Genomic DNA, 57,264 nt, shown 5'->3' on the forward strand with positions numbered 1-57,264 from the left:
CTCGGTAAGCTCGTAGGATAGGCCCGCATTTAGGCTGATATCTGAATCATCAAACTTACTTGGCTCTCCTGCATCACCGGGTAAAACCTTCTGCTCAAATTCGTAGTCGTCGTAACGAACGCCATAGCTAAGCAATAGCTGGTTTGTTAACTGAGAGTGGGCTTGGGCATAGATTCCAAGTACGTTGCCTTCTTCTCTAGCATTGAGTGGATCGCCGCTGTCAACTTGGTCATCCCGATAGTCCACACCATAAACAAGCCGGTGATCACCTAGTTGGCTGGTATTTCTAACATCAAAACCCGTGCTGCTAATCTCCGTAAACCAATCAAAGCGCCCTCCGGAAAATGATGAGGAGGTGTCGTACAGTGTGGCTTCTACGCTAAGCAGGTTACCTTGGTGCAGGGCGTAGTTTGCAACGTAAGTCTCTCGCTCTGCTTCGCTTGCATAGAGTGTCTCGCCAGGCTGAACATGCCAGTTGGGGCGGGCGCTAAAGTCGGCTTCTTCGTTACGGTTTTCATAACTCAGTGACAGCGACTGATTATCGCTGATACGTCCATTAACCTTGAGGAAGCCCAGGCTCTGGTCAGAGGCGGTTCCCAGAACTTCGTCGCCGTTTCCGTCTTCAAAGTTCTCGCGGTTGGTGTCGTTGTAATAGGCCAGAAATCCCCAGTTTTCAGCCAAGCGGCCGTATAGTGAAATGCTGTATTGATCGCCGTCGTTGGTGAAGTGGCTGGCTTTTACCTTACCCCCGAAGGCGTCACCCGGAGCGAGTAAATCATCAACATTTTTAGTTTTAAATCGAATCGCACCCCCGATGCTACCGGCGCCCGAAGTTGCTTCTCCAGCACCTGCCTGCACTTCCACTTGTTTTAATAGATCCGGGTCGATGGTGACGCGGCCAATATGGTGAAACAAGGTGGATGTTTGTGGTGCACCGTCAACCGTAACGTTGACGAAATTGTCTTCTAGGCCGCGGATATAAATCTTTTGCGCTATCCCTAAAGAGCCGCCTACGCTCACAGAGGGTGTGTGTCGAAAAACATCAACTAAGTCTTGCGCTTGATAGGACTGAATCTGGTCAGCGGTAATTAATGCATTGGTTGCCTGGCCTACAACAGCCACGGTTTCGATTGTGGTTTCTTGTTGCGTTTCTGGTTCCTCTTCGGCGAAGGCTGCAGTAGATAGCCCGCTCGCCGCCACAATCAGTGTCGTCAGTGCTTTTGTTCTCTTGGGAATGTACATCTTGACTGGTCCTGCTCTTGAGATATTGATGCAAATGGTAATGTGAATTATACTCATTTGCATCAATGCCGCAATACAGCCTTCGCGTTAGATTGTTCTGCCCGTCGTGATAGGGGGGCTTTTGGGCTTGCTCTTTTCAGATTTATCTAAGTCTAAGTAATAAATTCAGGTGGTTAGCCAGGTGAGACGATCTCCAACTTCCCTTATGTCGCGAACGGCAGCGGGCCTATTTGGCGGCTTTATTGTTGCGAATGCCGTGGGAGCGGCTCTGGCGAAGATTGCTCCAATGCCTCAAGCCGATGCGGCTGTGATGGCAATGATGCTTGGCTTCCTTATATTTGCATTGGCGGTCCTTTGGGCGTTTTCCGCAACATCTGCCGGGGCGGCGTGGCTAGGGTTGTCTGGAGCGGCGTTTGTGTCGCTCTCCATGTGGGGGCTGCTGAGTTTCTGATGAACTTTCGCCACTCAATGACCTGGTTGCATACGTGGACCGGGCTAGCCCTAAGCTGGCTGCTGTATTTCATGTTTATTACTGGTTCAGCCGGGTATTTCGATGAGGAAATTACCCGCTGGATGCAGCCGGAAATCCCTGTTCAGCAATCTGAGTTTGATGCGGATACATTGATCCCGGCAGCACAGCGGCAATTGCAGGAGTTGGCGCCAAGCGCAGATGAGTGGTTTATAGAGCTTCCTCAGGGGCGGCATCCCTATTTTAAATTGTGGTGGCATAACCCCAGGGTAGAGGCTGACGAAAAAACCACTGCAAGTCACCCTCCCGGGTGGCATGAACTGACCCTCGACCCAAACACCGGGGCGCCTGTCCAAGTCAGGGAAACCGCCGGCGGCGAGTTTTTATATCGCCTGCATTACTCCCTGCACTACATGCCCAAAGAGCTTGCCTATTGGCTTACCAGTATGGCGGCAATGTTTATGCTTGTCGCACTCATCACCGGCGTGGTTATTCATCGCAGAATCTTTGTAGATTTATTCACTTTTCGTCGCGCTAAACGCCATGCGTCCTGGCTGGATATGCACAACCTGCTGGCGGTTCTCCCTCTACCTTTCCATTTAATGATTACCTACAGCGGCCTCATTTTACTGATGTTCACCACTATGATCGCTATTCCAGTATCGAGTTACGGGCCCAATCCGGAAACACTTAAAGCTGTATACGATACGGTCTTTTCAGAGCCTGAATACCAGGAAGCTAGCGGGACGGATGCGGCGACGGTTTCGCTACTGGATGTTTATCAAGAAGAGATAGCCGCGAATGAAGGTATCGCTATCGCCCATATTGGCGTTGAGCACCCTGGTGATGTAAACGCCGTTATCGAGATTTCGAGCATCGCGGAGCGAGGGCTCGAAGGCAGGAATGAGAGTTTGTATCGGGGCCTGGATGGCTCGCCCTTTGACGCACCTGAAAATCACAACAAGCAATCCGCTGTTGTAGCGTTTTATAAGGCGATGGAGAAATTGCACGAAGGCTTGTTTGCTTCCAGTTTCTTGCGCTGGATGTATTTTCTATCCGGGTTAATGGGGGCGGGAATGATAGCAACTGGCGCCATTTTCTGGGCGGTAAAGCGGCGTTATAGCCATAGCAAAGCGGGCCTAAATCCTCGGGGACTTGAACTGGTAGAGGGCCTGAATATCGGGACTGTGGTGGGGTTGCCGATCGCTATTGCCGCTTACTTTTGGGCCAATAGGTTGATACCTGTCTCTCTCGAAACAAGGGGCGACTGGGAGGGGCATTGCCTGTTTTTAGTCTGGCTTGCCATGCTGATACATCCGTTTGTCAGGCGAGGAAAAATCACCACAAGAGAAGCGTGGATTGAACAACTTAACCTGGCTGCAGCTATTTATATGCTGATCCCCGTCGTTAATATTGCCACGTCAGACCACCATGTATTGGTCGCGCTGAAACATGGAGATTGGATTTTAGTGGGGTTTGATTTAGCTATGGTCGGTATTGCTCTCGGGTTTGCTTCTGCTTCGATGATAATGAGCAGAAAGCACCGTGAAGCGATAACGTTAACGGCGGGAAGTAGGGCGGGGGTATGACTTTCCTTGCCAGTTTATTCTGCCTGCTTGGAGTGATCGTTTTAAGCCTTTCGAAAAAACGGCTGCGTAAAGATGGTTTACCACGGTATAAGGCGCTCACCTTGGCTGAGGTGCGCAGCCTCATCGTTATTGGTCTAAGCCTGCTGTTAACGTCGCTGGTAATTTTCATACGGACTAAAGGGCTTGGCTTGGGGCTGACGTATGCTTTTGGCTGGTTCGCAATGTCAGGCCTGTCACTTACCGTTTTGCTGAGTTATGTGCCACGTGTGAGCCTTTGGCTTTTTAGTGGGGCGCTGCTTTTATTGCCCGTGAGCATTGTTTTCGTCACGTGATTGGGCGTCACTGATTTTCCCTATCGCTAAGCGGTTGTATATGCGCTATGCAGGTAACGCCGGATAATACGGTCGAGGCGATTACCGTCGCGCATGACACCCCCCGATCTTTCTATTTGTTTAAGCTGAAGCAGTTGCGCTGGATGCGTGCTTGCTTTGGTCGGCTAAATACCTGTCGCTGGCGTGGGCCGATCTTGCAGGCTCCCCGGCTGAGAGGGCGGTTATATGTCAATAGCCGGTTTTAGCGGGTATAATTTGGCCACTCATCTAGGGTGTGGAAGATACCACAGTCGCGAATGGTTCCATGCTCTCTCGCCAAGGCGAGTCGTAAAGGGTTTAAGCCGAGCTTGAACCCTTTTTTGATGGGGTGGTAACCGTCCGCCCCGCCCCAGACTTCTGTATAAAAATTTCGGACCGAGCCCATGTCAGAGCAGTCGCTAGATCAGCAAATCGCCAAGCGTCGCACCTTTGCGATTATTTCCCACCCCGATGCCGGTAAAACCACCATCACTGAAAAGTTGATTCTGCTCGGCCAACTGATCCAGGTCGCCGGTACGGTTAAAGGTAAAAAGAACGACAAATCGGCCACCTCTGACTGGATGAGCTTGGAAAAGGAGCGCGGCATTTCCGTAACTTCATCAGTGATGCAATTCCCTTATCGGGACCGCATCGTCAATCTGCTGGATACCCCCGGGCACGAAGATTTCTCAGAGGATACCTACCGCACGCTGACCGCGGTGGATTCCGCGCTGATGGTGATCGATGGTGCCAAGGGTGTCGAGGACCGCACCATTAAGTTGATGAACGTGTGCCGCCTGCGAGACACGCCCATCCTCAGCTTTGTTAACAAGATGGACCGCGATATTCGCGACCCAATAGAGCTGCTCGATGAAATCGAAAGCGTGCTGGGGATCGAGGCTGCGCCAATCAACTGGCCCATCGGCATGGGAAGTGAGTTCAAGGGGGTATACAACCTCTACACCGATACCATCCATGTTTTTCAGCCTGGCAAGGGCAGTGTTATTGCTGAAGATATTCGTATCGACGGGCTTGAGAGCGACGCCGCCCGAGAACTGTTGGGCGATGAGTATGAGGATTATCTCGACGAAATCGAGCTGGTGCGCGGCGCCAGCCACGAGTTTGACCACGACGCCTATCTGGCGGGTAAGCTGACGCCGGTGTATTTCGGTACCGCGCTGTCGAATTTTGGTGTGCGGGAAATGCTGGATGGCTTTGTGGAGTGGGCGCCTGAGCCATTGAATCGCAAGACCGACCAGCGCGAAGTCGACGCCGGTGAAAAGGACTTTAGTGGCTTTGTTTTTAAAATTCAGGCCAATATGGACCCGAAACACCGCGACCGCATTGCCTTTATGCGCATCTGCTCGGGCACTTACAGCAAGGGTATGAAGATGCGCCATGTGCGCCTGGGTAAAGATGTAAAAATCGCCGATGCGGTGAGCTTTCTTGCCGGCGACCGCTCTCTGGTGCAGGAGGCGGTGTCTGGCGATATCATCGGCCTGCACAACCACGGCACTATTCAGATCGGCGATACGTTTACCGGCGGTGAAGAGCTGAAATTTACCGGCATTCCCCACTTTGCGCCTGAGCTGTTTCGCCGCATCCGGCTGCGTGATCCGATGAAGTCCAAGCAGCTGCAAAAGGGCCTTCAACAATTGTCTGAGGAAGGCTCTACCCAGGTGTTTATGCCTCAGCGCAACAGTGACTTGATCGTCGGGGCAGTTGGGGTGCTGCAGTTTGATGTGGTCGCCTACCGACTCAAGGACGAATATAAAGTTGAGGCGATCTACGAGCCGATCAACGTGTATACCGCTCGCTGGGTAGATTGCGACGATCCCAAAGCCTTTGACGAGTTCAAGCGCAAATGCGCCGAGAACCTCGCCATTGATGGTGGTGGCCACCTCACCTACCTTGCCCCGACAAGGGTAAACCTGTCATTGACCGAAGAGCGCCACCCGAAAGTCCGCTTCCGCGCGACCAGGGAACACTAGCGACAGGCGTCGGCGGCCTTTTGATAGGCCGCCATCAGCGACTGGCGGCCGCTCAAGCCGTTCTCGGTGCTGCGCATGGCGTTGATTTCTCCCAGACCAATCTCTCCGCTCTCTGTCATCGCTGAAACAATGCAATTGGCTTGGCGGCGAGTCATACCGGGGGAGGCTGAAATAAATTTGCTGGCGGCAGAGTCGAAGAATCGCTTGCCGGTAAGTGGCTCGTCATTAGTATCGGCAGAATTACTGCCCGAGCAGGCCAAGAGTGAAAGGTTAACGCCAAGCGCTAATAGGTAAGGTCTGGCTAGTTGCATTGAGAACTCCTTCCTTGGTGTTCTTGTCTTCTTTTGCAATCACCCTAGTAAGATAGGGGTATTCCCAAAATTTGGCAATTTTACTCGCCGCGCAATACTCGCTTCGCCCGGTTTGTTTTCTGTGAGTCAGTGTTCATATTCCATTCAGCTAGGTGGTGTAAGCTGCGTTTGCGGTGGCGTTTTGCGCTGCCGGACAATACAGCTTGGATTTAGTTGCGGTGAATATTGCTGCTCAGGGCGCTTGAGTTCTTTGCCGCCAAATCTAGACTGTGAAAGCGGTAGATCACCCATCGACTTGGGTGAGCGCTGAAAACGACCCTAGGGTCGTGGTGCGTAACAATACGAAAAATCAAATACCAATATCTGGGGATACATTATGTCGATTAAACACTGTGTTATTGCTGCCACCGTGATGTTTAGCAGCACTGTGGCTTTGGCTGACGACGATCGCGGTTTCTTTGGGCGCTTGTTTGGCGGCTCTAGCGAAGCGAGTGTTGAGGCAAATGCCGAAGTAAATGCCAGCGCTTCAGCAGAAGAAGCGAATCAGTACGGCAAAGAAAAAAGCGCTGAAATGAAGGCGAAAGCTGACGAGAAGCGCGCGGAAATGGAAGCGAAGCGCGAGGCAAAGCGCGCAGAAATGGAAGCAAAGAAAGCTGAGATGGAAGCCAAGCGCGCCGAGCGTGATGCCAAAGCTGAGCAAGAAGCCCAGGCACGTGCTGAAGCCCGAGCTGAAGCAAAAGCCGATGCAAAGGCGAAAGCGGATGATGCCAAGAAAGCGATTAAGGGCTTAGGTAATATTCGTGTGAACGCCAATGTAGAGGCGGGCGCCGAGTAAGTAGCGGCGGGCGTCTAAACTAGACGCTGCATATCGCGTTTAAGCATGTAAAATACGAAAGGGGCGCAAGCCCCTTTTTTGTGCCTGAACAGGATATATTGGGTGTCTTCCAGTAAAACCATCCGCCTAGATCGCTTTTTGGCAACGGTGACTGACTATTCTCGCAGTGATGCCAAGCGCCTAATTAAAGCCGGTGAGGTCAGTCTCGACGGCTCGCTATTGACCGATCCGCGAGCAGCAGTCGCCGAGGATGCCGATATCCGTCTGCGCGGGCAGCCACTGCGCAGTGCTCAGCCACGTTATTTTATGCTCAATAAACCGCAGGACTATGTTTGCGCAGCCCGCGATCGCAGACATTTAACGGTGCTGGATTTGCTCGATGAAGATAATCCCGAGAAGCTGCACGTTGCCGGCCGCTTGGATATCGATACCACCGGTCTGGTGTTGCTGACTGACGATGGCAATTGGTCTCACGCCGTTACTTCGCCCAAGCAGCGGTGTTGGAAGCGATACTGGCTGCGCACAGCCGAGCCCATAGCCGAGGCGGCGATAACAAAGTTCGCGAAAGGTATTTTCCTGAAAGACGACAAGCAGCGTACCTTACCTGCTGAGCTGGAAATTCTCGATAGCTGCGAAGCGCGCCTGCGTATTTGCGAGGGGCGTTACCACCAGGTTAAACGCATGTTTGGCGCGCTGGGAAATGCCGTTATCGAGCTGCATCGCGAGGCGATTGGGGGTATTGAACTCGATGAAACCCTGGAAGAGGGCGAGTACCGCCCGCTAACCGCAGAGGAGCGCGCAAGCGTGACGACACCAAATGAATGATGGGCCGCTGCAACAGCTCTATGACCGCCTGCCCGAACTCGCGGGCCCGGTTTGGTGGTTTGCCGACGAACAGGTCTCGGGAGAGCTGCCGGCCGCGCGGAGTGACTGCCACGTATTTAGTAATCGCTGCGATACCGCTCAGGCGCTCTCTGCCGAGGGGTTTTCCGTGTCGTTGGGCGACTTTGACGTGCCCGCAACGCTTGAGGCACCGCCGCAGACTATCGTGTACCGCGTGTCGAAAGAAAGGCCGCTGGTCAACATGTTAATCAACGCCGCGATGTCAGCGCTCCCGGTTGGGGGGCGCCTGCTGCTTAGCGGCTACAAGAATGATGGTGTGAAAGGCTACGCTGACAAAGCTGCCAAGGTATTCGATGCCTCGCGCCACATCGAAAAGTGCGACGCCGGTGCCTATGTTGCCACCCTGACCAAGCAGGGTGACAGCGATGCGAGGTTGCCAGATAAAGACTACCGGCAACTGCGGCTGATCCACGAGTCGCCGGCTATGTACAGCAAGCCGGGTATCTACGGCTGGCAGAAAATCGATCGCGGCAGCGCTCTGCTAATTGAGCAACTATCCGACGTGTTGGCGTCAATGGCGCGTGCCCCCAAACGGCTGGCTGACCTTGGTTGCGGCTATGGCTATCTCAGTATTATGGCCGCCCAACAACTTCCTGACTGCCAATGGTTGATGACCGACAACAATGCCACAGCGCTGCTCGCCTGCGAGAAAAATGCGAAAGTGCACGGTCTGACTGCAGACATCCAACTGGCCGATTGTGCCGATGGCCTCAGTGGGCCGGTGGATTTAGTGCTGTGTAACCCGCCGTTTCATCAGGGCTTTGCTATTGAAGGCGGCCTGATTGAGCGATTCCTAAAGGCCGCCGCGCGCTTGCTCAAGCGTAATGGCGAAGCGCTGTTTGTGGTCAACCAGTTTATCCCCCTGCCGCGCTATGCCGCAGCGCTGTTCACTGAGCATGAGCTGCTCTGCGAACAGGATGGCTTTCGGGTGTACCGCTTAAAGAAAGTGGCTGACTAACCCGCCCAGGGCTCGGGCTCTCTTAGGTCTTGGGCTGAGTCACTTGTTCTGTGCTGGCCGGTGCGGCGGGGTTGTCAGCAGGTTGCAGTAACTCCGGAGGTAGTTCGTCAGCGCTGGGAATTTCTTCCAAGGCGCCATCACAGGCACTCCCCGAATACAGCGCGCGCTTCATTAAACCCTGCGCGACCAGCGACAGACCGCCTGTATAAATGGCTGCACCAGTAGAGAGACCCGAGGTAAACATACCACCGGGGTCGGCCTCCACGCGCGGTTTGCTGAAGCTGCCTCCCAGTCGCACCAAGCCGGCGGCGGCGCCAACATTAATGCCAACGCCCTTGCGAGCGATGGGCGAAATACCGAACCGCAACTCTTCGTTGGCAAAATCGATATGGCCTGTACCGATAATCTTACTGGCCTCGGTTTCCAGAGCGATGCCGTCGTTGCTAATGAATTTGCCGTCATTGCCTTTAAAGTGCACGGCCAGACACTCGATCTGTGTGGTGCTGCGTTTTTCCCGAAAGGGATTGAGCTTGTTAAACGTTTCAGTGAGCACGTCGCTACCGATCAGGTTCAGCGCATTGCCCTTGGCCTCCAGGTCGGTAATTTTGATATCGACCTGGCCGTTGAGGGAGGCGGCCAGGTCAGCAGGGCTGTTTCCGCTGGCGCGCAGATTAAGGCGTATATCGCCAGTACCGCCGCGGATGCCCGCCGCTTTTTCTAAGCCGAGCTTGCCGTAGTCGCTACCGTCAACACGGATTTCACTGCGCAGTTGCGGGCGCTCGCCATTGGCGTCCAACCGCGCGGAAAGCTGGGCTTCACCGCCGTTGGTGAGAATGCGACTGTCGCTGAGAGTCAGCACACCTTTCTTCACGCTGGGCGCGAGAGAGGCTCGCTTAATGTAGGTGTAGCCGGTGTCGACATCTTGAAGATCAATGTTTAGCTGGCCTTCGAATTTATGCAGAGCATCAAAGGCGATGGGGTCTTTACTCAGCAATTTTTTGCTGCGCGGACGCGGCGTGCTGGTTTGCGTAGAAGCGCTTTCATTAGCGGGCGAAGTGAAGGCCATCGAGAGGTTTTTAAGGGTTAATTGGCCGTCCAGGTGGCCGTACTCCAAGGCCTCAGGCGTTTTGTATTCCAGCGTTACATCGGCCTGTTGCTCACCCAGTGAGGCGGAACTGTTTACCGTGTAGCCTTGCGCCTCACTGGCGAACTCCCCGGTTAGTTCCAGCGCGCCGGCTTCTTGCCAGGGCAGCTGTGCCAGTGCCCAAAGGTGTGCGCTTTGTGGCGCTTGCGCGCGGATCTTTAGCGCGTTGCCAGCCTTGCCGTTGAGGTTAACGTCACCTTCTATATCGATGTTTACGCCGCGCTCGCTTAGTGCCAGTTCTAAGCGGGCATCAGCGCCTTCGCTCTGCGGTGCCAGTGGCGTCAGGCGCAATTCCCCCGTTACGTCGTTTAGCTGGCGTTGGCTGGCCGCCTCACTTACCGTGGCAATACTAAAGTCCGCGGACAGCTGCTCGCCCGTTGTGGCGGTGACCTTCAGTGCATCCAGTTGCCAGCCGCTGGCGAGCAGTCGCTCGATCGCGAGTGTTGCTTTCACTTCTGGTTTGCTCAACCACTGCCAGTCCATCGCGGTCTCAGCTGGTTCTGCTGTCGCATCGGCCTGTGTTGACTCCTGCGGGGCGGGCGCGAAAATTTCCTGCAGTGCATCGATATTCAATGCGGGGCTGCTCAGCGTGGCGTCGACCTGCGAAAAATCAGTGGCGATGGTCAGTGTGCCAGACAGGGTGTTGTCGCCAAGGGCCAGGGTGGTGTCGCTGAGCTGGTAGCCATTGTCGATGACTAAGGTTGTGGCCAGGCGGCTTTCGGGAAGCGCAGGTGCTTGCTCCAAACCTGCCATGGTTGCCAGTGCCTCCAGGCGCTGCAAGGCGAGGGATAGGGCTATGCGGCTGCCGGATAGGTCCGGGCTTAGTGATAGACGGCCCTCGCTTTTCAGTTGGGCATCTTCATGTTCGATGGCGAGCTGATAGTCCAGCACACCGGCACTGGGATCAAACAACACGATATCCCCGCTCACCAAAAAATGGTGCTGGGCATAGGCCAGCTCCAATGAGAGGTGACCGTTCGCTGTTTCACTGCGCTCACCTCTTACCTCGGGCAGGTCGATGTGATAGCGCTCGCCGTCGGCGCGCAGAATGTGAATATGGCTGTCGAGCAGGACAATTTCCTGAAAATTAAAATCGCCCGGTAATTGCACGGGAGCAGGGGCGGAGGGCTCAGTATCTGGCGGAGCGGTTTCGCCGTTGCCACGCAGTTTGCTGGTCAGCCAGTTGAGTTCGCCCTCGCGGTTGTGCTCCAGATTAACGGTGAGCCCTTCACTGTGCAGCGACCAGAAGGCGCCGTCGTCAAAGGGGGAGGCGATAAGCTTCAGCGACAAGGAGTCTAGGCGTAACAGTGTCGGTTCGGGCCAGTCGGGATTGCGAAGCTCCAGCCCCTTCAGCTCCAGCCGCAGTGGGCTGCGGTGGGAACTGAGCGACTCGAAGGTGATGTCGAGGCCGGCAAAACGCTGGCCGCCCGTCGAGATTGCGCCCTGCAGAAGCTGTGGCTGAATAACAATGGCGGTGATGCCAATGATGATGAGTAGCAGTAAAACACTGACGCTAAGCAACAATTTTTTTAACATTGTGCGCTGGGCTGCCCCTGATTAACAATCCTAGTGGGTAGTGTGAGAGCTTCAGGATAGATGTGCAACGTCGATCACGTCGCTGAGAAAACAAAATGAAAAGGGTGCCCGTTTATGCAATGGCCGTCTCCTCTGACTCCCGCTGTACTGCTTCGTCGCTATAAGCGATTTCTCGCCGATGTGCGCCTGGAGTGCGGCACCGAGTTGACCGTACACTGCCCCAACACCGGTGCCATGACGGGCTGCGATACGCCCGGTAGTCGCGTGTGGTTGAGTTACAGCGACAACCCCAAGCGTAAGTATGCCTACACCTGGCAGTTGGTAGAGGTAGACGGTAACAAGGTGTGTATCCACTCGGCCTTGGCCAATAAGCTGGTGGCCGAGGCCTTGGATGAACAAGTGATAACAGAGCTTGCTGGGTTTTCAGGCTATCAAACTGAGCAGCGTTTGCCCGACGGCAGTCGCATCGACTTCGTCCTGGAGACAGCAAGTGGCCCCTGTAATGTGGAGGTTAAATCGGTAACCCTGTTAAGCGAGGGCGGAGGCGGTCGTTTTCCCGATGCGGTGAGCACGCGGGCGCGCCGTCACATTCGCGGCTTGCGTGAACACGTTGCCGCGGGCGGGCAAGCGGTGCTGCTTTTTGCGGTGTTGCACGAGGGGATTAACGCGGTGGCAGCTGCGGCGGATATCGACCCTGCCTATGCGCGCGAATTGGCTGAAGCTCAGCGCGATGGCGTGCAACTGCTGGCATATCGCGCGCAGATTGATGAGCAGGGGATGCGCCTGCAATCATCGCTGCCAGTGACGGCTTAGGGCGCCTGCTCGGCGAGTAATTCGTCGAGTAATAGCTCGCCATTTTCTACCCGGCAGCGCAGTGCCTGCAAAGATTGACCCAAGCAGGGACCGGAGACGCATTCACCAGACTCGATAATAAACAGCGCGCCGTGGGTCGCGCATTGGATCAGCGTTTCTTCCACGTCGAGGAATTGGTCTTCCTGCCAGTGCAGCTCAATGCCGAGGTGGGGGCAGCGATTGCGATACAGGTAAACCCCGCCATTACTGCGGACCGCAAACAGTGAGTGACCTTGATAGCTAAGGCCTTTAGAGCCGGGCTCGGGGATCTCGTCAAGGCGGCAAAGTACAGTCACAGTTCCTGGTCTCCGGCGGGGGCGGTCTGGACAAGTCGGTCATCACCTTCGCTATTAAAGGCGTGGCGTATCGCGGGCAGCATGCGATCCACGGCGTCGCGGCCCTCGGCAATGGCCTCGGCGGCATCGCCAAAGTCGAGCAAGCCGATGTGTCCCAGGCGCGGCCACAGCATAATATCCGCCGGTTCGCCGGCCAGGCGAGAGCGGGTAATGCGGTCCTGCATAATATTGATCGAGCTCATCATCACGCTGAGGGTGCCGGGCGCTTCTGGTTTTTTCTCGCTGGGGCTGCGCCAGTTGCTGGCCGCTTCTTTTACGCTGCTGGCAAAGCGGCTGAACGCGGCGGCGAGTTGCGATTCTTCGTCGCCCTCTCCGTCAGTATCCGGGCCGATAGCGGGGTGATCTTCCTCGGCCTCCTCCTCTTCGGCGATCTCCTCTTTGCGCTGCTGCTCGTTGTCGGGCGCGCGGGCGTCTCGCTCAATCTTGCGGCGGCCAACCAAGTCGCTGTTCAGGTCAACGCCAATGGTGATGTCGGCACCGAGGGCGCGGCACACCGACACCGGAACGGGGTTTACCAAGCCGCCGTCCACAAGCCAGGAATCGCGGTGAGCCACCGGCGTTAATACACCGGGCACCGCCATTGATGCACGTACGGCCTCCCACAGCGGGCCGCGCTGCAGCCACACTTCTCGGCCGCGTTGGAGGTCTGTTGCGACGGCGGCAAAGGGCAGCGATAAGTCTTCGATATTGGGGTTGCCGTATTCACTGATGAAGTAGTCGATCAGTCGTGTCGCGTGAGCCACACCGCCTGCGGCTGTCAGGCTAACACTCATGTAGTGGAAAACCTGGGCGCTGCTCAGTGTTTGAATCCAGGCTGAAAAATCGTCCAGATGTTCGGTGAGATAGCAGGCGGCAATCACCGAGCCGATGGAAGTGCCGACAATAATATCGGGCTTGATGCCCAGTTCTCCCAGGCGTTGAATAACGCCAATATGTGCCATGCCTCGGGCAGAGCCACTGCCCAGTGCTAACGCGATTTTTTTGTGGTCGGCGGTGTGAGCTTCCACAGTATTTTTGCTCCTGGTTTCGCCACTGAGTTGATGGCGTTACTATGATGCCATGACTTGAAAGGTGGACACTATCAGAACCCGCTACGACATGGACGATTACCGACTGACAGAAGCGCTCCTGTGTGGGCAAGACGAATCGCTGATGGTGGATGTGCTGGGCTGTCCCGTTCATCCCGCGATTGTTGCGCCCTTCGAAGCGCTGCGATCAGATGCCGCGCGCGCAGGCTTTGAGTTGAAAATTGTCAGCGGGTTCCGCGGCTTTGACCGACAGTTGGCGATCTGGAATGCGAAGGCCAGTGGTCGTCGCCCGCTGCTCGATAGCGACGGTCAGGCCCTGTGTTTTAACGAATTAAGCTGTGAGCAGTTGCTCGACGCTATCTTGCGTTGGTCAGCCCTGCCCGGCGCCTCCCGTCACCATTGGGGCAGCGACATCGACGTGTATGACGCCGCGGCGGTGGCCAGTGATTATGCGGTCCAGCTCAGCCCGCAGGAGGTGAACGACGGCGGTCCCTTTGCTCCGTTGCACGACTGGCTGGACCACCAACTTGCCAACGGTGCCAGTTACGGTTTCTTTCGACCCTATGCTGAAGACCGCGGGGGTATCGCTCCGGAGCGTTGGCATTTAAGCTATGCGCCGCTGTCGGCACGCTGTGAGTCCGCACTCACGCCAGGGCGATTGCGCCAGGTACTCGCCGAGGCCGATATCGAACTTAAAGAGCCGATACTGACGCACTTAGACGAGTTGTATCGTCGCTATGTTGCTGTGCCTAAAGAGGCATACCCTTCAGCGTATGCACCGCTGTTGGCAGTAGGAGAAGAATATTGAATTTAAGCGTCGCGCAGCTGTGGGCCGCTATGCAGGAGGAGGCCAAGGCCTTTGGTCGCAATGAACCCGTACTGGCCAGCTTTTATCACGCCAGTATTCTCAATCACGGTAGCTTTTCTGCCGCATTGAGTTTTCATATTGCCTCGCGCCTGGGCTGCGATTCGGTGCCCGCGATGCTGATACGCGATGTCGCAAGCGAGGCGTATGCCGCTGACCCCGAGGTGCTCGCCGCAGCCGTGGCTGATATTTGCGCCCACTACGATCGCGACCCCGCCTGTGACCACTACGGTATGCCCTTTCTGTACTTTAAAGGCTTTCAGGCGATTCAGGCCCACCGTATCGCCCATTGGCTGTGGCAGCAGGGGCGCGAGTCCTTATCGCTGTTTTTGCAAAATCGCATCGCCACCGTGTTCGATGTTGATATTCACCCGGCCGCGCGCATTGGCCGCGGTATTATGGTCGATCACGCCACCGGCGTCGTGATTGGTGAAACCGCGGTGGTGGGCAATAATGTTTCCATGCTGCACTCCGTGACCCTCGGCGGCTGCGGCAGTGGTCGCGGCCCACGGCACCCACACATTGAAGACGGTGTGTTGATCGCCGCCGGTGCCAAGGTGCTGGGCAATATCACCGTTGGTGAAGGCGCAAAGATCGCCGCGGGTAGTGTGGTGCTCAACCCTGTTGCCGCCCATACCACCGTGGCGGGCGTACCCGCGAAGCCGGTCGGGCGCCTGTCGCGAGAAATCCCCGCCCTGAATATGGATCAGAACATTAACGGCGACAGCTAGCGCCCATGCTCCTTTGAGCCTGAGCCTGAGCCTCAGGCGCGATTTTTGTGCGTCTGTGTCACGGTTTTTGTCGCAGCAGCTTGATAATTTCGTCAGAATGTTTAGATTACAATGTCTGCCAATAGTGACATTGCTGCTGCGGCGGTAGTGACAATGACATAAGAAAACAAAAAAGAAGCATAGATAAGGGGTGCGTGTGAGCGTTAAGTTGCTGGATAACAAAGCTTTTTATGGCTACCGGGTCCGCCGGACAGTGGCGGGTGAGCTCTATCAGGAGTATTTCTCCCTGAAGAAAGACGGTAAGCGCCTAGAGGGACGGGCGCAAAAGGCCATAGAGAAGCAAGCGATGGAACGCGATCAAGAATTAGAAGCGCAGCAAAAGCGCTTTCTGGAGGAAACCAAGGAAGAGCGCTGCTTCAAGCCCGATGGCAGCGTGCGCGGTATCAGCTATCTGTTGAAGACCGAGAAGAGTGGCAATTTGACGCCGATCTTTCAGGTGGGTGTGGCGTCAAAGGTCGAGAAAAAGACCGTGTGCACGAGTTTTTCACTCAATGCTCACGGCAGTGATGAGGCTTGGCATCGCGCGGTGGAAGCCTATGCGAAACATAAAACGATTCACAAAAACTCTAAACTTTATCAGCGCCTGTTAAGCGCCAAGCCCAAGGTGGCGTCTTAAGCGTTAAGCAAGCGGCCAAAGGTCTGTTGGCGCAGCGGTTTAATGGCCGCTACTGCCAGCACGACCAGCGCGGCCACTGCCAACCACTCGGGCAGCATGCTGTGCTGGTGTGCCTGCCCGCCGCTAATCTCCCAGTTAAACAGACTCACCAATTGGTCTAGCAACAGACCCGCAGCGATACTAATGGTGCTTACCGTACCCAGATAGGCAACGAGTGCGCGGCGTCCCAGTTCCTTGTGCACCATTCCCACCGCCGCGATATTGCTGGCCGGGCCCGCGAGCATAAAGACCAGTACCGCGCCAGGTGATACGCCCGCCATTAGCAGTCCTGCGGCGATGGGCGTGGACGCGCTGGCACAGATATACATGGGAATACCTACCAACACCATTACGACCATAGCAAGGGGGCCGCGGCCCCATTCGGCCAGCCAGGCCGCTGGCACAAAGGTCTGCACCGCTGCCGCAAACAGCATGCCCACCAACAGCCAGGGCAGCATGTCCTCTAGCAGTCGCCCGAAGGTGTAGTGAAGGCCCTCTCTCCAGGTGGTTTTCGTCGGCGCGGCAGAGCGCTTTGAGCAACAAGGCGTTGTTGTCTCTTCTTGTATTACGGGTTTGCTATCGTTCCAGCCCGTTAACAAGCCCGCGGCAATGGCATTGACGATGGCCACGATGGGCCGCGCGATGGTCATCACCGGCCCCAGTAGGCCGTAGCTCAGGGCAATGGAGTCGACACCGGTCTCGGGTGTGGAAATCAAAAACGATACTGTTGCGCCCTTCGACGCGCCGGCGCGTCGCAGTCCCATCGCCACCGGCAGAACGCCGCACGAGCACAGGGGCATGGGGGCGCCAAATAGCGCCGCTTTGATCACCGAGCCAATACCGGGTTTGCCCAGCTGCCGTTCCAGCAGGGCATTGGGAATCCAGGCTTTCATCAAGCCGGCAAGCACCAGACCCATAACGAGTAGGGGAGCGGCGTCCAAACTGAGTAGGTAGAGGTTGTTGAGGAAATTCATGCGTGCTGCTCCTGCTGGGCACTGAGTTCGTCATCGAGCGCTTGCAGGATACTGCAGTGATTGGCGGGAACATCGCCACCGCAGCAGGCCTCGACCACCCGGCTCAGGGCGTCGCGGATGCTTTTCAGCTCACTCAGTTTTCGTTCAACCTGGGCGAGCTTCTCTTGGGCAATGCCCTTCACTTCGCCACAGGACTTGGCTTCCGGGTCGACGCGAATGGCCAGTAATTCGCGAATATCGTCGAGGCTGAAGCCCATGCTCTTGGCGCGCAGGATAAACTCTAGCTGCTTAATAGAGGCGGTGTTGTAAAAACGATAGCCATTGGCGCTGCGCCCGGTGGCGGCCAGTAAGCCCTCGCGCTCGTAAAAGCGCAGCGTTTCCACTGTACAGTCGAGCTTTTTCGCGAGTTCTCCAATCCTTAGTTGAGCCATGGTGATTCCCCTGATTCCGTTGCTACTGAGATCAGAATAGAGCTTGTAGATTACTACAGGGTCAAGGCTTGGCAGTAGGTTTGTTAAGAATGGCGATAAGCCGGGCACAAAAAAGCCCGGGCTCTTTTCAGAGACCGGGCTTTTTTTTAGGCGGCGCTACTTAGCCTTTGTAAGCAGCAGCGGCTTTTTCAACTTCGGCCAGGGCTTCTTTGCTGCCTGCCCAACCGTCAACCTTCACCCACTTGCCTTTTTCGAGGTCTTTGTAGTTCTCGAAGAAGTGCTCGATCTGCTGGATAAGCAGCTCGGGCAGGTCAGAGGGCTCTTTTACGTCTTTGTAGAGCACGCTCAGTTTGTCGTGGGGAACGGCCAGCAGTTTGGCGTCTTTGCCCGCTTCGTCGCTCATGTTCAGAATGCCGATGGGACGGGCACGAATCACTGAGCCGGGAACAACGGGGTAAGGCGTAACAACCAGTACGTCCAGTGGGTCACCGTCTTCAGACAGGGTGTTGGGGATGTAGCCGTAGTTGGCTGGATAGAACATTGGGGTGGCCATGAAACGGTCAACCATCAGCGCATCGTACTCTTTTTCAATCTCGTACTTGATAGGGCTGCTGTTTGCAGGGATTTCGATGGCGACGAAAATATCGTGCGGCAGTTCTTTGCCGGCTGGGATCGAGTTATAGCTCATGAGTCGTTTCCGTTATCAGCTGTGTGCAAGGTGAAAAAATCGCGCTGATTATACCCGCTAGGGCGGGTTAACACTAATTTGATTCACCAGCCTTGCTGGCCGGCTTTTCGCCCGCTTCGGCCTGACTTTGAGGCCACGGGCTAACGGTTGCCAGGGCGCGTAAGCGAATTGCGGCGGGGAAAGGGAGTGGTGAAAGGGCCGACTGCACGGGGAGTTGCAGCCGGCAAGGGGGAGACTAATCCTTGGAAGGTGCGTTTTATAGTTGGACCTGCACCAGGCCGTTCTCGTTGCGCGCGGGGAAGCGACGCACAGAGATACTGTCGTCTTCAAGGCAGTGTCCCGCCTCCAGACTGAAATGCTGTTTGTACAGTGGTGAGGCAACCACTAGGGTGTCGCCGACGCTACCGACAATTCCCCGCGCCAGCACATTGGCGCGACTGAAGGGGCAGTGGTTGTCCAGTGCGAAGATGCGGTCATCGACGCGAAAGACAGCAAGCTGCGTGTCGCCGACTAAGGCGGCGGCGCCAGCATTGGGTAAAATGTCGTCGAGTGTGCAGACGGTGGTCCAGCTCATAGCTAATCTCCATACTTGTGCGAGGTTTCTCGCTACGTTGCTCTGTGTGGCTCCTGTCAGTGAGACCTTCAGGCAACAGCAATTAAGTTGTTGTTGAGTTGTTTTTCTTCTTCGTTGGCGGGCCTGATTTGACCGCGCTCTTCCACGAAAACAATGTCTTTGTCGCCGTCATCGGCATTCACGAAGGATCGGAATTGTTTGAGTTTTTGCTCGTCTTCGATGGTGGTCTTCCACTCGCATTGGTAGCTGTCGACCACGCTTTGCATATCGCGCTCCAGTTCGTCGCAGATACCCAGTGAGTCGTCGATGATGACCTGACGCAGATAGTCCAGACCGCCCTCAAGGTTTTCCATCCACACCGAGGTGCGTTGCAGGCGGTCGGCGGTGCGCACGTAGAACATCAACAGGCGGTCGACGTATTTCACCAGGGTTTCGGTATCGATGTCGGAGGCAAAGAGGTCGGCGTGGCGGGGTTTCATGCCACCGTTGCCGCACACGTAGAGGTTCCAGCCTTTTTCCGTGGCGATCACGCCAACGTCCTTACTCTGCGCTTCGGCGCACTCGCGGGTACAGCCAGACACGGCCATTTTTATCTTGTGGGGTGAACGCAGGCCTTTGTAGCGGTTCTCCAGGTCGATGGCCTGGCCAACGCTGTCTTGCACGCCGTAGCGACACCAGCTGGAGCCCACGCAGGACTTCACCGTGCGCAGCGACTTGCCGTAGGCGTGGCCACTTTCAAAACCGGCATCGATCAGTTCCTTCCATATCGCCGGAAGTTGGTCGAGGGTGGCGCCGAATAAATCCACCCGCTGGCCGCCGGTGATTTTGGTGTACAGCTTGTATTTTTTGGCGATGCTACCCACCGTGATCAAGCCGTCCGGAGTGACCTCACCGCCTGCCATGCGCGGCACAACAGAGAAGGTGCCGTTGTTCTGCATATTCGCCAGGAAGCGGTCATTGGTGTCTTGCAGGCCGGCGTGCTGATTTTCCAGAATGTACTCGTTCCAGCAGGAGGCGAAGATGGATGCTGCCGTCGGTTTACAGATGGCGCAGCCTTTACCGGAACCGTACTTCTCCAATAACTCGTCAAAGGATTTAATACCGCCTACGCGGATTAAGTGGAACAGCTCCTGGCGAGTGTAGGGGAAGTGTTCACAGAGATCGGTATTCACTTCAACACCAAGTTTGGTGAGCTCGGCGTTGACCACCTGGCCTACCAGGGCGGTACAGCCGCCGCAGGTGCTGGCGGCCTTGGTGCAGTTTTTTATATCGCCAACGGTCATTGCGCCGCCCTGCACCGCCGCGCAGATATCGCCCTTGCTGACGTTGTTACAGCTGCAAATTTGCGCGCTGTCGGGGAGGGCATCCACCCCGAGGCCAACGCTCGCACTGCCGTCAATATTGGGGAGAATCATCGCTTCCGGGTGTTCGGGAAGCTCGATGCCATTGAGCGCAAATTGCAGCAAATTGCCGTAGTCGTCGGCATCGCCCACCAATACCGCGCCGAGCAAGTGCTTGCCGCTTTCGCTAACCACTATCTTTTTATAGATCTCGGCTTGTTCATCGATAAAGGTATAGGACTTGGCACCGGGGGTGTTGCCGTGGGCGTCTCCAATCGAGGCAACGTCGACGCCCATTAGCTTGAGCTTGGTGCTCATGTCTGCGCCGGTGAACTGCTTGTCGTCACCGTTGCCAAGGATATGCGCAGCGGCGACGCGGGCCATTTCATTGCCCGGTGCAATCAGGCCAAAGATGCGTTGGTTCCACAGCGCACATTCGCCAATGGCATAGATGGCGGGGTCAGAGGTCTGGCAGTAATTGTTTATGGCGATGCCGCCGCGTTCGCCGATCTTCAGTTCACACTGGCGAGCCAGCGCATCTTGCGGGCGAATACCTGCAGAGAAAACCAGAATGTCGGTTTCCAGTTCTGCGCCGTCAGCGAAGGACAGCTTGTGCACGCAGTGCTCGCCGTCGCCGATGTTTTGCGTGTTTTTCTGGGTGTGCACTTCAACGCCGAGATCTTCGATCTTGCGTCGCAGCAGTGCGCCGCCGCCGTCGTCGACTTGCACCGCCATCAAGCGTGGCGCGAATTCAATGACATGGGTTTTCAGGCCCAGATCTTTAATGGCTTTAGCGGCCTCCAGGCCGAGTAGGCCGCCGCCCACCACGGCGCCTACAGAGGCATTTTTTGCCGCCGCGGTGATCGCTTCAAGGTCTTCGATGGTGCGGTAAACGAAGCAGTTTTCGCGCTCGTGGCCGGGAACAGGGGGAACAAAGGGGTAGGAGCCGGTTGCCAGCACCAGCTGGTCATAGTCGTAGTGGCGCCCTGAATCCGTTGTTGCGGTTTTTGCATCGCGATCAATGGCGACAACTTTTTCACCGCATCTAACGTCGATATTGTTTGTCGCGTAGAAGCCATCGGCAACCATGTTTAGTGCGTCGGCTTGTCGTGTTTCAAACCAGGCCGTCAGGTGTACGCGGTCGTAGGCGGGGCGGGGCTCTTCGCCGATTACGGTGATCTGGTAATCGGTCGCGCAGCCACTTTCGACGATTGACTCTAGGAATTGATGACCAACGGGGCCGTTGCCCACAACAAGCAAGCGCTGTTTATGGCTCATAGTGACGTCCTTTGCTTCTTTCTACCATTGGCAGCACCGGGGAGTGCTGCATTATTAATGTGCCCTGGGGCGTGTAACAGGCATTAAGCAAAAGACGTGCCAGTGAGTTTTGTGTTCATTATGTGTTTGATTTGTAAGGTTTTTATATTTTTGTGGTCGAACTTGGGGCGCATTTTGGTGCTTTGTGGTGTGGCGCGGCTGATTGTTTCTGGGGCGCGCTGCTTCATCGGGGGGCGAAAATTCAGGCCGCAGGCGTTTGGCGGTGGTGGCTGGCACTTGCCTGGTCGCGTTAAGTTGTCGCTAAGTCATATTTATTGCTAACAATATCAATTGCTTAGTGGGCTGGTGTTGATGTTTGGCACGGCGTTTGCTCAGCAGCAAGCAAATTCCTCGTTGGCTGAATGGAGCTACTATGTCGTCCTCTACATTAAATTTGCTCGATCTCAAGCAGGATAAAATCCGCTTGCTGCATCTGAGCTGGTTTGCCTTCTTCCTGACTTTTGTCGTGTGGTTTAGCCACGCACCGATGCTGGCCTCTATTAAAGAGGCCTTCGATCTTACCGGGCAGCAAGTGAAAGCCCTGATGATTCTCAATGTGGCGCTGACGATTCCCGCCCGGGTGGTGGTTGGTATGCTGGTGGATCGCTACGGTCCGCGCATTATCTACTCGGCACTCCTCGTTAGTGGCGGCGCCATGTGTATCGCGTTTGCGTTTGCCGACAGCTATGAAACCATCGCGCTGCTGCGTTTTTTAATGGGTTTTATTGGCGCGGGCTTTGTGATTGGTATTCGCCTTGTTGGTGAGTGGTTTCCCGCGCGCCAGGTCGGCTTGGCCGAGGGCGTTTACGGTGGCTGGGGTAACTTTGGTTCGGCGGCAGCCGCGATGACCCTGCCAACCCTGGCGCTGATGTTCGGTGGCGACGATGGTTGGCGCTACGCCATTGCCAGCACGGGTGTGATGGCAATGATCTACGGCGTGTTCTTTTACTCACGTGCGCGCAACACGCCCAAGGGGTCTACCTACTTCAAGCCAAAGAAAAGTGGCGGCTTGGTGGTAACCAGCAAGCGCGACTTGGTGTTTTACATTGCCATGTGCATCCCCATGTACTTGGCGCTGGCAGTACTGACCTGGAAGCTGTCGCCGTCGAATCTGGGTATGTTAAATGGCGTTGCCGCAATGTCGCTTTACGGTGTGCTGGTGGTGTTGTTCATCGTGCAAGTGAGCCAGATTCTGCGCGTTAACCACGATGTATTGAACAATGTAGAAATCCCCGCCATGCAGAAATACCCCTTCAAGCAAGTGGCTATTCTGAATGTTGCCTACCTGGTTACCTTTGGCTCTGAGCTCGCGGTGGTATCGATGTTGCCGCTGTTCTTTATGGAGACCTTTGAACTGACCGCCGTAAAAGCGGGCATGTTGGCCTCCGGCTTTGCATTCATGAACCTGCTTGCTCGTCCCAGTGGCGGCTACCTGTCTGACCGGTTTGGCCGTCGTCGCTCGCTGAGCATTTTGATCTGCGGTTTGGCGGTGGGCTATATGCTGCTCAGTCAGATCACGTCAACGTGGCCGCTGCTGCTGGCGGTATTGGCGACCATGTGTTGCTCCTTCTTCGTACAGGCTGGCGAAGGTGCGGTGTTTGCCATCGTGCCGTTGGTCAAGCGCAGTATGACCGGGCAGATTGCGGGTATGACCGGCGCTTACGGTAATGTGGGTGCAGTTATCTTCCTGACCGTCCTCAGCTTTGTCGATGCTTCCAGCTTCTTTATGGTGATCGCCGCTTGCGCTGCCTTTGTGTTTGTTGCGGTGCAATTTATGGAAGAGCCACAGGGACACATTGCCGAATACAACGACGATGGCAGTGTGGCGCTGATTGAAGTGAGCTAGTCTGCAACCTCAACTCGAAAAGGAGTGGTGTTTTGCACCTGGATGGTGGACTGAAATTGAGCATAGCCCAGCGCAGTAGCGCTGGGCTTAAGCCGTTTAATGAGGACAGTCTCGGCGCGCGAGTGCCCGAGGGTTCACTGCTGACGATCAAGGGCGCCGTCGCGGCTATTGCCGATGGTGTGTCGGCGGCCGAGGCGGGCAAAGAGGCGGCGGAAAGTTGCATTACCGGCTTTCTGAATGACTACTTTTCAACGCCCGAGTCATGGTCAGTGAAGCGCTCCGCGCAACAGGTATTGAATGCATTGAATCGCTGGCTGTTCGCCCAGGGTCAGGGCTATGCGCAGGCGGAAAAGGGCTATGTGTCCACCCTGAGTGTGGCGGTATTTAAGTCCCAGCTCGCCCACTTGTTCCATGTGGGGGATAGCCGCATATACCGGCTTCGCGACGGCGCGCTGGAGCAGCTAACGCGCGACCACGCTCGGCGAATCTCTCCGGAGCACGCGTATTTGACCCGGGCAATGGGGCTGGACGTCAATCTCGATGTCGACTATCGCTCAGTCGATATCTGCTGTGGGGACCTGTTTTTACTTTCTACCGACGGTATTCACGACGTGCTGCCTGACGAGCAGATTCGCCAGCGCCTTGCCGAGGCGTCCGGTGCGCTGGAGCCCACCTGCGAGCAGTTGATCGACGATGCATTGGCCGCGGGCAGCAAGGATAACCTCAGTTGTCAGCTGCTGCGTGTAGAGGCGCTGCCGCTGGCCGATGCCGACGATGTTTATCAGCAGCTGAGTGCCTTGCCATTCCCGCCGCCGCTGCCGCCGGGTGCCGTGGTCGACGGTTTGCGTATTGAAGAAGAGCTTCACGCCAGCCCGCGCAGCCAGTTGTATCGGGTTGTGGATACTCGCAACCAGCGCCAGTTAGTGATGAAAACACCGTCATTGCTGTACTTGGATGACCCGGCCTACATCGAGCGCTTTGTGCTGGAGAGCTGGATCGCCAAGCGACTGGAGCATCCGGCTGTTGTGTCGGTGGTTGAACCGCCCCAGCGTCCAAGCTGTTTGTACTACCTTGCTGAATATATTCCCGGTCAGTCGCTGGCGCAGTGGATGGCCGCGCGCGACCGATCGGCCGTGAGTGAGGCGGTGGCGGTGCTTAGTCAGTTGGCCAAGGGCCTGCAGGCTATGCATCGGCGCGATACCCTCCACCAAGACATTAAGCCCGACAATGTAATGATGGACGGTGACGGCAGGGTGCGCATTATCGACTTTGGCAGCTGTCATGTGGCTGGCTTAGCTGAGATCGCGGTGCCGTTAGAGCGTGATCATATTCTGGGTACCGCGCAGTATTCAGCGCCGGAGCACGTATTGCGCAAACCGCCGAGTGCGCGGGCTGACCAGTTCTCCCTGGCCGTCGTGGCCTTTGAAATGCTCAGTGGAACCCTGCCCTATGAGGGCAAGTTGGAGCAGTGCCGCAGCGCCGGTGATTACTCGCGCCTGCAGTACGTCTCTGCCAGTGATTACAACCCGCATATTCCGTATTGGATGGATCGCGCGCTAAAGCGTGCGTTGAGTATTAACCCCGACCTGCGGTATCACGACATCGCAGAGTTTATGCACGATCTTCATCACCCCAACCCCAGCTATCAGGTCAGGGAATTTCAGCCCTTGGTTCACCGCAACCCCCTGCGGTTTTGGCAGGGGGTCAGCGCCGTCTTGCTCGTGGCGCTGCTATGGAGCTTGAGCCGATAGCGAAGGGCTTTTGCTGGGCAGCGTGGCGGCATGCAGTATTGTGGTGCGCCAAACCAGTCGTTTGCACACGTTTACAGGCAATATTTTAGGGCGCGGTCGTCTTGTAATGAGGCACCGCTAAAGACGCGTCGTCGTGTTTTGGGGCGGCGCTGGCTTTCGAGGTTTTTTGAGCGAGTTATTTTTCGCTAACGCATTGAAAATTATAAAAATAAATTAATTGTTTTGATCTCTTCGCGGCTGGCATACCGCTTGCTAAATCTTCCTGCGATGGGCGATGTCGCCCAAACCGAATGCCCACAATAATAGGTGTTAGAGATAAACGGCGTTCTCAATTCGGCCTGATGGTCGTGGTGCTGCCGGCCTTGTGTCGGCCGATAAAAAATAGTGTAGGAGAGAACTGCATGAGAGTTATTGCAAACGCCGTACTGCTAGGAGCCGTGGCGGCAACCTTGCCAGCCACCTCATTTGCCGATTCCCTTGCCGACGCGTTGGCAAACGGCAAGGTGTACGGTGACTTTAGGCTGCGTTATGAAGCGGTGAGCCAGGACAATGCCCTGGATGATGCCAGTGCCCTTACCCTGCGTAGCCGGCTGGGATATCAGACCGCCGCCTATCAGGGTTTTTCCGCGCAACTGGAGTTTGAGGATAGCCGCATCGTCGCGGGAGAGGGCGAGTTCAGTGCGCCGCCAGCCGGGTATAAAGCCGGGCAGCACTCGGTGATTGCCGACCCGGAAACAACCGAGCTGGATCAGGCCTTTCTGCGCTACCAGCACGGTGGGCTAACGGCCAAATTAGGACGACAGGTTATCACCTACGATGGCCATCGATTTGTCGGGCACGTGGGTTGGCGTCAGGATCGCCAGACCTTTGATGGCATCTCACTCAACTATCAAGCCAACGATGCATTGTCGCTGAGCTACGCCTACCTGGGGCAGCGCAATGGCATCTTTGCCGAACAGGCGGATAAACAGGCTAAAGATCACCTGTTAAACCTGCGTTTCAACAGTGCGGTGGGCGCGGTGACGGCCTATTCCTATTTGTTGGAACTGAATGAGGCGGGCGAAGACCGTCTCGATACCAGTGGTGTGAGCGTGAAGGGGGCGAAGCCCCTGGCTGAGGCAAAGCTGCTATACCACGCTGAGTTCGCTCGCCAGCGGGCCGACACGCCGCTGCTCGATGCCGATGCGGAGTATATGCTGCTTGAAGCCGGGGTCGCCGCCGCGGGTTTAACCGCGAAAGTTGGCTACGAGGTGCTGGGCAGTGACGACGGCAGCTACGGCTTTGCCACGCCCCTAGCGACGCTACATAAATTCAACGGCTGGGCCGATATTTTTCTCAAAACACCGGCCGGCGGTTTAGTTGACCGTTACGCCTCGCTGGGCGGCAGTCTTGCCGGTGGGAAGTGGGCGCTGATTTATCACGACTACCGCGCCGACGATGACGCCGCGGGTGCCGATGCCTACGGCAGTGAAGTTAACGCGGTGTACAGCCGAAAATTTGCCAAACACTATTCGGTGGGAGTGAAGTACGCCGCCTACTCAGCCGATGAGCTGGCAGTCGATACCGATAAGTTATGGTTTTGGTTGGGCGCGGCGTTTTAACCCTGTTGCGCTCGCTTTTGCGCAATGTCATAGCCGGCCTCTGGCCGGTTTTTTTATTGCTTGAGCGTATTAATGGTAGGCGCAAGCCAGCCGTAGAGCTTACTCGGGTGCAGTGATACCATGCCCAGCTAAATTCGACGGCCGAAGCACGAGCAATGCATATTCATATCCTTGGTATCTGCGGAACCTTTATGGGCGGGTTGGCCATTCTTGCGCGCGAGCAGGGGCACCGCGTTACCGGCTCTGATGCCAATGTGTATCCGCCGATGAGCACCCAGCTCGAAGCCCAGGGTATTGCGCTGATGGAAGGCTACGACCCGGCGCACCTCGACCCCGCGCCGGACCTTGTGGTGGTGGGCAATGCCATGTCGCGGGGCAACCCGGCCGTGGAATATGTTTTAGAAAGAGGTTTGCCCTATACCTCGGGGCCGCAGTGGCTGAGCGAACATGTGTTGCAGGGGCGCTGGGTGCTGGCTTGTTCCGGCACACACGGCAAAACCACCACCAGCAGTATGTTGGCGTGGATATTAGAGAGTTGCGGCTATGAGCCGGGCTTTTTGATCGGCGGTGTGCCCGCCGACTTCGGACTGTCTGCGCGTATCGGCAAGTCGGACTTCTTTGTGATCGAAGCCGATGAGTACGACAGCGCTTTCTTTGATAAGCGCTCCAAGTTTATTCACTACCGTCCGCGCACCTTGATCATTAACAACCTGGAATTCGATCACGCCGATATTTTTGATGACCTGCACGCCATTCAGCGTCAGTTTCACCACGTGGTGCGCACCGTACCCGGCAGCGGCCGCATTATCACCCCGGCGAGCGTGCCCGCTATTGAAGAAACCCTGGCAATGGGTTGCTGGAGTGAGCGCGAGCAGCTGAGCGTTAGCGGCGATACTGCCGAGTGGCAGCGTGGTGAATGCAGTGAGGACTACTCGCAGTTTCGCGTGCTGCATCAAGGGCAGGATCAGGGGCAAGTGTGCTGGCAGCACACCGGCGAGCACAATGTGGCCAACGCATTGGCTGCCATCGCGGCGGCGCGGCATGTCGGTGTCCTGCCAGCTGACAGTATCGATGCGCTCAGTCAGTTCCAGGGCGTGAAGCGCAGAATGGAGCTGCTCGGCTGCGTAGACGGCGTGTCGGTCTACGATGATTTTGCCCACCACCCCACCGCCATTGAAACCACCTTGCAAGGCCTGCGCGGTCGTGTGCAGAAAAACGGGCGAATTATTGCCCTGATAGAACCGCGCTCGAATACCATGCGTATGGGCATCTACAAAGACCGCCTAGCAGCCTCGACGGCCTCGGCAGATCGCGTTATTTGGTATCAGCCACCCGGACTGGACTGGTCGCTTGACGGCGTGATCGCCAACAGTCCCGTGCCCGCCGAGTTAAGTCGCGACCTCGATGCCTGTCTCCAGCAGCTTGTCGCCATGCTGCGCAGCGGTGACCACGTGGTCATCATGAGTAACGGTGGCTTCGGTGGTATTCATCAGCGCCTGATGACGGCGCTTAATAACAGGGCCTAATTATGAAAGCGGTAACCTTGGCAATGACCGGCGCATCGGGCGCGCAATACGGTTTGCGCCTGCTCGAATGCCTGCTGGCCGCGGGCTGCCCGGTTCACTTTATGATCTCCAAGGCGGCGCTGTTAGTCGTGGCAACAGAAACCGACGAGCCCCTGCCAGCCAAACCCCAGGCCCTGCATAAACATCTGGTGGAGCGCTTTGGTTGCCCGCCCGATCAGTTGCAGGTGCACGGGCCGGAAGATTGGATGGCCGCCGTGGCCTCGGGCAGCGGCGCGCCAACCCGTATGGTGGTCTGCCCAGCAAGTACCGGCACCCTGTCAGCCATTGCCTGTGGCGCCAGTAATAATTTAATTGAACGCGCCGCCGATGTTGTGCTCAAAGAGCGGCGTCAGTTAATTTTGGTGACGCGAGAGATGCCCTTGTCGAGCATTCATCTGCAGCATATGCTCAGCCTCAGCCAAATGGGCGCGACCATTATGCCGGCGTCGCCAGGCTTTTATCGGCGCCCGACAAGTGTGGATGAGATCGTCGATTTTGTCGTCGCGAGAATATTGGACCACCTCGACGTAGCGCAAACGCTGCTGCCGCGCTGGGGTGAATAACGGCCGTTACCGGCCCGGACGCAGAGACCCTGCGCCCGATAATGACAATAAGGAAACACCATGACTGGGCGGCTTGCCAACGCATACCAGACACTGATTCTCCGCAATGCTACCTGGGTGTTGCTGCTGTTGATGGCGGTGACCGGATTCCTGGGTAGCCATATACCCGCGATGAAGCTCGATGCTTCCTCCGAGGCTTTGGTGCTGGAAGGGGATACGTCGCTGGAGTATTTCCGCGAAATCAGCAAGCGCTACCAGACCGAGGACTTCTTGCTGGTCACCTACCAACCCGAGGGCGACCTGTTCGCGCCCCAGCAGCTGGAAACCATCGCCAAGCTGCGCGATGACCTGGCGAAGCTGCCGCGGGTGTCGAGCATTAATTCTATTCTCGATGTGCCCTTGTTGCAGAGCCCGCCAGTGAGCCTGGGTGATGTCACTGCGGGTGAGATTCCCACCCTGGGCGACGGCACTGCCAATGTCGACATGGCGCGCGAGGAGTTTGCCAACAGCCCTATTTATCGTTCGCTGCTGACCAGCCCCGATGGTACGACCACCGCGCTGCAGGTGAACCTGCAGCGCGACCAAAAATTCTACGAGCTGCTGGACGCCCGCGATGTGCTGCGCGCCGACGCGGCGCAGCGCCCCCTGACCCTGGACGAGCAGGCAAAACTCGAGGCGGCCGAGCAGGCCTTTGATGACTACGTCACCGAAATTCACGGCCGCCAGGAAGCGCTGGTTGCGCAGGCGCGAAGCGTGCTCGACAACTACCGCGACGGCGCCAAATTGTTCCTCGGCGGTGTGCCAATGATCACCGTGGATATGATCGACTTTGTAAAAAGCGATCTGAAAGTGTTCGGTACCGGGATATTGGTGTTCATTGTGGTCTTACTGGTAGTGATTTTCGGCAGCCCGCGCTGGGTGCTGATTCCGCTGCTGAACTGCGTGGCCACGGTCACCTTCATGCTGGGGCTGCTGGCCTTTATGGACTGGCGGCTCACGGTTATTTCCGCCAACTTTGTCGCGCTGCTGCTGATTATTACGCTGGCCATCACCATCCACTTGGTGGTGCGCTACCGGGAAATTTCGGCGCTGTCGCCGCAAAGCAGCCAGCTGCAGCGAGTGAGCGACACCGTTCGTCTGATGGCGCGGCCCTGTATCTACACCGCCCTCACCACGCTGGTGGCCTTTGCGTCACTGGTGGTCAGCGGTATTCGTCCGGTCATTGATTTCGGTTGGATGATGACCATGGGGGTGATGGCGGCGCTGATACTCAGCTTCCTGGTTCTGCCCTGTGTACTGATGCTTTTGCCCGCCCGCGAAGAGAAAAACGGCGCCGGTGGCGAGGGCGCTTTTACCCGCTATTTTGCTGTTGCTACCGAGCGTTTTGGCGGCACCATTGTGGTGGTGTCGGTAGCCTTGCTGGCGGTGAGTGCCTGGGGTATTTCACAGCTTAAAGTGGAAAACCGCTTCATCGACTACTTCCACGAAGACACCGAAATTTATCAGGGCATGGAAACCATCGATGCCGAGCTGGGCGGCACCATCGGGCTGGATATTATTCTCAATCGCCCGAGTGAATCGTCCGCGCCGACGGTTGCCGACGGTGCGCCTGCCGCCAATGATGCCCCGGTCGACAATGCCGCCGCCGAGCAAGCGGGCGAGGAATTCGATGCCCTGTTTGGCGACGCCGAATTCGACGAGGCTGACGACAGCTTTGCCGCTGAGCAGGGCGACGACTTTGCCGATGATTTCGCTGGTGACTTCGATGCGGGCTTTGACGATTTCAGTGCCGGCGACGATTTTGGCGGCAGTGCTGCCAGTCCCCAGAGCGAGTGGTTTACGGTGGCGGGCATGCGCCGTATTCAAGAGGTGCACAACTATCTGGACAGCTTGCCCGAGACAGGCAAAGTACTGTCCCTGGCTACCTTCTATGAGCTGATGCAGATGATTATGGGGAATGTCGACGACCTGCAATTGGCGCTCGCTCAGCGCTCACTGCCGACGTCGATCAGCAGCATTCTGCTCGATCCTTATTTGTCTGCCGAGGTGGATCAGGCGCGGATTAGCCTGCGGGTGAAGGAAACCAGTCGCAGCCTGGAGCGCGATGCCTTTCTTAAGGAGGTGCGCAGGCACCTGATCGACGAGCTGGGTTTTGAGGAAGAGCAGGTGCGCCTGACGGGCTTGCTGGTGCTCTACAACAATATGTTGCAGAGCCTGTTTACCTCGCAAATTTTGACCTTGGCAGCGGTGTTCGTCGCCATCCTGGCAATGTTTATGGTGCTGTTCCGCTCCTTTAGTCTGGCGATGATCGCGCTGACGCCAAACCTGCTGGCCGCCGGTGCAGTGCTTGGGGGGATGGGGCTGGCCGGCATTCCGCTGGATATGATGACCATTACCATTGCGGCGATCACAGTGGGTATTGGGGTCGACGACACCATTCACTATGTGCACCGCTTCCGGGATGAATTCCCCCGCGACCGCAACTACCTGCAAACCATGTATCGCTGCCACGGTAGTATCGGCAAGGCGATGTACTACACCTCGGTGATTATCGTCTTTGGCTTCTCCATTCTGGCGCTGTCGAACTTTACCCCGAGCATCTACTTCGGCTTGCTCACCGGTCTGGCAATGATCGCTGCGCTCATGGGCGCGATGTTGCTGTTGCCGAAATTGATACTGATGATTCAGCCACTGGGGCCGGAAGGTAATGCACGCTGAGCAACAAGACCACTACCCACTGTTTCCGCTGGGTGGTGTGTTATTTCCCGGTGGCCGCATGGCGCTGCGTATCTTCGAGCGCCGCTATCTGGATTTGCTGCGCAATACCCTGCGCGACGACGGCCACTTTGGCATTGTTCACCTGCACGCCGGCAGTGAGGTGGACGGTAAGGGCGATGAGCCGCGTATCGCCGCCGTGGGCTGTCAGGCCCGGGTCGTGGACTGGGATCAAACCGAAGACGGTTTGTTGTCGGTGGTGGTTGAGGGCGGCCCGCGTTTTCGCCTGCTGCACAGCTACCGCGACGCCGCCGGGCTGAATCGCGGCCGCGTTGAATGGCTCAGCGAACAGGCGGATATTCCTCTGCCAGAAGAGGCTGAAGAGTTGTCAGCCTTGTTGGCGCAGTTGTTGGAGCACCCCCATGTGCAGCGCATGGGCTTCAGTGCCGAGGTGAGCGGTACCGGTGAGCTGGTTAACCGCCTTGCCCAGTTATTGCCGCTCAGTCCAGAGGATGTGTATCCGCTGCTTGAGATAGACGAACCGCTGCACCGGCTAGACGCCCTGCACGACCTGCTCGAGAGCCTTTCACAATAGCCAGCCTCTGCATCGCCACCGATAGTGAGTGCCGCCGCATTCCGGTATACTGTGCGTTTTTTCCGCCCCAGCACGGGCGGGCAGTTCGCGCAGTATTCAAGGGGATTCGCGTCGATGGAAGTCAAACAGTATATGCAGCAACTCGGACAGCAAGCGCGCGCGGCTTCGCGGGTGTTGGCCGCCGCCGATAGCGGGGCAAAAAACCGCGCGTTACTGGCCATTGCCGAGGCGGTAGATGCTGCTCGGCAAACCATTGCTGACGCTAACAAAAAAGATCTACAGGCCGGTGAAGCGGCGGGCCTGGATGCCGCATTATTGGACCGTTTAGCACTCACGCCGGCGCGTATCGACGGCGTGATCGAAGGCCTTCAACAGGTGGCGGCGCTGCCCGACCCCGTTGGTGCCATCAGCGACATGAACTACCGCCCCAGTGGTATCCAAGTGGGTAAAATGCGCGTGCCCCTCGGTGTGGTCGGCATTATTTATGAGTCGCGCCCCAATGTTACCGCCGAGGCAGCAAGCCTGTGCTTGAAGTCGGGCAATGCGGCAATTCTGCGCGGCGGCTCCGAAGCTATTCATTCCAATCAGGCGCTGGCGGCGTGTATTCGTCAGGGCTTGGCGGTGGCCGGGCTACCTGAAACGGCGGTGCAAGTGCTGGAAACCACCGACCGCGCCGCCGTTGGCGAGCTGATTACCATGCCCGAATACGTGGATGTGATCGTTCCCCGTGGCGGCAAGGGCTTGATCGAACGCATTTCGCGTGATGCTCAGGTAACCGTGATCAAGCACCTCGACGGCATCTGTCATGTTTATATCGATGATGCTGCCGATGCCGACAAAGCCCGCGCCATTGCCCTGAATGCCAAGGCCCAGCGGTTTGGCACCTGCAATACTATGGAAACACTGCTGGTTGCCGAGAGCCGCGCCGAAGAATTACTGCCCGGCATCGCCGAAGATCTGCAAGCCGCTGGTGTTGAGCTGCGCGGCTGCCCGCGCACCCGTCAGGTATTGATGGGCGCCGTTGAGGCCAGCGAAGAAGACTGGGCGACAGAATATCTGGCGCCGATCTTGTCGGTGAAGGTGGTGGCCGGTATCGATGAGGCGATGGACCATATCGCCCAGTACAGCTCAGGCCATACCGAATCCATTGTTACTGAGAACTACACCCTGGCGCGTCGCTTCCTGCGCGAAGTCGATTCCAGCTCGGTAATGATCAATGCCTCCACGCGTTTTGCCGACGGCTTCGAATACGGCCTGGGCGCCGAGATTGGTATTTCCACCGACAAAATTCACGCCCGTGGCCCGGTCGGTCTGGAAGGACTGACATCGCAAAAATGGGTGGTGTTCGGCGACGGCCATGTGCGGAGCTAAGCACCCTTGACGGCACCTCTGCGCAAGCATTGTTTGGTATTTGGTGGCACCTTTGACCCCATTCACCACGGCCACTTGCGCTCGGCGATTGAGCTGCGCGAGTTGCTGCAGGCCGACGAACTCAGGCTGATGCCCAGCCACCAACCGCCGCTGCGCGGCCGCCCCGGCGGCACGGCCCAGCAGCGATTGGAAATGGTGCAATTGGCCGCCGCCAATGAACCGGGGTTTATTGTTGACGACCGCGAGCTCAGCCGCGATGGCGCGTCCTACACCGTTGATAGCTTGAGCGAGCTGCGCGCTGAACTGGGCGACGGCGTTGGTTTGACGATGGTGATGGGCAGCGATGCCTACGCTAAGCTGCACCGCTGGCACCGTTGGCAGTCCCTGCTTGATTACGCCAATGTCTGGGTGATCGAGCGCGCCGACCATCCACTGCAGGCCGATGGCGAGGTTGCTGCCGCAATGGACGCGCGCCGGCTCGCCAGCGTTGAGCAATTGCGCACGCGCGCTGCCGGTGGTTTTTTCAGCAGCCGCCTGATCCAATTACCTATTTCCGCCACCGATATTCGCGCCCGCGTTGCTGCCGGGCGCTCTATTCGCTACCTGCTGCCCGATGCTGTGGCAGAGCGTATCGCCCATTGGGGGCTTTATCAGAACATGCAAACAGGAACACAAAGTTAATGGCCGTTGAGCAATTGAAAACGCTGGTGATCGACGCACTGGAAGAAGTAAAAGGGCGCGATATTACGACGCTGGACGTACGCGGAATCAGCGGCGTAACCGACTACATGGTGGTGTGCAGTGGCACCTCGAATCGCCACGTTAAGTCGCTGGCAGACAATGTCTGGGTAGAAGCCAAGAAAGCAGGTTTTACCCCAATGGGCATGGAAGGTCAGCAGACCGCCGAATGGGTGCTGGTTGATTTTGGCGATGTGGTTGTACACGTGATGCTGCCCGAAGCGCGTCTGTTCTACGACCTTGAGCGGCTCTGGCAAGTACCGGCGGCAGACGGCGAATCAAGCGACGGCGGCGATGAGAGTTAGCCTGCTCTGTATCGGCGGCAAAATGCCCGACTGGGTTGAGGCCGGTGTGGCGGAATACCGCAAGCGCCTGCCTCAGGAAATCCAGTTGGATATTCGCGAATTGCCGCTGGCCAAGCGTGGCAAAAACACCGATATTCGCCGCGCTATTGCTCAAGAGGGCGAGGCGATGCTGGCGGCCATTCCCCGTGGTGACAAGATCATCGCGCTGGATGTAAAAGGCCGCTCTGTCAGTACCGAGTCGCTGTCAAAATCCCTGGCGGCGTGGCGCATGGAGGGCGATAACGTCAGCATACTGGTCGGCGGTCCCGACGGTCTGGCTGCGCCCTGTCTGGCGGCGTCCAGTGAAAAATGGTCGATGTCGGCAATGACCTTGCCGCACCCACTGGTGCGGGTTATGTTTGCCGAGCAGCTCTATCGCGCCTGGACTATCCTAGCTAATCATCCCTATCACCGTTGAGTCATGGCCACCATACCCCGACGCCAGACCCTAAAAAACACCTACCGCGAGCGCTATGTTTACCGGCGCCGAATGTTTGTGTGCATTGTGTTATTGATGGTGATGACCGGGGTGTTGGTGTCGCGCTACACCCAGCTGCAAATCCTCGACTACGACATTTACAAAACACAGTCTGACCGCAACCGCATTCAGCTGATGCCGATAGCGCCCAAGCGCGGCCTGATCTTTGACCGCAATGGTATACTGCTCGCGGAGAATATTCCCAGCTATACACTCACGGTGATTCGCGAGCGCGTTGACCAGCTGGATGAAACGCTGGCCATTATTGGCGAGCTTATCGAACTCAGCGACGACGATATCGAGCAATTTAAAAAACGCCTGCGTCGGCGTCGGCCCTACGAGGAAGTGCCGCTTAAGTTCCGCCTCAGTGAAAAAGAGATCGCCATTATTGCCGTCAACCGGCACCGCATTCCCGGTGTCGATGTCGACGCCCAGCTGGTGCGCCACTACCCCCAGGGTGAGTTATTTGCCCATGTGCTGGGTTACGTAGGCCGGATTAGTGAGCGCGAGCAAGATGCCATCGACCCTGTTAACTACAGCGGCACCCACCACATCGGCAAAATTGGTCTGGAAAAATACTACGAAGACCTGCTGCACGGCACCGTCGGCTACCAAAATGTGGAGAGCAATGCCCACGGCCGAATTCTGCGCGTGTTAGAGCGCCACGACCCGCTGCCAGGCGGCGATATTCAACTGCATATTGATGCGCAGGTGCAGAAAGTTGCCTACGACGCCATGGCCGGACGGCGCGGCGCCGTGGTGGCCATCGACCCCAAAACCGGGGGCGTGATCGCCATGCTCAGCACGCCGAGCTACGACGCCAATTTATTTGTTGGCGGCATTAGCGGCAAAGACTACCGCGCCCTGCAAAACGACAACGACCTGCCGCTGTACAACCGCGCCTTACAGGGCCAGTACCCGCCGGCCTCTACCGTAAAACCCCTATGGGCGCTGGCCGGTATGTATTACGGCGTGGTAACGCCGGCCACGCGCTACGCTGACCCAGGTTTTTTCAGTCTGCCCAACGACACCCGGCGCTACCGCGACTGGAAGCGCGGCGGCCACGGCGCCTCGGTGAATATGGATCAGGCCATTGCCGAAAGCTGCGATGTGTACTTCTACGAGCTGGCCTACAAGCTGGGCATCGATCGCCTGCACGATTTTGGCACGCGCTTTGGCTTGGGGGATGTCACTGGCATCGATAACACCAATGAGCGCGGCGGGCTGTTGCCGTCGCGGCAGTGGAAGCGCGACACCCGCGGCAGCCACTGGTACCCCGGCGAAACCATCAACGTGGGCATTGGGCAGGGCTTTATGTTGGCAACGCCGCTGCAAATCGCTGTGGCCACCTCGGTGCTGGCCTCGCGCGGCGAACTGCGTGCACCGCGGCTGTTAGCCGCCGTCGGTGGCGAGCCGGTTGAGGCACCGCTGCTTGGCAAAATGGAAGATGTCCCCGAAAGCCAGTGGGATGCGATCCAGCATTCCATGGAAGAAGTGATTTACGACGTGCGCGGCACCGGTCGCTCGCTGCGCAACGGTCTGCAATATCGCATGGCGGGTAAAACCGGTACCGCTCAGGTGATTAGTATTGCCGCTGGGGAAGAGTACGACTCGGAGTCCCTGGAAAAGCGCAAGCGTGACCACGCCCTGTTTGTTGCCTACGCCCCGTCGGAAGACCCGCAAATTGCCGTCGCCGTGATTATTGAAAACGGCGAGAGTGGCGGCGGTGTGGCCGGGCCGGTTGCGCGCGCGGTGATGGACGCGTATTTATTAAATTCGCCGGATGTGGCGAGCGGAGAGCAGCAATGAGCCAGTCCGATTTTCTGCGCCAGTTGCCCAGTGGCGCAGGCCCTATGTACAGTCAGCGCACGCTGTCCCAGCGCCTGCGTATCGACCCGGTAATGTTGTTCCTGCTGTTGTTGTTAAGCGGTGTGGGTTTGATGGTGCTGTACAGCGCCAGCGATGAAAACGCTGCGGTGGTGTTGCGGCAGGGTCGCTTCCTCTCCGTTGCCTTTGTGGTGATGGTGCTGGTGGCCCAGCTTCACCCGGAACAGTTACAGCGCTGGGCGCCGTTTGCCTTTATTGGCTGTATTTTACTGCTGATCGCCGTGCATTTTATGGGGGTTGGCGCGAAGGGCGCGCAGCGCTGGTTGTCGCTTGGCGGTTTTCGCTTTCAGCCCTCGGAGTTGGCAAAACTGATTATGCCGATGACCGTGGCCTGGTACTTGTCGTCGCATCCACTGCCGCCGAGCTGGCGCTATACCGCGGCGAGTTTGGTGATTATTTTTGTGCCCACCGTGCTGGTTGCCACTCAGCCCGATCTGGGAACCTCTATCCTGATCGCTGCCTCGGGCATGTTCGTGCTGTTTTTGGGGGGCATTAGCTGGACCTTTATCTTCTCCGCCTTCGGCCTGCTGTTGGCCGCCGCGTGGCCGATGTGGGAATTTGTGCTGCACGACTATCAGCGCCGCCGAATCCTGACGTTGCTAAACCCAGAGAGCGACAAGCTGGGCGCGGGTTGGAATATTATTCAGTCCAAAACCGCCATCGGTTCCGGCGGCTTCGAGGGCAAGGGCTGGCTAATGGGCACCCAGTCCCATCTGGACTTCCTGCCGGAGAGTCACACCGACTTTATTATTGCGGTACTCGCCGAAGAATACGGCCTGCGCGGGGTGTTGCTGCTGTTGCTGTTGTACGCCTTGATCATCGGTCGCGGCATCTGGATCTCCACCCAGGCAAAACATTGCTTCGGTCGCTTATTAGGCGGGAGTATTATCCTAACTTTCTTTGTCTACGTATTTGTAAATATGGGCATGGTCTCCGGGCTGCTGCCAGTGGTGGGTGTGCCCCTGCCGCTAGTTAGTCAGGGCGGTACATCATTGGTGACATTGCTGGTGGGTTTTGGCATCTTGATGGGGATTTATGCCGACGAGCGATTGGTGCATCAGTAAACGCGCTATCGGCCGCTGTTCACGGGCCTTCAATAAAAGAGAGAATACACAGTGATTTTACGCAAATTGATTTCTTCGCCGCTGCGCTGCCTTGCTGCCGCCGTGGCTATGTCGACGCCGCTGCTGGCGTCGGCCGATTACAGCCAGCACGATAAGGCCGCTGAATTTGTCGACAAAGTGGTCGAAAAACACAGCTTTGACCGCGACTGGGTGATCAATATTCTGCAGCAGGCAGAAAAGAAGCAATCCATTATCGACGCCATGGAGCGGCCGGCAGAGTCGGTAATGACCTGGGCGCGCTACCGCAAAATTTTTATTCAGGACTCGCGCATCAAACAGGGCGTGAAATTCTGGCAGGAACACGCCGACACGCTGGCGCGGGCGGAAAAAGAATTTGGCGTTCCCGCTGAAATGATCGTCGGCATTATCGGTGTGGAAACCCGCTACGGCCGCAATAAAGGCAGCTACCGCGTGGTGGATGCGCTGGCGACTCTGGGTTTCGACTTCCCCCGCCGCAGCACCTTCTTCCTCGGCCAGTTGGAGCAATACCTGTTAATGGTACGCGAGCAGGACTTTGACCCACTGAGCTTCAAAGGCAGCTACGCCGGCGCAATGGGTTATGGTCAGTTTATTCCCAGCAGCTATCGCGCCTACGCCGTCGACTTCGACGACGACGGCCAGGCAGACATAGTGAACAATCCCGTTGATGCCATCGGCAGCGTTGCCAACTACTTTGCCGAACACGGCTGGCGCAAAGGTGAAACCGTAGTCACGCCAGCGGTATTGAGCGAGCCAGTAGATGAAACCCTGTTTAATGCGGGCCTGAAGCCGGTAAAAACCCTTGCCGAGTTGAAGCTGGGCGGTATCAGCAGCAATCAAGCGCTGGATGAAAGCATGAAGGCCACGGCAATGAAGTTCGACGGTGCCAAGGGCGACGAGTACTGGGTAGGGCTGAAAAACTTCTACGTGATTACGCGCTACAACCACAGCTCTATGTACGCATTGGCCGCGCACCAGCTTAGCCAAAAAGTGGCCGAGGCCTACCGCAGTGAAGTCGCGCAGAAATGACGCGACGCTTACCTTATGGCCTGCTGTTGTTACTGCTGCTGCAGGCCTGTAGCCAGCCGGCAATTCGTCAAAGCGGGCCCGTTGAACCACCGGTAACACCCACCGAGAACGACGGCGCACCGCTGCACGACGTTGACCCAAATAGTCTCGCCGATGCCACGCCGCGCCCGGAAATCATCCGTATGGCCGGCAACAGCAACCCCTACAAAGTGCTGGGAAAAACCTACCACTTGGTGGACGACCACCGCGGCTTCAAACAGCGCGGCATCGCTTCATGGTACGGCACCAAGTTTCACGGCAAAGCCACCGCCAATGGCGAGACCTACAGCCTCTACCAAATGTCGGCGGCGCATAAAACACTGCCCATTCCGGTGTATGTGCGGGTGAAAAATTTGGAAAATGGCCGCGCAACAATTGTTCGCGTGAATGATCGCGGGCCATTCCATTCAGACCGCATTATCGACCTCTCCTATGCTGCCGCGGTTAAGCTCGGCTTTGCGCGCAAAGGCACGGCCGCAGTGGAAATTGAGGTGATTGACACGGATAATATCGACGGCGCAGAAAAAGCCGCTGCCGATTACTATTTGCAGGTGGCCGCTTTCTCGCAGCTGGACTCCGCCCAGGCCCTGAAAGATGCACTCGGCGCCGGCATGGCCTACCCGGTATCCATCGCGAGTCAGGCGTCGTCGGAGCCGGTGATTCACCGCGTGCGCATCGGCCCGCTACCGGATTACGCAACGGCACAGGCGGCGCGCAAAGCGTTGCGCAGTCGTTGGTCTGGTGAACCGCAGTTACTGGTCGACGAGCGTCAATAGAGCGTCGTCGCGATAAATTAGCTAACGAAAACTCATCGAAAAAGGTTTTGTTTTGAAACGCTTAGTGTTCTTGATTGTCTCCGCCCTGGTCTTTGCCAGTCACGCTGCCGCCCAGCAAAGCCTGGTGCCAGCGCCACCGGCTATCTCCGCGTCTGGCTACTTGCTAATGGACGCCGACAGCGGAGAGGTATTGATTGAACACAATGCCGATGAGCGCCTGCCGCCCGCCAGCCTCACCAAACTGATGACCAGCTATGTGCTGTCATACGAGCTGGAACAAGGCCAGGTGAGCAACAGCGACCTGGTTACCATCAGCAAAAATGCCTGGGCGCAAAACCCCATCTTCACCGGCTCGTCGCTGATGTGGATCGAAGTTGGCAAGCAAGTCACCCTTGGGGATCTGCATAAAGGTGTGGTGATCAGTTCGGGTAACGACGCCAGTGTTGCCGTGGCCGAATATCTCGCCGGCAGCGAAGATGCCTTCGCCGGCATTATGAATCAACACGCGCAAATGCTGGGTTTGGAAAACACCCACTTTGTGAACTCCCACGGCTTGCCCCACCCCGAGCACTACACTTCGGCGCGCGACCTGGCCATTCTGGCGCGGGCGATCATCGACTTCCCTAATGAGTACGCGCTGTACAGCGAAAAAGAGTTTGTCTACAACAACATCCGCCAGAACAATCGCAACGGCCTGTTGTGGACGGACCCCAGTGTCGACGGCCTGAAAACCGGCCATACCAATGAAGCGGGTTACTGCTTGGTGACCTCCGCCAAGCGTGAGGGCATGCGCCTGATCTCCGTGGTAATGGGCGCTTCCAGTGAGCGGGTTCGCGAGCGCGAAACCCAAAAGCTGCTGTCTTACGGCTTCCGGTATTTTGAAACCCACCACCTGTATTCGGCCGGCACTGAGCTGACCAAGGCCAAGGTGTGGAAGGGCGGCAGTGCCGATGTGGCGCTGGGCGTGCAAGACGATGTCTACCTGACCATTCCCCGCGGCAAGGCCGATGACCTGGATGCGCAGTTAATTGTTAACGAGGTGCTTACTGCGCCCATCGCCGCCGACAGTGAATACGGCGAGCTGCAAGTAAGCCTGGACGGCAAGTTGGAAGTCAGCGTACCACTGGTGGCACTGGAGTCAGTGGAAGAGGGCAGCATCTTCAAACGCCTGTGGGACAGCATCGTGCTGTTCTTCCTGAGCCTGGTGTCGTGAGGGTAAGAGCATGACGCAGCAAGAGCCACCGAAAATTGAATTCCCCTGCGACTATCCCATTAAGGTGATTGCCGACAATCACGAGGAAGCGCGGGGCAAGGTACTGGCGGTGATGGAACAACACGCCGCGCCACTGGCCGAAGGCTGTGTTACCGAGCGGCTGAGCCGCGAAGGGCGCTTTATGTCGCTCACCGTGACCATTGTGGCCACCGGCAAAGACCAGCTTGAGCGCATCCACGTAGACCTGAAGGCGACCGGCGTCGTTAAAATGGTAATGTAGTGAGCGAGAAAATCCTCTATCAGCGCCGCTTGGCCGGGCTGCAAGACTACCAGCCAGTGTGGCAGGCCATGCAGGCCTATACCGATCAGCGCGATGCCGACAGCCCCGATGAACTGTGGTTTTTAGAACACCAGGCGGTATTTACACAGGGGCAGGCTGGCAAGGCCGAACATATTTTAATGCCCGGCGACATTCCCGTGGTGCAAGTGGATCGCGGCGGCCAGGTTACCTACCACGGCCCCGGCCAGTTGGTGGGCTATGTGCTTATTGATCTGCGGCGGCTCGGTATTGGCGTGCGTGACCTGGTTACCGCCATTGAGCAAAGCATTGTCGACGCCCTTGCCGAGCTGTCCATTGCCGCTCACCCGCGTGCCGACGCCCCCGGCGTTTATGTGCAAAGCGGCGCTAAAATTGCCCAATTGGGCCTGCGTGTGCGGCGCGGTTGCAGCTTTCACGGCTTGAGCCTGAATGTCGATATGGACCTGTCGGTGTTTCAGCGCATCAACCCCTGCGGCCATGTCGGTATGGAAGTTACCGACATTCTTCGCCAGGCACCGCAGCAAAACAGAGACATGGCAAGGCTGATGGACAGCCTGTCGCGTCAACTAGCCACGCGTCTGGGCTACAGCAGTAGCCCCGTGCTGGACGACAATCAACTACCCGAGCTGTAGTCGCAGCCCGGCAGAGGTAATAGCAATGAGCGAGACAAGCCAAGGCCAAAAACGCCCCGCCGCCAAAAAAGTGGTGCAGGGCGAAAAACTGCGCGGCGCCGAAAAAGTCGCCCGTATTCCGGTCAAGGTCATTCCCTCGGTCGAACTACCGGTTAAACCGAGTTGGATTCGCGCCAAGCTGCCCGCCAGCCCGGAAATCAGCCGTATTAAGCAAATTCTGCGCAAGCACAAACTCGCCTCGGTATGTGAAGAAGCCGCTTGCCCCAACCTGGGTGAGTGCTTCAGTGGCGGCACCGCCACCTTTATGATCATGGGCGAAATCTGTACCCGTCGCTGCCCCTTCTGCGATGTTGCCCACGGCCGCCCCAACGCCCTGGACGAAAACGAGCCTCGCGAGCTGGCCGAAGCCATTGCCGAAATGCAGCTGAAGTACGTGGTCATCACCTCGGTGGACCGCGACGATCTGCGCGACGGCGGCGCCCAGCACTTTGCCGACTGCATTCGTGAAACCCGTCAGCGCAGCGAAGGTATTCGTATTGAAGTGCTCGTACCCGACTTCCGTGGCCGCATGGATGTGGCGCTGGATATACTCGAGCAAGAAGCGCCCGACGTGTTCAACCACAACCTGGAATCGGTACCCAGCCTCTACAAAAAAATCCGCCCGGGTTCCGACTACCAATGGTCGCTCGACCTGCTCAAAAAATACAAAGAGCGCCGCCCCGACGTGCTTACCAAGTCCGGCCTGATGCTTGGCCTCGGTGAAACCGCCGACGAGCTGATTCAGGTAATGAAAGACATGCGCGCCCACAACATCGACATGATCACCCTCGGGCAATACCTGCAACCCAGCCGTGACCACCTACCCGTGGACCGCTTTGTTACCCCCGAAGAATTCGACGAATTCGGCCGCATCGCCGAAGAACTCGGTTTTAAAAGCGTTGCCAGCGGCCCGATGGTGCGCTCCTCGTACCACGCCGACAAACAAGTCGATCTTAGCCTGCTGAAGTAACTCAGCCCTCAGCAAGCAAGCCACTCAAGGGGCTACGCACACCGTGCGCGCCCTGCTTTAACCACCTAGCCCTGCTGGGTGGTGCTAGCCGTAAAAATAATGAAAGACTTGATCCCGTAGCTGCACGACTTTATCGTACGTAAGCAATAGCGACGCACAAGCATGTGCCCCCGTAATGACCGAAGGAATGGTAACGCACTCACAATGACAATCCCTGTCTGTAATCTGCACGCATACCCCGGTAAATCCTTCTTGACAGTGACATGGCCCAGTTATTGGTCGCGACCAAACCAGGGTTCAAAATACTCTATAAAAAAACAATGCATTAATATTAGAACGATGAAAACGGAGAGCTTCAAAGGGCTGGAACTTGGATCAATGAATGAGCTTCGAGTTACTCTGTCTTGGTATATTGATAATTACTACAACACGCAGCGAAGACACTAGGGGCTGGGATATAAGATCCCTAGTGACTACGAACAACGCGCGGCGCGGACGCATTAATGGTGGCGTCTACTTTTTAGGGGGAGCCTCCCGCCCGTGCTTTAGGCGTTAGACGGTGCCGTAGCGCCTCATCTACGGCTCAACATAGAGGAAAGAAAGAAATGAAGAAGTACGCTCTTGCTTTTGCAATGATGTTCTCGGTTGGTGCTTACGCTGCCGAATCTGCTGGTGTCACAGGCATGGTTATCACCAACAACACAGTCGAAAACAACAACTTTACTTATCCCCAGAACATTCACACCGTGTATTTCCCGAACGATCCATCTGAGGGTGCCATATTGCTGGCTTATATTGCATACAAAAAAACTGGAACCCATCAGCCATCTGTTGAGATCACAGACAAGAACGGCAAATACTTAGATCGTTGCACATTCGATCCGAGTAATGTCACAAAAACCCCATGGACTCATACGATTACTTGCCGCTGGGGTGGGCGTCAATCTGACGGCGGGCTCTATTTCACCATTTATGACAAGTTCGGCGGCAAGCAAGAAAAAATTGGCGAGTTGTTCTTGGCAGCAAAACCCCAATGACATCGACTGATAAAGGTGTGGGGCACAATAGATTTCAGCGCATGATCGAAAATTTCAACGACAGGCCTCTTGAAGAAATCACCAAGCACCTTGACAGACTCGGTATATCAACAGCATTCATTGCTGGTGCTGCTGCCGTTGCCAAATACAGCGACAAGGTGTTGCCTGCCTGTCCAGTGGCGGCAAAGATTGTTGCTGTAATTCTGGTGTTTGTTTCTCATTGTCTGGGTTGGCTTCGGGGCTTGGGTCGGGTTAGCAAAGATGGAATCTGGCCGTCTGAGAGGCCATCTTGGTGGTTTGCTATTTTTGCTTGTGTCCGTCCTGGTCGGTGTTGGAGGAATGTTTGCAGCCATATCCGCCTAACAAACGCTTCGAGCGGGACTGTCCAAAAGCGGGCTTCGCCTGCTTGCGGCCAGCCCCTCAAGCTGTACGTTACATGGTGAAGCCAGTCTTATGATTGCGGTGAAACTTAGGGGTCTTCATCACCAAGATAGAGCGGCTGTAGTAGCCATGCTTCGCGATCCGAAGGTGATGAGGTTTCTTGGGCCCCGTCGCGCCCTGACAGGAGATGAGGCGGATTCATGGTTCAAGAGTGTGCTCGCTAATCCTGCGCGGTTCGCCGTTGCCAGGGCAGATACTGATGAATTCATCGGGTTCTGCGGCATTAAGCAGATAGATGGTGTTTTCGATTTCGGCTACTTCATCAGATCGGAATTTTGGGGTAACGGCATAGCTACCAGAGCATGCAGGCTGGCAGTTGAGAAACTGGCCGCCGATATCGATTTAGAGACAGTCCAGGTTTTTATTACGGACGAAAATGTTGCTAGCAAAAAGGTAGCCGAAAAATTGGGTTGGCAGGCCATATATAGTGGCCCTAAGGATGGAGAGCATGGCCGATACTATCGAATCACCATGTAACAAGGCGGTCAACCGAACGCCAAAAGCGCGGAGCTTTTGGGTCCCTCCGCTGGTGCTCCGGTACCGGTTACCTCGGCGTTAACTGTACAAACAAGGAAAGATGTGAGAATCATCAAAGTATTCCCTTTTCTTATACTGTGGCCGGGATGTGTCGGCCCATTGGTTCCGGTAAAAAATATGGATGAAGTTCCTCTTCAACTTAAGCGGGAAGTTCTTTCCATGCCCATTTATAACGAAAGCCAGCTTTTCCAAAAGCAATACAGCGTCATAAATATTGTTGAAGGTATTTCATGTAAGAACAAAACATGGGAACCCGCTGCAACTAAAACAGATGCCATAAACCAAGCTAAATACTGGGCGTACGAAATGGGTGCAGATGCTCTCTTAAACATACAGTGTGATCACCCAAGAAGCACAACAATATATAATTGTTGGGAGAGCATTACGTGTGCTGCGTAGGCAATTAAGGTCAGTGAATAAACAGTTAACAAAGCGCTCAAGCAAGGTGTAGTGGCGCAGGTCCATGGAATAGCGCGGAGTTGCCTACATTACTCAGGGGAGTCCAGCGCAGCAGACAACGAGCGGGAACGCAGCGCAACGTTGGGGCATCAAATGGCTAGATTCGATAGCCTTCAGGGAGGTATGCACTTGAAACCCATTTTAGCTACGACACTTGCTAACCTCTCAGAACGAGAATTAGCTGCGCGCCTTGCCGAATGCGATACCAACGCATTGGAGGTATTGATGCGTCGCTACAACCAATCGCTCTATCGTGCGGCGCGCAGTATCTTGAAAAACGAAGAAGAAGCCGAGGAGGCTGTACAAGATGCCTATTTGAAAGCCTACGGCGCCATTTCTAATTTCCGCGGCAATTCCAAACTCTCAACGTGGCTAACACGCATCGTTATCAATGAAGCGCTGGCGCGCCAGCGCAAACAGCAACGCCGAACGGCGATTATCCCCATTGACTCGGATGCAGGGGTATATTCAACTATTACCGAGGGTGCCACCATGTCGGACGCAGCTTCAGCTAATCCAGAACAGGACGCGCAGCGCATCGAAGTGCGCCGCCTGATCGAACGGAATATCGATAAATTGCCCGACGCCTTCCGTTGTGTGTTCGTCCTGCGAGCTCTAGAAGAAATGACGGTTGAAGAAACCGCAAGCTGCTTGGATATCCCCGAAGCCACTGTTAGGTCGCGTTATTTTCGAGCCCGTGGCCTGATGCGTGAAGCCATAGTGCGTGAAATTGACCTCAACCACGAAGATGCCTTCAGCTTTGCCGGCGCGCGCTGTGACCGCATCGTTGCTGGCGTACTAGCGAGATTGGCCGAGCACGCGAGCAGTAAACCAACGGCTTCGTAAACCGGTCGCATACGGGAACGCCAGCGCGGCTACGGTCATCCAACGACATGAAGCACAAGCCGTAAAGGGCTGCGCACCGTCAACCAGAGAGGTTCGCCATGCGTCGATTTATCATTGCTATCGGATACCTTGTCTTCGCCTTACCCACCTAAGCCGCCGATCCGGAGGCAGGAAAACGTAAAGCGGCTAGCTGTGGCGGTTGCCATGGCTGAGCGGGCATCAGCAATAATCCGGCCTGGCCGAATCTGGCCGGTCAGAAAGAACAGTACCTGTAAATCCAGTTGCGCGCGTTCCGCGATGGCACCAGCAGCAACCCGATAATGAACGGCATGGCCAAGTCCCTGACCGACACAGACATCGAAAATCTCGCTGCGTATTTTTCGAGTTTGACGCGGGAATAGTTGATTTGGTCAGGTCCGCAACCCCCACCGCAACTTACGGACAAGGCGAGGCTACCTTTCAGGCCGCCGGTTGCGAAGCTGGCATCCGCAAATTGGTGGATCACTTTTACGACATCATGGCCTCCGAGCCGGCGTATCAACGCATCTACGACTGGTATCCGGATGATATTACAGCGCGCGATAAACTGGCGCGTTTCTCAGCGGTTGGATGGGTAGGCCACGTTGCTACCAGAAGCGCTGTGGGCCCATCAGCATTCCGGCCGTTCACCAGCATCTGCCGGTCACAGCCACCGAGCGCGATATGTGGCTGGGATGCATGGCGCGGGCGCATACGCAGCAGGATTATCCGCAGGCATTACGCGACTACCTCATGGAGCAATTCTCATTCCCTGCCGAACTCATCCGCCGTCGTTGCGAGACGGAATAGTCCCCGCATGTCGAAAACCTTGCGGGAACGCCACAGGCGCTCATGTCATCTCATGGTCAGAGCCCGGCTCTGTATTTGAAGTATCACCGTTTGATTATCCCCTCAGGAGGGACACCATGACATACCCGATTTGCTCCAACAACCCGATGCGCCGCCATCGGTCATTGACCGGCAGTCTGGCCATTGCGATTGCTGTCGTATTGCCCGCCACAATGACAGCTTGTGCCAGCACCGATGATGGCGACCATCAACAGGTCGGCAGCGCACAACATGCAGCGCCAATGAACATGTTTGGTGGTGCCTCCTATCAGGGTGAACCGGTCCTGGTGGTTACTGCCGCACTGGTGCGAGCCGGGGGAGGCGCTGACAACTTCAGCTTTGCAAAAGCATTGGTTTCCATGTTGGGTGAGGAAACCTTCAACGCCGAAGTTGCCAAATTGACACAGCAATATGGCGAAGCCGAGGTCAAGACCTTTATTGGTGGCATGGACCTAGCTATCAACCTAAGCCTCAAACATGCTACCCAGGCTGGCGTAAGCCTGCCTGAACCCGCCCCGCTCAGCGGTGTGGAACTGGCGAAAGCTCTCGTCAATGCCGGCACCGCACCGGACGGGGCGTTCTGGAGCGGTTACCTCTTTGACAAGGCGGTCTCCAACCCGATTCACCATCAGGTCATGGTGGATATCAACAATTCCGCGGGTTACGAAGCGGACTTGGTTACCCACAAAATTTTAAACCAGGCAATGTATGACGTGGCACAGGTGTTGGGAATCAGCCATGTGAAACTGGCGAGCCTGCACTAGTGCCCTACCAAAAAATAATCGTACAACGAGGAATCCAATATGTTGAATTACGCATTGATCTCATTTGGGATTGCCGCCGTCGGCGGCTTAGTTCTGGCAGCCAGCGTGTTGCGCGACAAGTTCGCGCCGTGGGCTTTATCAATCGTGCACGCATTGTTGGGTGCCACTGGTCTGGTGTTGCTGATTACCATTCTGGTGCAGGGTTCCGCTCCGCAGCAGGTTCTAATCGGCTTTGTCCTGTTGCTGGTTGCCGCACTAGGTGGCTTTTTCCTAGCGTCCTTCCATCTACGGCAGAAAATTCCGCCGAAGGCAGTCGTGGTGGTACACGCCGGCGTGGCTGTTGCAGGCTTTCTCACCCTGGTCAGTTTGGTGCTGTAGAGCATGCGGCATCCGCTGCACCCTGCGTTGGTGCATTTCCCTGTTGCCTGCTGGTCATTGGCTGTTGTTTCAGATTTCGCCAGTCTGCACTTCGGTGAGGCAGCCTGGCGATGCTCGGCAGGTCTCTTGGCCGTGGGTTGTGGCATGGCGATTCTCGCCATGTTGGCTGGCCTTCTGGAGCTTTCGAAAGTTCCAGAAGGCCAGCCGCTGCGTGATACTTACTGGCACATCGGCTTGATGCTTGCCGCATTTAGCTTATTTACAGTGCGTCTTCTATTGGGTTTGGAGCAATTCCAGCCGGTCGCGCCGAATCTCGCACTTTTGTGCGTGAATGTTGGGGGGGGGATTTCTCTGGTAGTTGGCGGTTGGTTTGGTGGTCGACTAGTGTATCAACACGGTATAGGGGAAAATTAAAAGCTGGTGATTGGATACTGCAACGCGTACTCAACCCGCTGAATCCACTTTAGCTCTTAGAGGTGGGGGATAACAACGCCTTGTAGTTCCCGTTCTCAGATAGCAGGACGTCAGAACTCACGTTATCTGCGATGAGATATGCGCTAAGAATGCGGGAGCCTGTGCGTGGCTTGGATCAAAGGATTGAGTATATGAACGGTGAGTTTCAAATTTTATTGGGGACGAAAGGCATCTGGCATAGCGTGAATCGGTCAGGGCAGTGCACGGACAATGCTCGAATGGAGTCGTTCTTCCACAGTCTTAAGGCCGAGCTTATCCGGGGAGCGGTGTTCAATGGTGTGAAGACATTAGGTAACGCCTTGTCACATTACATCAACAAGTTTTATAACGAATGTCGGTTACACTCGAGAATTAGTTATTTGTCCCCGATAGAATATGAGTGCAGTGTAGTAGTTTGAAATGGGTACCCATTTTATTGGGGGAAGATCACGCTTCGCGCTCGAGCGTTAAAACGGACTGCTTAACCTAAAGGAGTAAGTATGGAAATAGAGAAAAACTGGCCGGATATTCTAAAGGTTCTTGGCAATGCCAAGCGCTCCAACCGTTTCTTCTCCATCGCTACTGTAAATCCTGACGGGAACCCTCACGTAACACCGATAGGTCATGTGTTTTTTCGTGATGATATGACGGGCTATTACTTCGACGCTTACTCAAAAACCATGCCGAAAAACTTCGAGTACAACAAGCGAGTATGTGTCATGGCTGTAAACAGTAGCACCAGATTTTGGTTAAAGTCCCTTTTCAAGGGGCAGTTCGACTCGGCTCCTGCTGTGCGTTTGTTTGGAGAGGTTGGTGAGGCACGGCAAGCCACCGAGGATGAAATTTTTGAGCTTCAGAATGCCATCCAAGTCACCAGGAAACTGAAGGGGCATAAATTGCTCTGGAGTGATCTGGATAGGGTGCGAGATATTAATTTCGATTCCTTCTCGCCTGCAACATATCCGGCAATGTGCGAGGGGCTCTGGAAGTGAGCCAAGGCGAGACGGTTTTTAACAATGCCAGACACAGCGACGGCATTGCAGCCTTGCCTTCACTCCGTAGCCGCGCGTTATATTTCAGGGAAGCTATGAGCAAAGAGAACGGAGAGTACCGCATAAGCGATGACCGAAGTGATGTGCAAGTTGATAAGGTTGAAGCACTTTTAAGGTCATCGTATTGGGCTAAAGAAAGGCCGCTGGAGACCATGATGGTCTCAATAGACAATAGCATTTGCTTCTCGCTGCTTCACAAAGGTGAACAGGTCGGCTTTGCGCGAGTCGTTACTGATTTCGCTTCTGTAGCCTATATCGCTGATTTAATAATTCATCCGGATCATCGTGGTAAGGGCCTTGGAAAGTGGGTATTCGGCGAGATTAGCAACGACCCGCGCTGGCGCGCGAAGTTTCAATTTCTTGCAACCGATGATGCTCATGGGCTGTATCAGCAGTTTGGGTTTTCTGGCAGTAGCAAGTTAATGAGCACAAAAATATAACAGGCGTTAGCCGTTGCCGCTGTGGTTTCTGCGGTTTGAAGGCCCGCCGTTTGCTGGTGTAAGTAGATTCGCATAACATCATCGACATCGATTTGGGCGCTTGCTCGTTCTACACACTCTATACAGACCTTGGTCCGCTAATGTCATGAAAAGAACTCATCGCCGCGTTGGTGCGCCATGCCGCTGACCAGACGCCGTATTCTCGGTCTTGTGCCCGCAGTTGCAGGCGTATCACTATTGAGCGCATGTGGTGGTGATGCCGGGCACAGCGGTTCGTTTATGGTGGATGATGAAACGCTGTTGCCGCCGCTGGGGGCTGGCGATGCGGCGTCGGTATTTCCCTCTTCCGTGGCGAGTGGTGATCCGACGCCGTCGGGCGTTATTCTCTGGACGCGCCTTGAGCAATCGGCAATCGAGCCTGATCAGGATGTGCTTTGGGAAGTGGCCGAGGATGAACGCTTCTTGCGTCGGGTGGCTGAGCATTACGGCGCGTCGCCGACACTGGTTTATCTGGAAAGCCCTGTGGTAGTGGACAACGTTAGCGGTGAGGTCATCAGCGACTAACGCGTTGTACATCCGCTGCGCCTGTTCCTTTGAGGGCTGGTAGTTTGCGTGGTATATAGTGCCCCTGCTTTGATTAAGGACGGGACATATGCGCATAGCTTCTTGGAACGTGAACGGTATTCGCGCGGTAATGAAGAAAGAGTTTCTGGAGTCGGTGGCCACGCTGGATGCCGATGTTTTATGCCTGCAGGAAACCAAGGCGCAGGACGACCAAGTGGCCGCGGCGCTGGAAACCCTTGAGGGTTACCATATTTACAGTAACTCGGCGGAGCGCAAGGGCTATTCGGGCGTGGCCATTCTGAGCCGCAAAGCGCCGCTGCGAGTGTTCGCGGATATCGGCATTGATGAGCACGACAAGGAAGGGCGCGTGCTCACTGCTGAGTTTGATGACTTTTACCTGCTTACCGTTTACACCCCCAACTCCGGCAGTGAGCTGGTGCGCTTGCCGTATCGCGAGCGCTGGGATCGCGACTTTCTGGCCTATGTGAACAAGCTCGGTGAAGACAAGCCGGTACTCATGTGTGGCGACTTTAATGTTGCCCACACTGAAATGGATATCGCCCGCCCCAAGCCCAATTACAACAAAAGCGCGGGTTACACCCAAAAGGAAATCGACGGGCTGGACCATATTCTGGCGGCCGATTTCGTTGATACCTATCGCGCCCTGCATCCGGAAACGGTGAAATACAGCTGGTGGAGCTACCGTGCCGGTGCCCGTGGTAAAAATATTGGCTGGCGGATCGACTACTTCCTAGGTAATCGCGACTTTGTCGAGCAGCGAGTGACAGCGGCGGAGATCTGGAATGATATTCACGGCTCCGATCACTGCCCGGTCAGTGTGGATTTGAGCTAGTCGGCGCAAAAGCAGGGCCAGTGATGATACGAGGGCGACAGGGCAATGGCATCTGAAGCGGAAAAAGGCCGTGTGGAAGTCAGCATTTTCTGCCGCTTTGCCGAGGCCGCAGGCCTGGATCACCGCGACGTTGAAAAACAATTGCCGGAGGGCGGCAAGCCGGATATCCGCTGTCGGCTCAATGGGCAAGTCACCTATTTTGAATTGACCGAGGCCTGCTCGGAAGATCTGGCCAAGGCGATCGCCGGGGCAGGGCGCGTTGACAGCGAGGCCCTCGCCCGCCTTACCGACTACACCTCTGCGACCTACCTGAAGAAAATTGCCAAGCGCTACCAAGTGAGCGAGCCCGTTGAGCTACTGATCTACAACATTGGCCGCACGCTGCTGCCCGATAAGGTGATTATCGACAATCTGCGCAAGCTCGCGCAGCGTGATAAAGGCCAGTTCCGCCGTGTGTGGTATTTCGGCGACAGTGTTGTTCAGCTCTAGCGTGGTGATGTGCAGGGGGAGTTGTCATGGAAAAGGCTGGGGCGGCTGGGCGTTGAGGCGACGGAGATGATCTATCCGCTGTCGGGAATATTGCTCGGGCCGGTCTTATTAGCGCAGGGCCGCTATGTGCGCGGCATTACGCCGCGTCTGCCCGAGGCCGCGGGGCCGCGCTCGGGGCAACTGGGCGACAGCGGGCAAGCGCTGCGCTTGTTGCTGGTGGGAGACTCTGCGGCGGCGGGGGTTGGCGTTGCCAGTCAGGAAGAGGCCTTGCTGGGCCAGTTGGTCGCCGGGCTTGCGCCGTTGCGGCCGCTACATTGGCGCCTACTGGCGCGCTCCGGCGATACTTCCGCACAGTTATTGGCACGTTTAGCCAGCGAGAGTGCTGACGCCGCCGACGCTGTGGTGGTGTCTATTGGGGTGAATGACGTGCTTGCCGCCACTGGGCGGGGCCGGTGGTGCAACAACATTACCGAGATTATCCGCCTGCTGCGCGAGCGCTTTGCCGCCAAGCATATTTATTTTTCCGCGCTGCCACCCATGCACGCCTTTCCTGCATTGCCGCAACCTCTGCGTTGGTGGTTGGGCCTGCGCGCCCGGCAATTAAATACCGAGCTGAGACAGCTTGTTGAGCCGCTGGCAGACTGCAGCTACGTTCAGGTGCCTTACACCTTGCACCCAGCGGCTATCGCCGAAGACGGTTTTCACCCGGGTGCGGCGGCCTATCGGGAGTGGGCGCGCTATCTTGTTGATGAGGTGGGGTTGGGCCGCGGTCACTGACGCTGAGCTATACCATTACCGAATCATGAGTTGACGCGCTGCCTTGAGTGTTCGTTGGATTGTCTCGTTATTCCTTGAGTTGTAAATGAGTGCCGGCCGCTATTTTCGCGGCTTACGCCCCCCGTTTTCCGCGGCTCTACTATGCTGAATTCAGTCTTTGCATTTGACACTGCACGCTAAGTCTATAAAGTGACATAGCGGTTTGCGCGGCTAGGCGGTTGCGTCAGTCGGAGCGTGGAGGAGGACACCCGTGAATAATAAGATAATGTTAGTCGTTTTTACCCTACTGCTTGCCGCGTGCGGCGGCGGTAGTTCAAGTAGCAGTAACTCGGGTGGCAACCCAGACCCCGGCAATGGCGGTAACCCCGGTGGCCCCGGTACGGTCGATGACCGCGTAAGTCTGCAAGTGCTGTCGAACCGACCTGACCTAGTCTCTGCTGGCGATGTGTTGGTAGAGGTGGTTGCGGAAGATGCTGCCGCCGTCGACGAGCTGGTACTGCTGCGTAACAACACCGATGTGACTCAGCTGCTGCAAGCTGACCCGGATAATCCGCTGCGCTTGTTGGCCCTGGTTGATGGCCTGAGCGTCGGCGAGAACACCCTAAGCACGAATATCGGCAACAGCCTGACGGTGGTAAACCACCCCTCTGGCGGCCCCGTGTTTACCGGCCCGCATATCCAGCCCTGGAAGTGTCAGGACAGCGCTGTGGACGAAAACTGTAACCAGCCTGTTGAGTACCGCTGGTTGTACAAGTCCAGTAACTCGCTGCAGGGCGGCTTGCAGCCTTATGACCTGGACAATCCGCCCGATGATGTGGCGATGACCACCACGGATAACGGTGAAACGGTGCCGTTTATTGTGCGCCAGGAAATTGGTTATCAGGCCCGCGATCAATACACGATATTTACGCTGCAAAAAGTCGGTGAAGACTGGACGCCAATGCAGCCGCAGTCGCAGTGGAACCGCCGCCTGTTGGTGACCCACGGCGGTAACTGTCGCGGCGACCACGACACCAGCTCAGCGCGCACAGACGATTACGCTGGCACCATTCCCGGCAACCCGCTGATCGAGCAGTCTTATATTACTGCGCTGGGGCTGGGTTGGTCGGTGCTGTCCACTGCTCAGCTGAACTTGGGCCACAACTGTAATTTGAGCTATCAGGCCGAGTCGCTGCTGATGGCAAAAGAGCGCTTTATCGAGCAGTACGGCGAGCTGCGCTACACCGTTGGTACGGGCTGTTCAGGCGGGGCGATTACCCAAAACATGATCGCCAATGCCTACCCCGGCTTGTATCAGGGCTTGCTGACCACCTGTACCTACCCGGATGTGATGAGCACCGCGACCCAGTTTGCGGACTACCACATTTTGTTGAAGTACTTCGACTTTAACGTCGATACCACCGAGCCCAGTACGCCGGAAGACCTGATCGCTCATGTGGAAAACATCGTCGGTGCGCAAGTTGCCCGCGATGGCACGCCGTTTACGGTGCTGCAGCAGAACGCCATTTACGGCCACCTTAATGGCATCGTGAATGCCTCGCTAGCCGACTCAGCGTTGTTCGCCGAAGCGGTCGACCCCGCGTCTAACTGCGGGGGAGTGAGTGCCGAGGAGCGCTTTGACCAGGACACCAACCCCGGCGGTGTGCGCTGCGATGTACTGACCTTTATGCAAAATATGATCGGTGAGCGCGAGCGCTTTCCCGCCGAGGACCCCCGCGACCGCTGGAGCCAGATTGAAAAAGACCTGGGTTATGCGTTCTCGGGTTTTCCGCTGGGCAATGAAGGGGTGCAGTACGGCCTAACGGCCTTGCAACAGGGGATTATTTCGCCGGCGCAATTCCTGGCGCTCAACACCAATATTGGCGGTGTTGACCCCAGTCTGAATGTGACCCAGGAGCGTTTAAAGCCGGACTACCCGGCGCTGCCCAATGCTTACCGCACAGGTATTATGAACACCATTGTGAATATGGATACGGTGCCCATCATTAATATGACCGGCCCAGACCCCGGTGCGGCCCACGACAGTGTGCATGGTTACTGGGTGCGCTGGCGTCTGGAGCGGGAGTTCGGCCACCGCGACAACTTTGTGCACTGGGGCGGTCTGACACCGCTGGTTGGCGACCTGAATTATATGAATCAGTCGCTGGTCGCGATGGCCTCCTGGCTGGACGCCATTGAAGCCGATACCAGCGATACGCCACTGGCACAAAAAATTATCGCCAATAAGCCCGCCGATGTGCAGGACCAGTGCAATGGCATTCCCGGTGAGATGTGCCCGGAAGAGTTGATGCTGGTATTCGGTACGCCGCGCACGGTGGCCGGCGCCGATAAATATGGCGACCAGGTGCAGTGTGAGCTCCGGCCTTTCAGCCGCAACGACGACTACGGTCTGGGGAACGTAATGTGGCAGGAAAGCGATTGGCAGGCGCTTGAGCAAACCTTTGCGACCGGCGTTTGCGACTGGACCAAGCGCCCGCTGGAATGGCAGCGCACGATCACTTGGCTGAAATACCAGGATGCTCAGGGCGATGTGATTACCGGTGGCGAGCAAATGACGCCCGCTGCCTTCCCGGCCGGTTGGGCGAGCCCGGCGTTTGCCAAGACCTGGGAGCCAGGCTGGCAGCAGTAAGCCGACAGTCGTAACAAGGCGACCTCAGGACGGGCGGGATAGTGAATCATCCCGCCCGTTTCTGTATGGTGTGCGCTCTTTTTTGTGACTGCGACTCGCCTCATGCCCGATCACCACTATTCTGAATTGCGCCTCCACAGTGCCGATGGCACGCCACTATTTGCCCGTGAATGGCGTCCGGCAGGGCCTGCCAAGGCCTGGGTAACCCTGAGCCACGGCACCAGCGAACACTCCGGTCGCTACGCCCATGTAGCGAAGGCATTTAACGATGCGGGCCTTGGCCTGGTGATGGCCGATCTGCGCGGCAGTGGCCAGAGCCCCGGAAAACGCGGCCATATCGAGCGGTTTTCGCAGTATTGTGACGATGTTAAGGCCGCGATCCGGCACACCCAGAGTCATCAGCCTGCCGTGCATTTTCTGGGTGGGCACAGCCTGGGGGGCTTGATCGCAGCCAGTATTGCGACTGAAAACCCCGAGGGTATCGATGGCGTATTTTTAAGCTGCGCCGCTTTTCAGTTGGGTTTTGCACCCGCGCCCTGGAAGCTGGCGCTGAGCCGCGTACTTGCCACACTGTGGCCCAGCCTGCCTATTAGCAACGAGATTGATGTCGCCCAGTTGAGCCGCGATGCCAGCGTGGGGGAGAGCCAGCAGCGCGATCCTTATAACCACGGCAAAGTGACCCCCAGTATGTTTTTGGCGTTCATTCAGGCCCAGCAGCAGGTGATGCAGGATGCGCCGAACATTGAGTTGCCGATGCTGGTGATGCATGGCGGCGCTGATGCCATCAGTGCCTGCGAGGGCAGCGAGCGGTTCTTCGCCAAATTGCGCAGTGACAATAAGGTGCTAAAGATCTACGACGGCATGTACCACGAGATCTTTAATGAACTGGGCAAAGAGCAAGTGTTTAGCGATGTGCTGGATTGGATGGCCAAAGTCGGCGAGCAATAAGCGCTATCTTGTCCGTCCTTCGCATCCACCGAATGGGAATAACGCGCTATAGTGCTAGCCGTTTTTGCTCAACAGTAAGGAAGAGATATGTTCAGTCATGTAATGGTTGGTGCGAATGATGTTGCTGCATCAAAGCGTTTTTACGATGCGATTCTCGGTGCCTTGGGCTATGAGCCGGGAATGATGGACGAGCGCGGCCGCTGTTTTTATTTCACCGCCAGCGGTGTATTCGCCATTACGCCACCAATTAATGGTGAGCCCGCCTGTCATGGCAATGGCAGCACTATCGGTTTTGCCGCGAGCAGCCCGGAACAAGCCGATGCCTGGCATGCTGCCGGCGTGGCCAATGGCGGAACATCTTGTGAAGATGCGCCGGGTGTGCGCGAGGGCGCAATTGGCAAGTTGTACCTCGCTTATCTGCGTGACCCTTCTGGCAATAAGGTGTGTGCGCTACACCGCGTGGAAAGCTAGGTCTGTTAGTCGGCGCTAGGCCAGCCCGAGGCTGGCCAAACTGGCGCTGACCATATTGCGCTTGCTCATATGCATGAGTGAGAGCAGGGCGTTGGCGTCTTCGCGCCCGAGCAGTTTGCGCGTTATCTGGCGCTCGCTAAGGCCAGAGCGGTGCAGGGCTGCCACCTCATCGCGAAAGCCGCGAATATGGTCCAGTTTTTCCTGCAGCACGGCTTTGCCATTGCTCACCACCGCGCGATGAGAGCAGAGCAGCGTGTCGAAGTCGAGTGATAGCACTTTCTCCAGGCTGTCGATCCACTCGCCCACATTGTCTTCAATGGTCATGTATTTCAGCCGGCTGGAAACATACAAATCGCCTGAAAATAGCCAGCCTTCATTGGGCTCTAGGTAGCACACCAAATCGGAGGTATGGCCGGGGGTATGAATGGGAATCAGCCGGTGGCCACTGCTGGTGTCGATATGCGTAGGCAGGGTTGCGGGCTGGCA

At 56.4% G+C, this 57,264-nt stretch carries 56 protein-coding genes (2 of these 56 cut by a window edge); 45 read left to right on the forward strand and 11 right to left on the reverse strand.

Features of this window, described 5'->3' with window-relative positions:
- On the reverse strand, positions 1-1,299 hold the 5' portion of the coding sequence (locus ABNS66_RS05435) for a TonB-dependent receptor (RefSeq protein WP_348655240.1). Its footprint begins 786 nt before the window's first position; 1,299 of the gene's 2,085 nt are visible here — the first part of the coding sequence; its start codon is at positions 1,297-1,299; its stop codon lies off the left edge, out of view.
- A gap of 393 nt (positions 1,300-1,692) precedes the next feature.
- Between ABNS66_RS05435 and ABNS66_RS05440 the strand changes: the two genes are divergently transcribed.
- From ABNS66_RS05440 to ABNS66_RS05450, 3 genes are all read left to right on the forward strand, one after another.
- Entirely contained in the window at positions 1,693-3,300 is a 1,608-nt protein-coding gene (locus tag ABNS66_RS05440) for a PepSY-associated TM helix domain-containing protein (protein ID WP_286839236.1), read from the forward strand.
- On the forward strand, positions 3,297-3,632 hold the full coding sequence (locus ABNS66_RS05445) for a DUF3325 family protein (protein ID WP_286839234.1): 336 nt from the start codon (positions 3,297-3,299) through the stop codon (positions 3,630-3,632). Before ABNS66_RS05440 ends, ABNS66_RS05445 begins: the two co-directional genes overlap by 4 nt.
- Before the next feature lie 422 nt (positions 3,633-4,054).
- Complete coding sequence (locus ABNS66_RS05450) at positions 4,055-5,641, forward strand: peptide chain release factor 3 (RefSeq protein ID WP_286694624.1); 1,587 nt, start codon at positions 4,055-4,057, stop codon at positions 5,639-5,641.
- On the opposite strand, the gene ABNS66_RS05455 is transcribed toward ABNS66_RS05450, so the two are convergent.
- Positions 5,638-5,952: a hypothetical protein gene (locus ABNS66_RS05455; RefSeq protein WP_286694623.1), complete on the reverse strand. Its 315-nt coding sequence runs from the start codon at positions 5,950-5,952 to the stop codon at positions 5,638-5,640. The two genes, ABNS66_RS05450 and ABNS66_RS05455, sit on opposite strands and share 4 nt — an antisense overlap.
- A gap of 376 nt (positions 5,953-6,328) precedes the next feature.
- On the opposite strand from ABNS66_RS05455, the gene ABNS66_RS05460 reads away from it, so the two are divergent.
- The 3 genes from ABNS66_RS05460 (at position 6,329) to ABNS66_RS05470 (ending at position 8,648) form a co-directional block, all read left to right on the forward strand.
- Positions 6,329-6,787: a hypothetical protein gene (locus ABNS66_RS05460; protein ID WP_286839231.1), complete on the forward strand. Its 459-nt coding sequence runs from the start codon at positions 6,329-6,331 to the stop codon at positions 6,785-6,787.
- Between the two features lie 102 nt (positions 6,788-6,889).
- Positions 6,890-7,612 (forward strand): 16S rRNA pseudouridine(516) synthase RsuA, encoded by a 723-nt coding sequence (gene rsuA / locus ABNS66_RS05465; RefSeq protein ID WP_286839228.1) that lies wholly within the window; start codon positions 6,890-6,892, stop codon positions 7,610-7,612.
- Positions 7,605-8,648, forward strand: coding sequence for a methyltransferase (locus ABNS66_RS05470; RefSeq protein ID WP_286839227.1), 1,044 nt, complete (start codon positions 7,605-7,607; stop codon positions 8,646-8,648). Before rsuA ends, ABNS66_RS05470 begins: the two co-directional genes overlap by 8 nt.
- Before the next feature lie 22 nt (positions 8,649-8,670).
- Here the strand turns inward: ABNS66_RS05470 and ABNS66_RS05475 are convergent, their stop codons facing one another.
- A complete protein-coding gene (locus tag ABNS66_RS05475; protein WP_286839225.1) occupies positions 8,671-11,328 on the reverse strand; it encodes an AsmA family protein in 2,658 nt (885 codons plus the stop codon).
- 114 nt (positions 11,329-11,442) lie between these two features.
- Here ABNS66_RS05475 and sfsA point away from each other — a divergent pair, with 114 nt between their 5' ends.
- Positions 11,443-12,141 carry a DNA/RNA nuclease SfsA gene (sfsA, locus tag ABNS66_RS05480; protein WP_286839222.1) on the forward strand — a complete coding sequence of 233 codons (699 nt, stop codon included), beginning with the start codon at positions 11,443-11,445 and terminating at the stop codon, positions 12,139-12,141.
- Here the strand turns inward: sfsA and ABNS66_RS05485 are convergent.
- Both ABNS66_RS05485 and ABNS66_RS05490 read right to left on the reverse strand, forming a co-directional pair.
- Positions 12,138-12,476, reverse strand: a complete 339-nt coding sequence (locus tag ABNS66_RS05485; protein ID WP_286839220.1) for a Rieske (2Fe-2S) protein — start codon at positions 12,474-12,476, stop codon at positions 12,138-12,140. The genes sfsA and ABNS66_RS05485 overlap by 4 nt on opposite strands.
- Positions 12,473-13,543 carry a patatin-like phospholipase family protein gene (locus ABNS66_RS05490; protein ID WP_286839218.1) on the reverse strand — a complete coding sequence of 357 codons (1,071 nt, stop codon included), beginning with the start codon at positions 13,541-13,543 and terminating at the stop codon, positions 12,473-12,475. The genes ABNS66_RS05485 and ABNS66_RS05490 overlap by 4 nt, the downstream gene beginning before the upstream one ends.
- 64 nt (positions 13,544-13,607) lie before the next feature.
- Between ABNS66_RS05490 and ABNS66_RS05495 the strand changes: the two genes are divergently transcribed.
- The 3 genes from ABNS66_RS05495 to ABNS66_RS05505 all read left to right on the forward strand — a co-directional run bounded on the left by ABNS66_RS05495 (position 13,608) and on the right by ABNS66_RS05505 (position 15,836).
- The gene (locus tag ABNS66_RS05495) at positions 13,608-14,372 is read left to right on the forward strand and encodes a M15 family metallopeptidase (RefSeq protein WP_286839216.1); all 765 of its coding nucleotides are present in this window, start codon (positions 13,608-13,610) and stop codon (positions 14,370-14,372) included.
- Positions 14,369-15,160, forward strand: a complete 792-nt coding sequence (gene cysE / locus ABNS66_RS05500; protein WP_239547751.1) for a serine O-acetyltransferase — start codon at positions 14,369-14,371, stop codon at positions 15,158-15,160. Before ABNS66_RS05495 ends, cysE begins: the two co-directional genes overlap by 4 nt.
- 196 nt (positions 15,161-15,356) lie before the next feature.
- A complete protein-coding gene (locus tag ABNS66_RS05505; RefSeq protein WP_027873981.1) occupies positions 15,357-15,836 on the forward strand; it encodes a hypothetical protein in 480 nt (159 codons plus the stop codon).
- On the opposite strand, the gene ABNS66_RS05510 is transcribed toward ABNS66_RS05505, so the two are convergent.
- The 5 genes from ABNS66_RS05510 to nirB all read right to left on the reverse strand — a co-directional run bounded on the left by ABNS66_RS05510 (position 15,833) and on the right by nirB (position 21,160).
- Positions 15,833-16,849 carry a permease gene (locus ABNS66_RS05510; protein WP_286839213.1) on the reverse strand — a complete coding sequence of 339 codons (1,017 nt, stop codon included), beginning with the start codon at positions 16,847-16,849 and terminating at the stop codon, positions 15,833-15,835. The two genes, ABNS66_RS05505 and ABNS66_RS05510, sit on opposite strands and share 4 nt — an antisense overlap.
- Positions 16,846-17,280, reverse strand: a complete 435-nt coding sequence (gene zntR / locus ABNS66_RS05515) for a Zn(2+)-responsive transcriptional regulator (protein WP_286694613.1) — start codon at positions 17,278-17,280, stop codon at positions 16,846-16,848. Before zntR ends, ABNS66_RS05510 begins: the two co-directional genes overlap by 4 nt.
- A 160-nt stretch (positions 17,281-17,440) precedes the next feature.
- Complete coding sequence (gene ppa, locus ABNS66_RS05520; RefSeq protein ID WP_027873978.1) at positions 17,441-17,968, reverse strand: inorganic diphosphatase; 528 nt, start codon at positions 17,966-17,968, stop codon at positions 17,441-17,443.
- A gap of 256 nt (positions 17,969-18,224) precedes the next feature.
- Positions 18,225-18,542: a nitrite reductase small subunit NirD gene (gene nirD, locus ABNS66_RS05525; RefSeq protein WP_204996310.1), complete on the reverse strand. Its 318-nt coding sequence runs from the start codon at positions 18,540-18,542 to the stop codon at positions 18,225-18,227.
- A 68-nt stretch (positions 18,543-18,610) separates the two neighbouring features.
- A complete protein-coding gene (gene nirB, locus ABNS66_RS05530; protein WP_286839211.1) occupies positions 18,611-21,160 on the reverse strand; it encodes a nitrite reductase large subunit NirB in 2,550 nt (849 codons plus the stop codon).
- A gap of 412 nt (positions 21,161-21,572) precedes the next feature.
- On the opposite strand from nirB, the gene ABNS66_RS05535 reads away from it, so the two are divergent.
- From ABNS66_RS05535 to ABNS66_RS05705, 35 genes are all read left to right on the forward strand, one after another.
- On the forward strand, positions 21,573-23,045 hold the full coding sequence (locus ABNS66_RS05535) for a NarK family nitrate/nitrite MFS transporter (RefSeq protein ID WP_286839209.1): 1,473 nt from the start codon (positions 21,573-21,575) through the stop codon (positions 23,043-23,045).
- Positions 23,046-23,101: 56 nt separating this feature from the next.
- The gene (locus tag ABNS66_RS05540; RefSeq protein ID WP_286839207.1) at positions 23,102-24,796 is read left to right on the forward strand and encodes a bifunctional protein-serine/threonine kinase/phosphatase; all 1,695 of its coding nucleotides are present in this window, start codon (positions 23,102-23,104) and stop codon (positions 24,794-24,796) included.
- Positions 24,797-25,197: 401 nt separating this feature from the next.
- A complete protein-coding gene (locus ABNS66_RS05545) occupies positions 25,198-26,397 on the forward strand; it encodes an alginate export family protein (protein ID WP_286839205.1) in 1,200 nt (399 codons plus the stop codon).
- Positions 26,398-26,552: 155 nt separating this feature from the next.
- Positions 26,553-27,923 (forward strand): UDP-N-acetylmuramate:L-alanyl-gamma-D-glutamyl-meso-diaminopimelate ligase, encoded by a 1,371-nt coding sequence (gene mpl / locus ABNS66_RS05550; RefSeq protein ID WP_286694608.1) that lies wholly within the window; start codon positions 26,553-26,555, stop codon positions 27,921-27,923.
- Between the two features lie 2 nt (positions 27,924-27,925).
- A complete protein-coding gene (locus tag ABNS66_RS05555; RefSeq protein ID WP_286694607.1) occupies positions 27,926-28,525 on the forward strand; it encodes a flavin prenyltransferase UbiX in 600 nt (199 codons plus the stop codon).
- A 60-nt stretch (positions 28,526-28,585) separates the two neighbouring features.
- Complete coding sequence (locus ABNS66_RS05560; RefSeq protein ID WP_286839202.1) at positions 28,586-31,243, forward strand: MMPL family transporter; 2,658 nt, start codon at positions 28,586-28,588, stop codon at positions 31,241-31,243.
- Complete coding sequence (locus tag ABNS66_RS05565) at positions 31,233-31,835, forward strand: LON peptidase substrate-binding domain-containing protein (protein ID WP_286839199.1); 603 nt, start codon at positions 31,233-31,235, stop codon at positions 31,833-31,835. Before ABNS66_RS05560 ends, ABNS66_RS05565 begins: the two co-directional genes overlap by 11 nt.
- Positions 31,836-31,886: 51 nt before the next feature.
- Positions 31,887-33,206, forward strand: coding sequence for a glutamate-5-semialdehyde dehydrogenase (locus tag ABNS66_RS05570; RefSeq protein WP_084498004.1), 1,320 nt, complete (start codon positions 31,887-31,889; stop codon positions 33,204-33,206).
- 6 nt (positions 33,207-33,212) lie between these two features.
- Positions 33,213-33,887: a nicotinate-nucleotide adenylyltransferase gene (gene nadD / locus ABNS66_RS05575; protein WP_286839197.1), complete on the forward strand. Its 675-nt coding sequence runs from the start codon at positions 33,213-33,215 to the stop codon at positions 33,885-33,887.
- Entirely contained in the window at positions 33,887-34,249 is a 363-nt protein-coding gene (gene rsfS, locus ABNS66_RS05580; protein WP_286694603.1) for a ribosome silencing factor, read from the forward strand. Before nadD ends, rsfS begins: the two co-directional genes overlap by 1 nt.
- On the forward strand, positions 34,239-34,706 hold the full coding sequence (gene rlmH, locus ABNS66_RS05585) for a 23S rRNA (pseudouridine(1915)-N(3))-methyltransferase RlmH (protein ID WP_286694602.1): 468 nt from the start codon (positions 34,239-34,241) through the stop codon (positions 34,704-34,706). Before rsfS ends, rlmH begins: the two co-directional genes overlap by 11 nt.
- A 3-nt stretch (positions 34,707-34,709) precedes the next feature.
- Complete coding sequence (mrdA, locus tag ABNS66_RS05590; protein WP_286839195.1) at positions 34,710-36,575, forward strand: penicillin-binding protein 2; 1,866 nt, start codon at positions 34,710-34,712, stop codon at positions 36,573-36,575.
- The gene (rodA, locus tag ABNS66_RS05595; protein WP_027873963.1) at positions 36,572-37,717 is read left to right on the forward strand and encodes a rod shape-determining protein RodA; all 1,146 of its coding nucleotides are present in this window, start codon (positions 36,572-36,574) and stop codon (positions 37,715-37,717) included. Before mrdA ends, rodA begins: the two co-directional genes overlap by 4 nt.
- 108 nt (positions 37,718-37,825) lie before the next feature.
- Positions 37,826-38,785 carry a lytic murein transglycosylase B gene (mltB, locus tag ABNS66_RS05600; protein WP_286839248.1) on the forward strand — a complete coding sequence of 320 codons (960 nt, stop codon included), beginning with the start codon at positions 37,826-37,828 and terminating at the stop codon, positions 38,783-38,785.
- Complete coding sequence (locus ABNS66_RS05605) at positions 38,782-39,600, forward strand: septal ring lytic transglycosylase RlpA family protein (protein WP_286839192.1); 819 nt, start codon at positions 38,782-38,784, stop codon at positions 39,598-39,600. The genes mltB and ABNS66_RS05605 overlap by 4 nt, the downstream gene beginning before the upstream one ends.
- Before the next feature lie 52 nt (positions 39,601-39,652).
- On the forward strand, positions 39,653-40,813 hold the full coding sequence (locus ABNS66_RS05610) for a D-alanyl-D-alanine carboxypeptidase family protein (RefSeq protein WP_286839190.1): 1,161 nt from the start codon (positions 39,653-39,655) through the stop codon (positions 40,811-40,813).
- 10 nt (positions 40,814-40,823) lie between these two features.
- Entirely contained in the window at positions 40,824-41,093 is a 270-nt protein-coding gene (locus tag ABNS66_RS05615; RefSeq protein WP_027873959.1) for a DUF493 family protein, read from the forward strand.
- A complete protein-coding gene (gene lipB, locus ABNS66_RS05620) occupies positions 41,093-41,764 on the forward strand; it encodes a lipoyl(octanoyl) transferase LipB (protein ID WP_286839187.1) in 672 nt (223 codons plus the stop codon). Before ABNS66_RS05615 ends, lipB begins: the two co-directional genes overlap by 1 nt.
- A gap of 25 nt (positions 41,765-41,789) precedes the next feature.
- Positions 41,790-42,773, forward strand: coding sequence for a lipoyl synthase (lipA, locus tag ABNS66_RS05625; protein WP_204996325.1), 984 nt, complete (start codon positions 41,790-41,792; stop codon positions 42,771-42,773).
- Between the two features lie 605 nt (positions 42,774-43,378).
- Positions 43,379-43,810 (forward strand): hypothetical protein, encoded by a 432-nt coding sequence (locus ABNS66_RS05630; RefSeq protein ID WP_286839183.1) that lies wholly within the window; start codon positions 43,379-43,381, stop codon positions 43,808-43,810.
- Between the two features lie 453 nt (positions 43,811-44,263).
- A complete protein-coding gene (locus ABNS66_RS05635; RefSeq protein ID WP_286839181.1) occupies positions 44,264-44,728 on the forward strand; it encodes a GNAT family N-acetyltransferase in 465 nt (154 codons plus the stop codon).
- Between the two features lie 102 nt (positions 44,729-44,830).
- A complete protein-coding gene (locus tag ABNS66_RS05640; RefSeq protein WP_286839179.1) occupies positions 44,831-45,187 on the forward strand; it encodes a hypothetical protein in 357 nt (118 codons plus the stop codon).
- Between the two features lie 189 nt (positions 45,188-45,376).
- Complete coding sequence (locus tag ABNS66_RS05645) at positions 45,377-46,093, forward strand: RNA polymerase sigma factor (protein ID WP_348655241.1); 717 nt, start codon at positions 45,377-45,379, stop codon at positions 46,091-46,093.
- A 944-nt stretch (positions 46,094-47,037) separates the two neighbouring features.
- On the forward strand, positions 47,038-47,724 hold the full coding sequence (locus ABNS66_RS05650) for a hypothetical protein (protein ID WP_286839175.1): 687 nt from the start codon (positions 47,038-47,040) through the stop codon (positions 47,722-47,724).
- A 39-nt stretch (positions 47,725-47,763) separates the two neighbouring features.
- Entirely contained in the window at positions 47,764-48,102 is a 339-nt protein-coding gene (locus ABNS66_RS05655; protein ID WP_286839173.1) for a hypothetical protein, read from the forward strand.
- A gap of 3 nt (positions 48,103-48,105) precedes the next feature.
- Positions 48,106-48,516 (forward strand): DUF2231 domain-containing protein, encoded by a 411-nt coding sequence (locus ABNS66_RS05660; protein WP_286839170.1) that lies wholly within the window; start codon positions 48,106-48,108, stop codon positions 48,514-48,516.
- A 539-nt stretch (positions 48,517-49,055) separates the two neighbouring features.
- Positions 49,056-49,547 carry a pyridoxamine 5'-phosphate oxidase family protein gene (locus ABNS66_RS05665; protein ID WP_286839168.1) on the forward strand — a complete coding sequence of 164 codons (492 nt, stop codon included), beginning with the start codon at positions 49,056-49,058 and terminating at the stop codon, positions 49,545-49,547.
- Complete coding sequence (locus tag ABNS66_RS05670; protein ID WP_286839165.1) at positions 49,544-50,047, forward strand: GNAT family N-acetyltransferase; 504 nt, start codon at positions 49,544-49,546, stop codon at positions 50,045-50,047. The genes ABNS66_RS05665 and ABNS66_RS05670 overlap by 4 nt, the downstream gene beginning before the upstream one ends.
- Positions 50,048-50,224: 177 nt before the next feature.
- On the forward strand, positions 50,225-50,611 hold the full coding sequence (locus ABNS66_RS05675; RefSeq protein ID WP_286839163.1) for a PhoD-like phosphatase N-terminal domain-containing protein: 387 nt from the start codon (positions 50,225-50,227) through the stop codon (positions 50,609-50,611).
- Between the two features lie 88 nt (positions 50,612-50,699).
- Positions 50,700-51,464: an exodeoxyribonuclease III gene (locus ABNS66_RS05680; protein WP_286839161.1), complete on the forward strand. Its 765-nt coding sequence runs from the start codon at positions 50,700-50,702 to the stop codon at positions 51,462-51,464.
- Between the two features lie 45 nt (positions 51,465-51,509).
- Positions 51,510-51,953, forward strand: coding sequence for a hypothetical protein (locus tag ABNS66_RS05685; protein ID WP_286839159.1), 444 nt, complete (start codon positions 51,510-51,512; stop codon positions 51,951-51,953).
- A gap of 21 nt (positions 51,954-51,974) precedes the next feature.
- Complete coding sequence (locus tag ABNS66_RS05690) at positions 51,975-52,730, forward strand: SGNH/GDSL hydrolase family protein (protein WP_286839157.1); 756 nt, start codon at positions 51,975-51,977, stop codon at positions 52,728-52,730.
- 250 nt (positions 52,731-52,980) lie between these two features.
- Entirely contained in the window at positions 52,981-55,359 is a 2,379-nt protein-coding gene (locus ABNS66_RS05695) for a DUF6351 family protein (protein WP_286839155.1), read from the forward strand.
- A gap of 84 nt (positions 55,360-55,443) precedes the next feature.
- Positions 55,444-56,307 (forward strand): lysophospholipase, encoded by an 864-nt coding sequence (locus ABNS66_RS05700; protein ID WP_348655242.1) that lies wholly within the window; start codon positions 55,444-55,446, stop codon positions 56,305-56,307.
- Between the two features lie 87 nt (positions 56,308-56,394).
- Complete coding sequence (locus ABNS66_RS05705) at positions 56,395-56,778, forward strand: VOC family protein (RefSeq protein ID WP_204997225.1); 384 nt, start codon at positions 56,395-56,397, stop codon at positions 56,776-56,778.
- Between the two features lie 15 nt (positions 56,779-56,793).
- On the opposite strand, the gene ABNS66_RS05710 is transcribed toward ABNS66_RS05705, so the two are convergent.
- Positions 56,794-57,264, reverse strand: partial view of an MBL fold metallo-hydrolase gene (locus ABNS66_RS05710; protein ID WP_286839151.1) — the 3' portion only. The gene runs 354 nt beyond the window's last position; only the last 471 of its 825 coding nucleotides appear in the window; its start codon lies beyond the right edge, outside the window; its stop codon occupies positions 56,794-56,796.

This window comes from uncultured Spongiibacter sp., assembly GCF_964011655.1.
Lineage (GTDB): Bacteria > Pseudomonadota > Gammaproteobacteria > Pseudomonadales > Spongiibacteraceae > Spongiibacter > Spongiibacter marinus.

Excerpts from the sequence above, each read along its gene's own strand:
- ABNS66_RS05665 (WP_286839168.1), top strand. The coding sequence starts at position 49,056 with ATGGAAATAGAGAAAAACTGGCCGGATATTCTAAAGGTTCTTGGCAAT.
- ppa (WP_027873978.1), bottom strand. The coding sequence starts at position 17,968 with ATGAGCTATAACTCGATCCCAGCCGGCAAAGAACTGCCGCACGATATT.
- lipA (WP_204996325.1), top strand. The coding sequence starts at position 41,790 with ATGAGCGAGACAAGCCAAGGCCAAAAACGCCCCGCCGCCAAAAAAGTG.
- ABNS66_RS05440 (WP_286839236.1), top strand. The coding sequence starts at position 1,693 with ATGAACTTTCGCCACTCAATGACCTGGTTGCATACGTGGACCGGGCTA.
- ABNS66_RS05655 (WP_286839173.1), top strand. The coding sequence starts at position 47,764 with ATGTTGAATTACGCATTGATCTCATTTGGGATTGCCGCCGTCGGCGGC.
- ABNS66_RS05455 (WP_286694623.1), bottom strand. The coding sequence starts at position 5,952 with ATGCAACTAGCCAGACCTTACCTATTAGCGCTTGGCGTTAACCTTTCA.
- sfsA (WP_286839222.1), top strand. The coding sequence starts at position 11,443 with ATGCAATGGCCGTCTCCTCTGACTCCCGCTGTACTGCTTCGTCGCTAT.
- ABNS66_RS05615 (WP_027873959.1), top strand. The coding sequence starts at position 40,824 with ATGACGCAGCAAGAGCCACCGAAAATTGAATTCCCCTGCGACTATCCC.
- ABNS66_RS05705 (WP_204997225.1), top strand. The coding sequence starts at position 56,395 with ATGTTCAGTCATGTAATGGTTGGTGCGAATGATGTTGCTGCATCAAAG.
- rodA (WP_027873963.1), top strand. The coding sequence starts at position 36,572 with ATGAGCCAGTCCGATTTTCTGCGCCAGTTGCCCAGTGGCGCAGGCCCT.
- mpl (WP_286694608.1), top strand. The coding sequence starts at position 26,553 with ATGCATATTCATATCCTTGGTATCTGCGGAACCTTTATGGGCGGGTTG.
- ABNS66_RS05635 (WP_286839181.1), top strand. The coding sequence starts at position 44,264 with ATGATTGCGGTGAAACTTAGGGGTCTTCATCACCAAGATAGAGCGGCT.
- ABNS66_RS05510 (WP_286839213.1), bottom strand. The coding sequence starts at position 16,849 with ATGAATTTCCTCAACAACCTCTACCTACTCAGTTTGGACGCCGCTCCC.
- ABNS66_RS05460 (WP_286839231.1), top strand. The coding sequence starts at position 6,329 with ATGTCGATTAAACACTGTGTTATTGCTGCCACCGTGATGTTTAGCAGC.
- ABNS66_RS05470 (WP_286839227.1), top strand. The coding sequence starts at position 7,605 with ATGAATGATGGGCCGCTGCAACAGCTCTATGACCGCCTGCCCGAACTC.
- mltB (WP_286839248.1), top strand. The coding sequence starts at position 37,826 with ATGTCGACGCCGCTGCTGGCGTCGGCCGATTACAGCCAGCACGATAAG.
- rlmH (WP_286694602.1), top strand. The coding sequence starts at position 34,239 with ATGAGAGTTAGCCTGCTCTGTATCGGCGGCAAAATGCCCGACTGGGTT.
- ABNS66_RS05445 (WP_286839234.1), top strand. The coding sequence starts at position 3,297 with ATGACTTTCCTTGCCAGTTTATTCTGCCTGCTTGGAGTGATCGTTTTA.
- ABNS66_RS05450 (WP_286694624.1), top strand. The coding sequence starts at position 4,055 with ATGTCAGAGCAGTCGCTAGATCAGCAAATCGCCAAGCGTCGCACCTTT.
- ABNS66_RS05675 (WP_286839163.1), top strand. The coding sequence starts at position 50,225 with ATGCCGCTGACCAGACGCCGTATTCTCGGTCTTGTGCCCGCAGTTGCA.
- rsfS (WP_286694603.1), top strand. The coding sequence starts at position 33,887 with ATGGCCGTTGAGCAATTGAAAACGCTGGTGATCGACGCACTGGAAGAA.
- ABNS66_RS05475 (WP_286839225.1), bottom strand. The coding sequence starts at position 11,328 with ATGTTAAAAAAATTGTTGCTTAGCGTCAGTGTTTTACTGCTACTCATC.
- ABNS66_RS05605 (WP_286839192.1), top strand. The coding sequence starts at position 38,782 with ATGACGCGACGCTTACCTTATGGCCTGCTGTTGTTACTGCTGCTGCAG.
- ABNS66_RS05650 (WP_286839175.1), top strand. The coding sequence starts at position 47,038 with ATGACATACCCGATTTGCTCCAACAACCCGATGCGCCGCCATCGGTCA.
- ABNS66_RS05555 (WP_286694607.1), top strand. The coding sequence starts at position 27,926 with ATGAAAGCGGTAACCTTGGCAATGACCGGCGCATCGGGCGCGCAATAC.
- ABNS66_RS05535 (WP_286839209.1), top strand. The coding sequence starts at position 21,573 with ATGTCGTCCTCTACATTAAATTTGCTCGATCTCAAGCAGGATAAAATC.
- ABNS66_RS05545 (WP_286839205.1), top strand. The coding sequence starts at position 25,198 with ATGAGAGTTATTGCAAACGCCGTACTGCTAGGAGCCGTGGCGGCAACC.
- nirD (WP_204996310.1), bottom strand. The coding sequence starts at position 18,542 with ATGAGCTGGACCACCGTCTGCACACTCGACGACATTTTACCCAATGCT.
- ABNS66_RS05685 (WP_286839159.1), top strand. The coding sequence starts at position 51,510 with ATGGCATCTGAAGCGGAAAAAGGCCGTGTGGAAGTCAGCATTTTCTGC.
- ABNS66_RS05660 (WP_286839170.1), top strand. The coding sequence starts at position 48,106 with ATGCGGCATCCGCTGCACCCTGCGTTGGTGCATTTCCCTGTTGCCTGC.
- mrdA (WP_286839195.1), top strand. The coding sequence starts at position 34,710 with ATGGCCACCATACCCCGACGCCAGACCCTAAAAAACACCTACCGCGAG.
- ABNS66_RS05680 (WP_286839161.1), top strand. The coding sequence starts at position 50,700 with ATGCGCATAGCTTCTTGGAACGTGAACGGTATTCGCGCGGTAATGAAG.
- ABNS66_RS05560 (WP_286839202.1), top strand. The coding sequence starts at position 28,586 with ATGACTGGGCGGCTTGCCAACGCATACCAGACACTGATTCTCCGCAAT.
- ABNS66_RS05630 (WP_286839183.1), top strand. The coding sequence starts at position 43,379 with ATGAAGAAGTACGCTCTTGCTTTTGCAATGATGTTCTCGGTTGGTGCT.
- zntR (WP_286694613.1), bottom strand. The coding sequence starts at position 17,280 with ATGGCTCAACTAAGGATTGGAGAACTCGCGAAAAAGCTCGACTGTACA.
- nirB (WP_286839211.1), bottom strand. The coding sequence starts at position 21,160 with ATGAGCCATAAACAGCGCTTGCTTGTTGTGGGCAACGGCCCCGTTGGT.
- ABNS66_RS05565 (WP_286839199.1), top strand. The coding sequence starts at position 31,233 with ATGCACGCTGAGCAACAAGACCACTACCCACTGTTTCCGCTGGGTGGT.